This window comes from Nitrospinota bacterium, assembly GCA_016217735.1.
GTDB lineage: Bacteria > Nitrospinota_A > UBA7883 > JACRGQ01 > JACRGQ01 > JACRGQ01.
Genome location: JACRGQ010000012.1, coordinates 1 through 47747, shown reverse-complemented (window position 1 = coordinate 47747; position 47747 = coordinate 1). Strand labels below are relative to the sequence as shown.

At 55.0% G+C, this 47747-nt stretch carries 43 protein-coding genes; 33 read left to right on the top strand and 10 right to left on the bottom strand.

The window, feature by feature from the left end; all coding sequences use genetic code 11:
* The first annotated feature begins 237 nt into the window (after positions 1-237).
* A complete protein-coding gene (locus HZA03_01805) occupies positions 238-1053 on the top strand; it encodes a hypothetical protein (GenBank protein MBI5636684.1) in 816 nt (271 codons plus the stop codon).
* A gap of 131 nt (positions 1054-1184) precedes the next feature.
* Here the strand turns inward: HZA03_01805 and HZA03_01800 are convergent, their stop codons facing one another.
* Positions 1185-2612 carry an FAD-dependent oxidoreductase gene (locus tag HZA03_01800; protein ID MBI5636683.1) on the bottom strand — a complete coding sequence of 476 codons (1428 nt, stop codon included), beginning with the start codon at positions 2610-2612 and terminating at the stop codon, positions 1185-1187.
* A 341-nt stretch (positions 2613-2953) separates the two neighbouring features.
* Here HZA03_01800 and HZA03_01795 point away from each other — a divergent pair, with 341 nt between their 5' ends.
* The 12 genes from HZA03_01795 to HZA03_01740 all read left to right on the top strand — a co-directional run bounded on the left by HZA03_01795 (position 2954) and on the right by HZA03_01740 (position 14187).
* The gene (locus HZA03_01795; GenBank protein MBI5636682.1) at positions 2954-4153 is read left to right on the top strand and encodes a hypothetical protein; all 1200 of its coding nucleotides are present in this window, start codon (positions 2954-2956) and stop codon (positions 4151-4153) included.
* An 85-nt stretch (positions 4154-4238) separates the two neighbouring features.
* Complete coding sequence (locus tag HZA03_01790) at positions 4239-4406, top strand: hypothetical protein (GenBank protein MBI5636681.1); 168 nt, start codon at positions 4239-4241, stop codon at positions 4404-4406.
* 169 nt (positions 4407-4575) lie between these two features.
* Positions 4576-5709, top strand: coding sequence for a cytochrome b N-terminal domain-containing protein (locus tag HZA03_01785; GenBank protein ID MBI5636680.1), 1134 nt, complete (start codon positions 4576-4578; stop codon positions 5707-5709).
* Positions 5687-6298, top strand: coding sequence for a hypothetical protein (locus HZA03_01780; protein ID MBI5636679.1), 612 nt, complete (start codon positions 5687-5689; stop codon positions 6296-6298). The genes HZA03_01785 and HZA03_01780 overlap by 23 nt, the downstream gene beginning before the upstream one ends.
* 494 nt (positions 6299-6792) lie before the next feature.
* Positions 6793-7932, top strand: coding sequence for a c-type cytochrome (locus HZA03_01775; protein MBI5636678.1), 1140 nt, complete (start codon positions 6793-6795; stop codon positions 7930-7932).
* A 152-nt stretch (positions 7933-8084) separates the two neighbouring features.
* Complete coding sequence (locus tag HZA03_01770) at positions 8085-9041, top strand: ATP-binding cassette domain-containing protein (GenBank protein ID MBI5636677.1); 957 nt, start codon at positions 8085-8087, stop codon at positions 9039-9041.
* Positions 9038-9817 carry an ABC transporter permease subunit gene (locus tag HZA03_01765; GenBank protein MBI5636676.1) on the top strand — a complete coding sequence of 260 codons (780 nt, stop codon included), beginning with the start codon at positions 9038-9040 and terminating at the stop codon, positions 9815-9817. The genes HZA03_01770 and HZA03_01765 overlap by 4 nt, the downstream gene beginning before the upstream one ends.
* A 5-nt stretch (positions 9818-9822) precedes the next feature.
* A complete protein-coding gene (locus HZA03_01760) occupies positions 9823-11385 on the top strand; it encodes a GldG family protein (GenBank protein ID MBI5636675.1) in 1563 nt (520 codons plus the stop codon).
* 21 nt (positions 11386-11406) lie between these two features.
* Positions 11407-12768, top strand: a complete 1362-nt coding sequence (locus HZA03_01755) for a DUF4340 domain-containing protein (GenBank protein MBI5636674.1) — start codon at positions 11407-11409, stop codon at positions 12766-12768.
* A 14-nt stretch (positions 12769-12782) separates the two neighbouring features.
* A complete protein-coding gene (locus HZA03_01750; GenBank protein ID MBI5636673.1) occupies positions 12783-13433 on the top strand; it encodes a hypothetical protein in 651 nt (216 codons plus the stop codon).
* Between the two features lie 36 nt (positions 13434-13469).
* On the top strand, positions 13470-13832 hold the full coding sequence (locus tag HZA03_01745; protein MBI5636672.1) for a cytochrome c: 363 nt from the start codon (positions 13470-13472) through the stop codon (positions 13830-13832).
* Between the two features lie 16 nt (positions 13833-13848).
* Positions 13849-14187, top strand: a complete 339-nt coding sequence (locus tag HZA03_01740) for a hypothetical protein (protein ID MBI5636671.1) — start codon at positions 13849-13851, stop codon at positions 14185-14187.
* On the opposite strand, the gene HZA03_01735 is transcribed toward HZA03_01740, so the two are convergent.
* Positions 14180-14692: a hypothetical protein gene (locus HZA03_01735; GenBank protein MBI5636670.1), complete on the bottom strand. Its 513-nt coding sequence runs from the start codon at positions 14690-14692 to the stop codon at positions 14180-14182. The genes HZA03_01740 and HZA03_01735 overlap by 8 nt on opposite strands.
* Entirely contained in the window at positions 14652-15209 is a 558-nt protein-coding gene (locus HZA03_01730) for an SUMF1/EgtB/PvdO family nonheme iron enzyme (GenBank protein MBI5636669.1), read from the bottom strand. The genes HZA03_01735 and HZA03_01730 overlap by 41 nt, the downstream gene beginning before the upstream one ends.
* On the opposite strand from HZA03_01730, the gene HZA03_01725 reads away from it, so the two are divergent.
* From HZA03_01725 to HZA03_01705, 5 genes are read left to right on the top strand one after another with little or no spacing between them, the layout of a single operon-like run.
* Complete coding sequence (locus HZA03_01725; protein MBI5636668.1) at positions 15208-16773, top strand: ABC transporter substrate-binding protein; 1566 nt, start codon at positions 15208-15210, stop codon at positions 16771-16773. The two genes, HZA03_01730 and HZA03_01725, sit on opposite strands and share 2 nt — an antisense overlap.
* Positions 16770-17591 (top strand): SUMF1/EgtB/PvdO family nonheme iron enzyme, encoded by an 822-nt coding sequence (locus HZA03_01720; protein MBI5636667.1) that lies wholly within the window; start codon positions 16770-16772, stop codon positions 17589-17591. Before HZA03_01725 ends, HZA03_01720 begins: the two co-directional genes overlap by 4 nt.
* An 11-nt stretch (positions 17592-17602) precedes the next feature.
* A complete protein-coding gene (locus tag HZA03_01715; GenBank protein ID MBI5636666.1) occupies positions 17603-19582 on the top strand; it encodes a HAMP domain-containing protein in 1980 nt (659 codons plus the stop codon).
* Complete coding sequence (locus tag HZA03_01710) at positions 19579-21012, top strand: sigma-54-dependent Fis family transcriptional regulator (protein ID MBI5636665.1); 1434 nt, start codon at positions 19579-19581, stop codon at positions 21010-21012. The genes HZA03_01715 and HZA03_01710 overlap by 4 nt, the downstream gene beginning before the upstream one ends.
* Positions 20999-23800, top strand: a complete 2802-nt coding sequence (locus HZA03_01705; GenBank protein ID MBI5636664.1) for a fused MFS/spermidine synthase — start codon at positions 20999-21001, stop codon at positions 23798-23800. The genes HZA03_01710 and HZA03_01705 overlap by 14 nt, the downstream gene beginning before the upstream one ends.
* A 111-nt stretch (positions 23801-23911) precedes the next feature.
* Here HZA03_01705 and HZA03_01700 read toward each other — a convergent pair whose 3' ends face one another.
* Entirely contained in the window at positions 23912-24244 is a 333-nt protein-coding gene (locus HZA03_01700; GenBank protein ID MBI5636663.1) for a hypothetical protein, read from the bottom strand.
* A 39-nt stretch (positions 24245-24283) separates the two neighbouring features.
* On the opposite strand from HZA03_01700, the gene HZA03_01695 reads away from it, so the two are divergent.
* The 5 genes from HZA03_01695 (at position 24284) to HZA03_01675 (ending at position 34043) form a co-directional block, all read left to right on the top strand.
* Positions 24284-28030 (top strand): glycosyltransferase, encoded by a 3747-nt coding sequence (locus HZA03_01695; protein MBI5636662.1) that lies wholly within the window; start codon positions 24284-24286, stop codon positions 28028-28030.
* On the top strand, positions 28027-29928 hold the full coding sequence (locus tag HZA03_01690) for a motility associated factor glycosyltransferase family protein (GenBank protein MBI5636661.1): 1902 nt from the start codon (positions 28027-28029) through the stop codon (positions 29926-29928). Before HZA03_01695 ends, HZA03_01690 begins: the two co-directional genes overlap by 4 nt.
* Positions 29918-31714 carry a glycosyltransferase gene (locus HZA03_01685; GenBank protein ID MBI5636660.1) on the top strand — a complete coding sequence of 599 codons (1797 nt, stop codon included), beginning with the start codon at positions 29918-29920 and terminating at the stop codon, positions 31712-31714. The genes HZA03_01690 and HZA03_01685 overlap by 11 nt, the downstream gene beginning before the upstream one ends.
* Positions 31711-33354 (top strand): glycosyltransferase family 9 protein, encoded by a 1644-nt coding sequence (locus tag HZA03_01680; GenBank protein ID MBI5636659.1) that lies wholly within the window; start codon positions 31711-31713, stop codon positions 33352-33354. The genes HZA03_01685 and HZA03_01680 overlap by 4 nt, the downstream gene beginning before the upstream one ends.
* A gap of 71 nt (positions 33355-33425) precedes the next feature.
* On the top strand, positions 33426-34043 hold the full coding sequence (locus HZA03_01675; GenBank protein MBI5636658.1) for a hypothetical protein: 618 nt from the start codon (positions 33426-33428) through the stop codon (positions 34041-34043).
* Positions 34044-34078: 35 nt separating this feature from the next.
* Here HZA03_01675 and tolB read toward each other — a convergent pair whose 3' ends face one another.
* From tolB to HZA03_01660, 3 genes are read right to left on the bottom strand one after another with little or no spacing between them, the layout of a single operon-like run.
* On the bottom strand, positions 34079-35419 hold the full coding sequence (gene tolB / locus HZA03_01670; GenBank protein ID MBI5636657.1) for a Tol-Pal system beta propeller repeat protein TolB: 1341 nt from the start codon (positions 35417-35419) through the stop codon (positions 34079-34081).
* The gene (locus HZA03_01665) at positions 35391-36233 is read right to left on the bottom strand and encodes a TonB family protein (GenBank protein MBI5636656.1); all 843 of its coding nucleotides are present in this window, start codon (positions 36231-36233) and stop codon (positions 35391-35393) included. Before HZA03_01665 ends, tolB begins: the two co-directional genes overlap by 29 nt.
* A gap of 5 nt (positions 36234-36238) precedes the next feature.
* Positions 36239-36676, bottom strand: coding sequence for an ExbD/TolR family protein (locus HZA03_01660; protein MBI5636655.1), 438 nt, complete (start codon positions 36674-36676; stop codon positions 36239-36241).
* Positions 36677-36788: 112 nt separating this feature from the next.
* On the opposite strand from HZA03_01660, the gene HZA03_01655 reads away from it, so the two are divergent.
* Positions 36789-39350, top strand: a complete 2562-nt coding sequence (locus HZA03_01655; GenBank protein MBI5636654.1) for a cation-translocating P-type ATPase — start codon at positions 36789-36791, stop codon at positions 39348-39350.
* Here the strand turns inward: HZA03_01655 and tolQ are convergent.
* Positions 39347-40027 (bottom strand): protein TolQ, encoded by a 681-nt coding sequence (gene tolQ, locus HZA03_01650; GenBank protein ID MBI5636653.1) that lies wholly within the window; start codon positions 40025-40027, stop codon positions 39347-39349. The two genes, HZA03_01655 and tolQ, sit on opposite strands and share 4 nt — an antisense overlap.
* 379 nt (positions 40028-40406) lie before the next feature.
* Here tolQ and rpsB point away from each other — a divergent pair, with 379 nt between their 5' ends.
* From rpsB to folE, 9 genes are all read left to right on the top strand, one after another.
* Positions 40407-41210, top strand: coding sequence for a 30S ribosomal protein S2 (gene rpsB, locus HZA03_01645; protein MBI5636652.1), 804 nt, complete (start codon positions 40407-40409; stop codon positions 41208-41210).
* A 2-nt stretch (positions 41211-41212) separates the two neighbouring features.
* The gene (tsf, locus tag HZA03_01640; GenBank protein ID MBI5636651.1) at positions 41213-41809 is read left to right on the top strand and encodes a translation elongation factor Ts; all 597 of its coding nucleotides are present in this window, start codon (positions 41213-41215) and stop codon (positions 41807-41809) included.
* A gap of 7 nt (positions 41810-41816) precedes the next feature.
* A complete protein-coding gene (locus tag HZA03_01635; protein MBI5636650.1) occupies positions 41817-42536 on the top strand; it encodes a UMP kinase in 720 nt (239 codons plus the stop codon).
* Between the two features lie 2 nt (positions 42537-42538).
* A complete protein-coding gene (frr, locus tag HZA03_01630) occupies positions 42539-43096 on the top strand; it encodes a ribosome recycling factor (GenBank protein MBI5636649.1) in 558 nt (185 codons plus the stop codon).
* Positions 43097-43171: 75 nt separating this feature from the next.
* Complete coding sequence (locus HZA03_01625; GenBank protein ID MBI5636648.1) at positions 43172-43879, top strand: isoprenyl transferase; 708 nt, start codon at positions 43172-43174, stop codon at positions 43877-43879.
* Positions 43880-43900: 21 nt separating this feature from the next.
* Entirely contained in the window at positions 43901-44689 is a 789-nt protein-coding gene (locus tag HZA03_01620) for a phosphatidate cytidylyltransferase (protein MBI5636647.1), read from the top strand.
* On the top strand, positions 44686-45852 hold the full coding sequence (locus HZA03_01615) for a 1-deoxy-D-xylulose-5-phosphate reductoisomerase (GenBank protein MBI5636646.1): 1167 nt from the start codon (positions 44686-44688) through the stop codon (positions 45850-45852). Before HZA03_01620 ends, HZA03_01615 begins: the two co-directional genes overlap by 4 nt.
* 64 nt (positions 45853-45916) lie before the next feature.
* Positions 45917-46192: an integration host factor subunit alpha gene (locus HZA03_01610; protein ID MBI5636645.1), complete on the top strand. Its 276-nt coding sequence runs from the start codon at positions 45917-45919 to the stop codon at positions 46190-46192.
* Positions 46193-46244: 52 nt separating this feature from the next.
* Positions 46245-46799, top strand: a complete 555-nt coding sequence (gene folE / locus HZA03_01605) for a GTP cyclohydrolase I FolE (GenBank protein MBI5636644.1) — start codon at positions 46245-46247, stop codon at positions 46797-46799.
* 26 nt (positions 46800-46825) lie between these two features.
* Here folE and HZA03_01600 read toward each other — a convergent pair whose 3' ends face one another.
* Entirely contained in the window at positions 46826-47134 is a 309-nt protein-coding gene (locus HZA03_01600) for an MTH1187 family thiamine-binding protein (protein MBI5636643.1), read from the bottom strand.
* 116 nt (positions 47135-47250) lie between these two features.
* Positions 47251-47484: a Fis family transcriptional regulator gene (locus tag HZA03_01595; protein MBI5636642.1), complete on the bottom strand. Its 234-nt coding sequence runs from the start codon at positions 47482-47484 to the stop codon at positions 47251-47253.
* Positions 47485-47747: the final 263 nt, after the last annotated feature.

The following is a 47747-nucleotide window of genomic DNA, read 5'->3' as shown; positions in this document are numbered from 1 at the left end:
GACGCCTATGCACCCATAACAGGTATTTCAAAAGCCTTGAGGAGTTGATTGTCGTTATCGGAAAACAGTTGGATAAATGGCTGAGGCCAAACGGACAGCTTAAAAGACTATGCGCAATTATTTAAGACGCTGTGTATAGAAATACATTCGAATGATGAATTTGCTGCAAAGCTTGGTGATATTGTTCCGGTCTGGGGTGGGGGAAAACAACAAATACTGTCCCTAAACGCATTAGGTATGCTTGAAGAATTAGCGTATCTTCCCGATTCTTACGGAATTGCGAAAGTAAAACGCCAAGAGTATTTTGAGATAAGTGGTGCCGGAAAAGCTTCCGATAATTCCGTCGTGATTGACTACGGCACATTAAATAAATTAAGCGATGTTGTTCAAAAACTAATTTTTTCAGGAAGGGAGATTGTAAGAGTTGGGCAGCTAGATAAAGGCGGCATTCTGATATATTTTGGAAAATCAATTAAGGAAACGGCGGAAACCTATCAAATCGTTCGTGACGAGACGTCGAGTATCAATATTGATTGGCTGGAAAAGGAGAGGATAGGCATAACCTTTAGCATGCCTTATGGAACATTCCAGAATAGTTCCCAAATCTCAGTCTTCAATAAGCGACATCCGCTTATTTCTTGGATGGAAGCTGCACATTCGAGGAGTAAGAAAAACAACAATAAACGCATAATGGCACTTTTGGATGGATTATCTTCAAAATTGTATGAGTCAGCAAAATGGGCAAATCTAGAAGAGATATCCAAATTAAATCAATTTATTGCAGGGTGGAAAAAAATCACAGATATAGCGCCTGAGGATTATCCCCCTGTGGCTTTTGAAATGACGAAAGCCCAATTTGAGGGGAAGGAACAAGATTGGTTTTTGAGAATACAAAGAGAACGGGCTTTCTCGACACTCAAGCCGCATGGCAAGGTAAAAAGAACGACTGGAAAACCGAAGGATCGAACTAAAAATGCAGAAAAGAAAAAGATCGCAATAAAGAAACCAAAAAAAGGCCCAAAGAAGATCGTAAAGAAAAAAGCACGAAAATAATTTCGATATCAACATACATTGCATCGGGTTCAGGGGTAGGTCTTGTTTTGTGGCATTTCGGCGCGTACATGAGATAGTCACGAAAAGCGTTTACAGGTGATGGCTGGCCGGTTTAGGTGCGACCTTAACCCTTACCGCAGGACTTTCTTCAGCAATTTAATAAACGGGTTGTTCCCCATTTTTGCGGCGTAGTGGTATTTCGACGACTGCCGTATCACATCGGAATAACTGGGATACAGGTGGATCGCCTGCCATATCCGCTCAAAGGGAATGTTGAAATGTTTTGCCAACTGTATCTCGTGCAGCACCTCGGAGGCATGCATGCCGAGTATGTGGGCGCCGATGAATTTTCCCCTGCCATCTAAAATAATTTTGCTCATGCCGAACTCTTCGATGTCCGTCCGCGCCCTGTCGATCTTGCTGTAATCGAAGCGGAGCACCTTGATGCTGTCGCCGTGGGCGGCCCGCGCTTCCTCTTCCGTGAGGCCCGCGTGCGCCAGCTCCGGGTCGGTGAACGTGCACCAGATCACATGGCTGTAATCGGCCTTGCGCTTGACGGGGAGGAATGCGTTGGAACAGGCGAGGATCGCCTGGTATTCCGCCATGTGGCTGAAGCGGTACGGGCCGGTGACATCGCCGCAGGCGTAGATGTTATCCGATGCGGTCCGCAGCCGTTCGTCCACCTCGATGCCGTTGCTGTTGTGGCGGACGCCCGCTTTTTCGAGGTCGAGCCCGTCCGTGTTCGGTTTTCGTCCCGATGCGATAAGTATGCTCTGCGCGGTGATCTCTTTGCGCGGGCCGCCATTTGTTTCCACGGTGAGGGTTATCCGCGATGCGTCGCCCGACAGCTTCACCGCCTTGGCCGACGTTACAATGTTCAGTCCCTCGCCCAGCATTTTGCCCGCAAGCATGTCCGAAAGCTCCCGGTCTTCCCGGAACAGTATCCGGTCGAACATCTCCACCACCGTGGTTTCAACGCCCAGCCGGTTGAGGGCCGAGGCCAGCTCTATCCCGATGGGGCCGCCGCCGAGGACCACCAGCGAGCGCGGCAGCGTATCGAGCGAGAACACCGTGTTGTTGGTGAGGTATGGCGTTTTATCGATCCCTTCGATGGCGGGGATGAGCGGGCTGGAGCCGGTGGCTATGATTATCTTGTTGGCGGTGATCGTTTTGCCGTCCATCACCACCGTGTGGTTATCGGTGAACCGCGGGCCGCCGAAAAAGAGGTCGATCCCCAGCGCCTTGAAGCTTGCGGGGAGGTGGGTGTTGTAAACTTTTTCAACGATGGAGCGGACGTGCCGCATTGCGCCGCCGGTATTGATGGCGATGGGGGATGCGGTCGTGAGGCCCAGCGCGTCCAGATGTTTCAGCTCGTGCGCGGCTTTGGCGGTTCTGATGAGCGCTTTGCTCGGCACGCAGCCGAAGTTGGTGCATTCCCCGCCCAGTTTTCCCTTTTCTATCACGGCGACGCTTTTGCCGAAACCGCGCGCCATTTTGGAAGAGACCAATCCGGCCGCGCCGCCGCCGAGAATCAGCAGGTCGTAATCGAATTTTGCCATTTCTTCTTTCCCCTAAATTGTCATTCTGAGCCGCAGGCGAAGAATCTTTTTCCCGAAAGAGTTCCTTCGGTCGCCAAGGCTCCCTCAGGATGACGCAAACGCTTTGTGCTTTGCTTCTCCCGCGATTTTAACACACGTTGTGCGTGACGCCGGTTTTCCGGGGACTGTTGTGCGGGACGGAATGGAAATAGTTATATCCGGGCAGGATGGGTTATAATCATATTGGCGGGAGAAACTCGGACTGAAACCGTACTGAAACCATGCAAGATTTGTCGCCGAAGGAATTAAAGGCCATAGGCGATTAAGAGGCATTAACTTGGTTGTAGTAGGGGGAAATGGTCATGGGCACAAATTCTTTTCAGCGCTCCGATTTTTCCGGATATTCAATCCCGTTTCCGGCGCGATGCCTTGTTCTTCTGGCGGCGGCGTTCTTCCTTGCCGCGGGGAGCGCGGCGGCGGGGCCGGAAATCGACCGCACCTCCTATACCGGCGCAACCGTCTGCGGGTACTGCCATGCGGACATTTATGAGAGCTGGAAAAAATCATTCCACGCGCGGGCATTCGGCAGCCCGATTTTCCAGAAAGCGTACCGGCAGGCGTTTATCGACACCGACGGAAGGGCGAAGGATTACTGTTTGAAATGCCATGCTCCCACCACTCTGGCCACCAAGGATGTCAATGCGGAACTTCCCGTCACGCGGGAAGGGGTTACCTGCGATTTTTGCCACACGGTCGAGGCGGTGGACTTGAAGAACATGACCGCTCCGTTCAAGCTGGACGTGGGCGGGCAAAAGCATGCCTCCATGAGGTTGCTGGGGCCGAAACCGAATCCATCCGGTTCAAATCCCGCCGCCCACCAGGCGGCGTACGCCCAGTGGTTCAACAAGTCGGAACTCTGTGGCGGATGCCATGAGATGCTCAACGCGAACGCCCTGAAAGTGGGCGAGACGTACAGCGAATGGAAGGCCTCGGAATATGCCAGACAGGGCATACAGTGCCAGGAATGCCACATGTCCGCGATAGGCGGAACTCCCTATGTGTCATCGGTTAAAAAACCGCAAAAGACAACCATTGCCGACCACAGCCTTTTCCATGACAGGGAAAGGCTGGGCGGCGCGGTGGCGATAGAGATACTGTCGGCCGCGCTCAACAAAGAGGGGGCGTATGTGGTGGATGTTGCCATGACGAATGCGAAGGCGGGGCATAACATCCCCACCGGCTCGCCGTCCCGCGCGCTTACGCTGGAGGTGGGCGTGGAAGGGGATGGATTGGTCCGCGTGGTGCAGGTGCGGGCGTTCGGCAAACGCATTCTCGACAAGGACGGCAACTGGCTGACAACCGAGGCCGATATCCAGTTGAAAGGGATGACGGAAAAATACAACACGGCGTTGACGCCGATGGAAACGCGGAAGGTTCGTTTTGTGTTCGCCAACGTGCCGGCGGGGAGCCTAAAGGTTTCCGCCAAGGCGTTTATCACCCAAAACCCGGTGGTTGATTCCGAGGAACACCTGCACGTTCCACTGGGCGTGGCGGAACAATAACGCTCCAGGCTTTGTACACCAGAGCGCGCGCGATTTCTCCGCCACCGCACCCGGATGAATACCAGCCACGGGGTTTTTCGCCTCGATGGCTGGTTTGGCGTTTTTGAAAGGAAATGGTGCCGTTGGCGGATTTGAAGGGTGTAGTTTGTCATCCTCGCCGGAAAATGGGGTTTGGGGGATATGGAAAAAAATTGACGGAAAAAGTTGCGGCGGCTATCATGTGCCTCTGTCCTTGTTTTGGGGTGAAATGTGAAAATTCTGAAATGAGGTTTTTTGTTACGAAACGAATATCCGGTTTCTGGCTCTGTAATGCTGGAACCGGAAATTCCGGTGTTTGGCGGATTGACGGTTCGGGCGAAAAAAACCTGTGACTTGGCAACGTGTAATGTACGGCTTATCAACGTTTTTTGGGTGGATAGTTAATGCAAAATGAAGCAGGTCTTTGGGCACGGATAAAACCCAAAAAGATTCATATCCGCCACTACTTTGGCGGGCTGGCGTTCATATTGTTGCTGGGCCAGCTTTTCTCCGGCCTCTACATGATCTTTTATTACGAACCGTCGCTGAAAGAGACCTATAAAACCGTCCAATACTTCACCAACGAGGCGTTCCTTGGGAGCTTGACCCGCAACATCCACCGCTACGGCGCTTTCTTCATGGGTGTCGCCATTTTTATTCACTTTTTCACCGGCTACTTCCGGAAAGATTATCAAGGAGGCCGGAAGAAGTACTGGCTCACCGGCGTTCTCCTTTCAATATTGTTCGTCTCCTTCCTCATCAGCGGCACCATTCTGCCGTGGGAATGGAAGGGGTACTGGATGATGGAGATGTTTAACAACTGGCTTAAGCACATCCCGCTGGTTGGCGACTACCTCTACAACTTTATGATGGTTACCTACACGCCCACCCGCAATTTCGTGATACACGACATCGTGTTGCCGATAATCACCTTTGTCCTCCTTGAAATACACTGTATCTCGCGTTTCAGGAGACGGGGGATGGCGGACTATTTTATCCGCCAGACGTTCGCATCGATCCCGCTTATCATCGCGATCATCGCCATGAGCGTCGTCTTCCCGGTTCCTTCGGCGGATCCGGAAAGCATCCCGTTTCCAATGGATGGGATGTACATTCCGGCTCCTGAGTGGTTCTTCGTCACGTTCGAGCTTCCGTATTGGTACTATCCTCCCCGAAACTGGCCCCTGTTCCTCTTTTGGATCCCGTTTTTCTTCCTGGCGTTGGTGTTTATCGTCCCGTACCTTTTCAAAAGGAAGAAGAAGGGGGCGCACCAGGATAAAGTGGCCGCAAAACTCTCCCGGCGGATCAATCTGGTCTACATGGGGGTGGGCGGCATCGTGTGCATCTTGATGGTCGTGGGGCTTTTGTGGGGAAGCGTGAAAGCCCCCTGGATGGGATGCAACAGCTGCCACAACATAGCGCAGGGGGACCGGATGGGAATACCTCCGGTAAGCTACAAAGATACAAAGCGAAACCCGCTCCTTCTCGACAACCGCTGGATGATGAGGCATTGGTATGAACCGCAAGTTGTTTGGTAAAAATCTCTTCCGCGCGATTGCCCTGCCAGCCCTGATGGTGGGAGCGGTATCGGCTTGCACACTCGATAAGATTCCCGGCAACCCGACACAGGTGCTCAAGGATTATATTGACGCCGTTCAGAAAGGCGATTTCAATACCATTTACGCGTTGAGTCAGGTCACCGCCAGGCAGAAGAAATGGATCCAAAAGAGCGAGAGCGGAGATGTTCAAAAACAGGAGGCCGAACACTTTCAAAGGCATAAGGCTATTTATGATGCCACTGCCGCGGACATGGCAAATGTTCAGTGGGCGGAAAAGTTCTTTTTTCCCCCTTCCGCCAAAGTGGAAATCGGGAAACCCCATGATCCTGTGCCAGCTGAAAAGAAAATGGGCGATGCTTATGAAAAAGGGGTTGTCGTTGTTTCCACTGTTTCCGTCTCCTATCCGAAGCCCGAAGAGGCCCCTGAATATAACGGAGTGAAGGTGAAAGACGCTGTTTACGAATGCAGCCTTCGGAAAATCCGGCACGACGAAAGCGTAATGATATACTCTTACGATGACAAATGGTTTTTTGCCGGGTGCGTTGTCAAAGACACTTCGGCTCGGTAACAGCGAACAGCCCTATGGGGTGATAAACCGGCCGGGAGTGAGTCTCGGCCTTCCCGTAATTGAAGATGGCACGGGGTCCGGGCGGACGGTTTTTAAGGAAGTGTATCTTTTAGGTTGCAGATTATTTAGCCTCGGTTTATGTGCCACTGTATCTTTGCTGTTGCGGCCTAATTTAACGGCAATGTGATCGTTTTGACAAGAACGCAATGTTCAATATCCATAGTTATGTTAACGTAACGATGAATATATTTGATGTAAATGGCAATGTAGCTGGCTTAAAAACAATGATGACAAAAATTGTCACATTTTTTCTTTATCACCAACACAATCGTTTTCCCCCATGCTTTTCTTGCAATCAATTTTTTATGATGTGAATCTTTGCCGATACAGTCTGGATGCAAAGAGAGTTTTCAGAAATAAGGGTATATATGTTGCAAAAGTGATTGCAGGGTTTTTGGTATTTATTGACGATTTTTTTAGGGGAGCAAAAGTTTATGACGCTTAAACGACTTGCAACGCCATTCATACTTGGCATGTTTTCCTTGACCTTCGGTTTCGGCTTGGTGGCGATCACCACCGACGCTCATGCGGCACGTGCGAAGGTTTCCGCCGCCGAACTGGATGCGGCCAAGAAGGCCGGCGACCTTTCAGAAGAACAGGCTGAAAAGCTCCGCGATCAATATGGTAAAGAAGCCGACGAATATAACATTGAAGCTGATGATGCGAAGATCACCAAAAAGGCTTCCGGTACCTCCACCTACGGCGTTGCGGGATTCGACTACCTGACCGGCGTTGGTAAGGTAGCTGACAACCCCGACAACATCAATGAAAAGACCTTTGGTATCAAGAAAGCGAACAAGTCGCCGCTTGAAGACCTGATGAAGGCCCGCTATAAGAACAAATGGACCGGCCAGTACAACGATACCCAATCCGGGTTGGGCGAGAAGTCCGGCGTTACCGAAGCATGGTTCCGCAAACATGAGAGCGGTTCGAAGCTCGGCGGCGACTACAACGAGTGGGTTAACCAGTGGAATAACCTCACCCGCCCGGGTCACGATAAGGACAAAGGGTTCGTCACTCAGGTTGCGGGTGCCGACCCGGATCAGGGCGCTCACTGGTTCTCGTTCTACTGCGTGCATTGCCACGGCTGGACCGGCAAAGGCGATGGCCCGACCGCTTCCAAGCTTGATCCCCGCCCGCGCAATCTGACCAACGGCAAGTACGCCGACAACATCAGCAACATCGATCTTTTCGGCGTCATTAAAGGTGGCGGCGAATTCCGCAACCTCTCCACCTCCATGCCTCCCTGGGGTAACGTCGTTCAGGACCAGGACATCTGGAACTTGGTTGCGTTCATTCGCTCCCTCTCCCCGACCTACAAGGCGGATAAGGACGATATTACCGCCGCCAATGCTGATAAGAGCGCGGAGTTCAAGGAAATGAACGAAATGCTTGAAGACGCGGGCTTTATGGCTGGCCGCGGCAGCACCAACCAGCTTGCGTACGGCACCCAGCGGGGTGGATTCAGCTCGATCGGTGGCGGCCGCTTGGCTTCCAAGAAGGTCGGCGTTTCCGTACAGAAGACCTCCGGCGCTGGCACCGGCCAGATGGGCGACTGGGCCGAAGACAAATAAGAATCTGAACGAAATCTGATTCTTTAGCCCCGGTTTTTTCAAAACCGGGGCTTTTTTTTATTCCTTAATCCATGTAATATGCACTAGCATGATTTTTGCTTATGTAACCAAGAGGGATAGTGTGGGATTGTTTTTAAGGGGATTTTTTCCAGATGATAGAAGTTAAAGACCTTACAAAAATTTATGGCGGCAATGCCAGGGGGATCACGGACATTTCCTTTAATGTCAACAAGGGTGAGATCCTTGGATTTCTGGGGCCGAACGGCGCGGGGAAGACGACCACGATGAGAATTCTCACCTGCTTCATGCCCGCCACAAGCGGCACCGTGAAGGTGGCCGGATTCGATGTGTTCGAAGAATCCCTTCAGGTGCGAAGCAGGATCGGGTATCTTCCCGAAACGGTTCCGCTTTACACCGACATGCAGGTGCCGGTCTACCTCCGTTTCGTGGCCGGCCTTAAAGGCGTGCCGTGGAAACAGATAAAAAGCCGGGTTGCCGAAGTGATGGAGCAGGTTGCCCTTACGCACATGGCCCACAAGTTCATCGGCGAACTTTCCAAAGGGTACCGCCAAAGGGTTGGCCTTGCCCAAGCGCTGATAAACGATCCCGAAGTGTTAATCCTCGACGAGCCGACGATCGGCCTCGACCCCAAGCAGATCATAGAAATACGCTCGTTGATAAAAGGGCTGGCGGGAGCGCGGACCATCATATTAAGCAGCCACATTCTTCCCGAGGTAAGTATGCTCTGCCAGCGGGTTGTCATCATCGACGAGGGAAAAGTGAAGGCGGTTGACACCCCGGAAAACCTCACCGCGCAGCTTACCAAAAGCAACCGCGTGGTGGCGCGCATCGGCGGCAGGCAGGCCGATGTGCAGGAAGGGCTTCGGAAGATACGGGGCGTCAAGAGGGTGGATTGCCTCAGCCCCGCCGAGACCGGCGTGGCAACCAGCAAATACACGATAGAGTTCGAGATGGATAGCCAGTCTTCCAACCTCGTGGCCCGGCTCGCCGGCGAGCGTCAGTGGGAACTGTATGAGTTGACGCCGATGAAGATGAGCCTGGAGGACATATTTATCCGTATCGTGACCGAGGAGGAGGCAAAACAGTGAGGAATTTCTTTTTCATCCTGACAAAGGAAATACGGTCGTACTTTTATTCGCCCGTGGCGTTCGTGGTGATTACCATATTTTCCGCGCTGATCGGCTACTACTTTTACAATATCTTCGCCGGATTCAGCACCATCAGCTTCCAGGCCCAGACCGACCCGATGGTCGCCGCCCAATACGGCGTGCTGAACGTAACGGAATTCGTGATCCGGCCGTTTTTTGGCGTGGTGAGCATCGTAATGCTCATCATGCTTCCCATGCTCACCATGCGGTCGTTTTCCGAGGAGAAAAAGACCGGCACCATCGAGCTGCTTCTTACCTATCCGGTGAAGGATATTGAATTGGTGCTGGGGAAATTCGCGGGTTGCATGGGGATATTCGCCATTATGCTCTCCCTGTCGTTTCCGTGCCTGCTGCTCGTCGCGTTTTTCGGCGATCCCGAATGGGGCGTCATCCTCTCCGGCTACAGCGGACTGTTGTGTATGGGCGGGGCGTTCATTTCGCTCGGCTTATTCATGTCGTCCCTCACGGAGAACCAGGTCATCGCGGCGGTTCTTTCTTTCGCCTCTCTTATGGTTCTCTACATGATCGGGTCTTCGGCCGGATTTGTCGGCGAAAAGATGGGTATAATCCTGGAGTACATTTCGCTTCATTCGCACTTCGACACTTTTGCGAGAGGTGTGCTGGATACGTCGGATATCACCTACTATCTTCTCTTCGCGGTGTTCTTCTTGTTTCTCAGCATGCATTCGCTTGAATCGAAAAGATGGAGGGCATAGTTTAAATGTATCGTATAGCAGTTCCCGCCATACTGGCGTTTGCATTTATTATCGGCGGCGCGGCCATTTACGCCATTTCGGGCGCCATGACACTTACCGCCGCCGCATTGCTCTGGATAGGGCTTATGTTGGGCCTCTTTCTCCTGTACGTTCGGTTTGAGGAGATCAAGAAGCTTTTATTGAGAAAGAGCGCAAAGTACGGGGCAAACATGATGATCATGGTTGCGGTGTTCTTTGTAATCGTCATCTTCGCGGGTTTTTTGGGGGAAGCCCACAAAAAGCGCCTCGATCTGACGCGAACCGGCAGGTACACGCTTTCCGCCCAGTCTATAAAAATCGCTTCCACCCTGACCACGCCGGTTAAGGTGGTGGCCTTCTACCGCGGCGAATCCGGCACGGTGCATGCCAAGCAGCGTCAGACCGCGAGGGATTTGCTGGAGGAATACGCCAACGTTTCGCCGAACTTTACGTTCACGTTCATAGATCCCGATCAGAACCCCGGCTTGGCAAGCAAGTACGGCGTTTCGGAATACCGGATCATGCTGCTGATGTCGGGCACCAAGCAAATCAAAATCGCCAATGAGCGCGAGGAGACCATCACCAACGGCATCATCAAGCTGCTGCAAAGCAAGCAAAAGACCATCTACTTCGTCAAAGGGCACGGAGAAAAAGAGCCGGGCTCATCCGGCAAGGCGGGATACAACGCCGCCACGACCGCTCTGGCGAACCAGAACTTCGCCTTGCAGGAACTGGTGCTCGCCCAGGTCAAAGAAGTACCGGCGAATGCATCCGTTGTGATTATTGCCAGCCCCGAACGCGATATGGCGGCCGAGGAGCTTCAAAAGCTTGACGCCTACTACAAGCAGGGGGGCGCCATTTTCGCCGAGATCGATCCCGGCCATCCCCCGGCTTTCAGAAGGTGGCTGGAAACGTACGGCTTCAAAATAAGCGATGACGTCATCATTGACCAGCAGAGCCAGTTGTACGGCGCGAACAACCTCACCCCGGTTGTTTACGCCTACCACAAGAAGCACCCGCTTACGCAGGAATTCAAACTGATGTCGTTTTTCCCCATCGCGGAAACTGTTTTTATAGACGAAGATCCGAAGCAGGGCCGCTACCAGTTGGCTCTGACCGGCCCCAACAGTTGGGGTGAGACCAGCAAGAAGCAGCTTGAAAGCGGCGATGTGAGCTACGACGAGGGGAGCGATAAACGCGGCCCCCTTCCCATCATGGCGGTAACGACCATTCCCGTTAAGGGGGGCGAAGACGCCGAAGGGGGCAAGAGGGAGAAGTACGGGAAGATCATTCTCGTTGGGGATTCCGACTTTGCCAACAACACCAATTTCAACCTTGGCGGCAACGGCGACCTTTTCATGAATACCATAAGTTGGCTTGCCGAAGAGGCCGATCTGGTGGCCGTGCGGGCGCGTAAAAAGGATGTGACGCCGGTGGTGCTGACGGCATCGCAGGGAAGGGCGATTTTCTGGCTCCCCGTGGTCATGATTCCCTCCACCATACTTCTTGTTGGCGTGGGTATCTACAGCAAGCGGAGATGGTTCAGGTGATGAGAAGCGGCGGAGCGTGGCATGACGTACTTTAAAAAGACTTTTATCTGGATTATCGTCCTTGTGGCGATTGGCGGCTATACGATGCTTGACTTCAAGTCCACCAAGATCGCCGAACAGAAGAAAGAAGAGCAGACCCGTCTCCTTCCTTTTACCGCGGATCAGGTTCTCGCCCTTACGATAAAGAAGGAATCGGGCACCATAGAGCTTGAGAGGTGGGAGAAGGGATGGAAGATTGTTTCTCCCTTAAACGCCATGGCTAAAAATGAGACGGTCGAGAAGTTCATCCATGAAGTGACCGAATCCCGGAACGACTCGGAATATGTTATGGATCCGAATCCCACACCCGAACGGCTGACCGAATTCGGGCTGGCCGTCCCTTCCATTACTCTCACTCTCAAAGTGGGGAAGGAATTGAAAGAACATACCATCCTTTTTGGCGCCAGGGCGCCCATGATGGGCATTGCATATGCCCAGTTGGAAGGACTCAAGCCGGTATACCGGGTTAACGCCGATTGCCGCGCCGAGGCCGACAAGGACGCGTATTATTTCCGCGACAAATCCGTGTTGAAGCTCAACCCCGTCATGGTTGACCAAGTGGCGGTTAACTGGGAAGGTTCGCCGATGCTTTTCAAACTTTCCGAATCCGGTATGTGGAGGATTGAGAAACCGGTTAACGCCCGCATGGATCAGAAAAAACTTTTCGACTTTATGGGGGCTTTTGCGAACAGCGAGGTGAAGGAGTTCATCTCGGAAAAGAAGGAAAAACTCGCCGCATATGGGCTCGACAAGCCATCGGCGGTGATCAAGTTTTGGATCAGCGGTGATTCAAACCCCACCGTACAGATCGACATCGGGAAACGGAGTCCGGAAAAACGCGGATATTTTTGCGCCATGTCGGATCGGGATGCCATTTTCATATTGGAGGAGAAAGCCGTGAACTCCATCCCACGCTCCGCGGATGAGATGAGGAGCAAGCAGCTTTTCTTCTTCGAGGGCGAAAAGCTTAAGCGGATCGAACTGCGCAGCGCCGCAAAGTCGGTTGTGTTGGTGAAGGACCCCGAAAATGAATGGAGAAAAGGGGACGTGCTGGGGGCGAAAGTGGACTTTGCCATGGTTAACGACTTCATCGAGGAAACGAAGAAGTTCGAAATAAAGGAGTTTGTCTCGGGCGACTTGCGTGATGTGCGCCAATACGGCCTCGAACCGGCTGGCATCCAGGCGCAGATGTGGCTAGAGGATAGTGCGGCCCCGATAACACTCAACCTGGGCAAAGCCACTCCGGCGGGATATGTGTATGCATTTTCGACCGCCGAGAAAAGCATTTTGACCCTGGAGGAAAGAGCAAAGCGTGTGTTGGAAACCTTTTTAAAGGATCTTTAGCGGGAAGGATGTATATGTTCAACAAAATTGCGGTTTTCATGTTTTCGATCATCATTGCGGGCGTCGCCATGTTTCCCGGCCAAGTGAAAGCCGAAGAACAGGTCAGCGTCGGCAATGCGTTCATTGAGGCATTTGACAAAAAAGATGAAGCCGCGATGGCTAATATCATCAAAACCAGGGCGGCCGAAGTGCCGGAAGAAGTGAAGGGAATGGTCGAGTACGCCGTATCGCCCGGCGCTAATCCGCAGGAACAGGATTTTCTGTTCAACATCGCGGGCACTATGGCCCAAATGTATGCGAAAAACACCGGCGATGAGCGGCTTCTGGCCGCTGTGCGCACGAATTACCAAAGCGTGATCGATAAGAGAAAAGCCAGCGGCGGCGGCGTTTCAAAGGAAGTTCTTGAGAAAATAAAGAAAGATCTTGAGGGTTTGGGGAAGGGCGAATGGCGTGTAACGGTCATTCGAGTTGACGCCGAAGGCGCCCTTGACGTGGAAATCGACGTGAAAGAATCTTCGGGCGGTGAAAGCCTGACGCCCCACATTGAACGGAGCAAAAGCGAAGAGGCGAAAAAAATTGTGGCCAAGCATCTTCCCCACATGAAGAAGGGGAAGCTTGTATGGACAAGCGCGGGAGTCGGCCTTAAAACCTCATTTATCGAGTAGTGCCGGCGCGAAAGGAACAAATTGATGGATCGTTGTTTGAAGATGTTTGTATTGACCATTATGGCCGTCATGAGCATGGCCAGCGGCGTTAGAGCGGAGGAAGGCCAGGGGGAAGGGGAGCGGCTATACGTCAAATATTGCAGCGGTTGCCATAAGCTGACGGATCAGACCTCCAAGGGCCCGGGATTTCAGGGAGTGACGGGCAGGCGTACCGAAGCTTGGATTGACAAATGGCTCCAGAACCCCAAGGCAATGATTGAAAGCGGCGATGCCGATGCGGTTATGCTTAAGGAAAAATACAGGATTGCCATGCCAGCGATTAAGATCATGGCCGACGATAAGGCAAGGCGGGAGATCATCAATTTTCTGAAGGAAAATGACAAGAAAGTGGCTCAGTAACCAAGGGAGACAAAGTATGAAGATGGATGCAGTTATCAGAAATGTAAAGACGCTTGCGGCCGTGGCCGTGCTGGCTTTGGTTTTTACCGCCTGTTCCAGCGGCGGCGGCGAGGAGGACAAGTACCAGGCCGCATTCACCAAGATCAATCCCGAATGGAAGGTGTATGAAGTGAAGAAAGAAGGGGAAAACACCATCATACGGGTGGAAGCGGCCGACGTGGTTCCTTTCGCCGAGGCCAAGAAAGCTTTGGATGCGTTACAGGCCGCCGACCCTAAATTGCAAGGGTACGTTGAATTCTATAACAAGGAAGTGGGCATAGTTCTTCGCAAGCTGGAGATCATGCCGGCTACCTGACGTAGAAAGGATCGGTATGGACGGAGACGAAATTGCTAGAAACGACTTCCACCCCTTTCTCGGCAAGCAGCTTAGTGCCGATTTTGTCGAGGTCGTCAAGGCTCGTCGCGTTTTTAATACGTACCTGGTAAAGCCGTGCCGCTCTGTCTTGGCCCACGATTTCGCCGTTGATGGACGAAATGACCGCTTTAATGGCCGTTTCGTCCATTTTTTTGGAGAAGGTAATGTTTAAGATGTTTTTCGTTACATCAAGACCCGTTTCCGGGTCTTTTATGATGTCTTCAGGGGAAGGGGTGTAGAAATTGCTGGAAACCGCCCCTTTTTTGGAGCTTCCGCTTTCTGTGCCGCCCATTTTCTTCGAGCAACCGGTGAAGATGAGGGCTAAAAGAAGAAACAAAGCCAATTCCCGGCGCAACCTCTCCATCACGTCAATCCCTCTTCCGTCACGTTGTTTTAGCGTTAATTCACTTGGCGCAGCGGAATCCCATATATTCATGCTGGTCATCCGGAATCGATTTGAGTTCGGTATAGACCTTCGACATGTCTCCGTCCTCGAAATAGGAGCCTCCCATGGCAATGCGATATTTCTTTTCACCGCTGTCCCAGGCATCGACCCATTCCCACAGGTTACCGGCCATATCCATTACGCCGTACTGACTTGCCCCTTTGGGGTAGCTGCCCACCGGCGTAGTTCCGTTTTTTTCCGATTCAAGCGTATTGGCTTTGCCCTTTTCGAACTTGCTACCCCACGGGTATTCCCTGTCGTCCGTGCCGCGCGCCGCTTTTTCCCACTCGTTCCGCGTGGGAAGCCTTTTGCCAACGGCTTTGCAGTATGCTTCCGCATCGAAATAGGAAATTTCCGCGACGGGATGTTTTTCTTTTCCCGCGGGGATTTCGAATTCTTTTCTGAATTCTTTATATTGGGCGTTGGTAACTTCGTTAGTATCGATACTGAACTTTTCCACTTTAACTGTCTTTTTACTTGGGCCGGACTTATAATCCCCGGCAGGGATCTCAACCATGCTTCCGGATTCGGCAAACGATTTAGGAACAATGGCAATAAAGAACAAGGAAACTAATACGATGATAAAATTTCTTAAACTTAGCAAGACGCTTCTCCTAAACAAACGGTCCAAAACCCTCACCCAACCAACTACGGAATCTTACCCCAAAATGGGGATAATAAGCCAAAATATTTTGCGTTTAGGCCCGATTTTTCTGTCTTCTTTTGTTTTAGTTTTCACGCTTACCGCTTTTTCAGCCGGATGCAGCGGCGGCCAAGAGAATAAAACGACCAAAAAATCAGATATTGACGAGAAGAATATTTTAGGGGAAATGCCGGATGAGTCGGTCATGGATAAAAGGGCGAAACGGGAAAGCGATTTCAAGGATGATTTACATGATCCATCCAAAACCCCCCTTTACGATCCTTCGACCGCGGAAAAAGCTCCAGCCGAATACGGTTTTGGCGTAAGAACCGAAGCGCAAATTGAGAAGGAACGGCCACGTGCGAATAAAATAGCGGTTCTTGCCCCATTGGTTGGCGATGTTGAGGTTTTCGGTAAAGATACGGTGGATGGGGCGGAAATGGCATCTGATGAAATAAACGATCACGGCGGTATCCGGGGCCAAAAGTACGATCTTCTGGTTTTTGACACGAAGGGTACCATGGACGGAGCGCGGGCCGGCGTTAACAACTTCCTCCATGAAAATGTCGCCGCCATTATCGGCGCTCCGACCGGAGAGGTAAGCTTTTCGGCCAGCAAGGCCATTAATGATAATCAACTGATTTTAATATCCGCCGGCTCGCGGCGGCGGCTGGGGGATACCGGACCTTACTATTTCCGCAACACTCTTAATGACAACCACGCGATAAAGCGGCTTATGGAGTATGTTGTCGCCGAGAAAAAGATTAAAAAGTTCGCGTTATTCACTTCGTTGGTTAACGACTATTCCGTCAAATTGTCGGCGGCGTTCAAACTCGAGATTGAGACGAACAAAGCCGAACTTACGCATGAGCTGTACCTCCTGTCGCCGGAGATGAGCCACGTCGGCCAAGACGAGGCCAGCATACCGGCGCAACTGAAAAAGCTCAAAAACAATCCTCCCGACGCGATCATTTACACCGGTGACGGGGCGGAAGGGGCCCAAGTGATCAAGGAGATGAGGAAGATGGGGTTGAAAATTCCCATGGTGGGGGCGGAGGATCTTATCGTTCCGGAATTTACCGCTTTGGGCGCGGCCGCCGCCGGGACGATTGTGTATGGCGGCTTCAATGAGGATTCGGACAATCCGCGCATTAAAACATTTGTGGCCAATTTCAAGAAAAAGTACAATCGCATGCCGTCGCGGGTGGCCGCTTTGAGTTACGATGCGTATTATATGCTGGCGAAAGCGGTGGAAAAGGCCAAGTCATTGCGGCCGAGCCATATCCGGAATGCCCTCGCGGAAGTGAAGGATTATGAAGGCGTGACCGGCAAGACCACCATGGATAAGAACCGCGAGGCTATCAAGGAACCGTTTCTTTTTGAAGTGAAAAGCAAGGGCAACCAGTACCGCTTCGTGGCCGTTAAGGAGCCACTATGAAAATTTCGGCAAAGCAAGCGGCCGCGGTTACGTTCACTGTGCTGTTTTTGGCATTTCACCACACCGCGCATTCGTCAAACGGCGGGGTGAAGCCCGCGCCCGAAGGGATGGCATTGGTTCCCGCGGGCGATTTCCTGATGGGGAGCACCCAACAGGAAATCGATTCCATGAAAAAGGAGTTTGGCGGAAGGGTACTTTACAAGGATTACCCTTTCGAAACCGAGATGCCTAAAAGGAAGGTGAAGCTGAAAGCTTTTTATATCGACATCTATGAGGTGACCAACCGGAAATACATGGAGTTCATAAAACAAACCGGTCACGCCGCTCCCCAGCACTGGAGCGGCGGAACCTATCCCGCGGATTCTCCCGACAACCCCGTTCTGTATGTAAACAAGGAGGATGCCGAGGCCTATGCGAAATGGGCGCATAAGAGGCTTCCCACTGAAGAGGAGTGGGAGAAGGCGGCCCGCGGCACGGATGGCAGGGTGTTTCCATGGGGAAACAAGTTTGATCCAAATATGGCCGCAACGGCTGATTCCAATCTCGAGTTTATCGAGCATGGTTTTTGTAAGGTGAACACCGGAAATAAGGTTGGGTTGGCGCCGGGCGATGTAAGCCCTTACGGCGCGCACGACATGGCCGGGAACTCGCGGGAATGGACCGCCACGCTTGATCCCGCCCATAAAGATATGGCCGTGTTAAAGGGGGCCTCGTGGGTTGACCTCAATATAACCGCCCGGGCGGCCTACAGGGAGTCCGTTCCGGTTGAATCAAGGAGCCATATAATAACCTTCAGGTGCGTTAAGGATGCGGAGTAGCTTCGCCCCAGATGAATCCGTTCAGGCCGCTCTACAACCGCATATGGAAGAAGTTCACCCTTGCGCTTTTGCTGGTGACGTTCCTGCCTATCGGCTATTTCCTCTACCAGAACCTGAACGCAACGCGGGATTCCATTGAGGACAGGGAGACCAGGCTGGTTTTCCAGAATGCCATAACGCGCTCCAAGGAGATCGAAGCGGCATTTAAAAATGTGCTTACGGATGTCAACTATCTGCGCTCCAGCTTGGCGATAGAATTCCTTGTTAATGTTCCTGGCAGGAAACCCACCGGGACGCTTTATTGGAAATCGCTGGTCGAGAGGGAATTTTACAACTTCCTTTCGTTGCGCTCCGGTTATTCGGGCGTCGGGTTGTTGGACGAGTTCGGAAACGAAAAGCTGGTAATGTTTAAGAATAATGATAAAATAATTACCACGCCGCCGGATAAGCTGGTCAACCGCCTTACTTCGACGTATTATGTGGAGGCGGCGTTTCAGGGCGGGTACGGCATAGCGGCCATCCCGATGTACACCATGGTCAGCAACCGCGCGGATATTTCCAGCCAACCGCTCATCCGGTTCGCCACCAAAATGTTCTCCCGCAGCGGCAAACCCAGCGGTGTCGTTTACGCGGATCTTGACAGCTCCAATATTATCGGGGCGCTGAAACGCGTTTCTTTTGAGGGCAGGCGAAAAGCCGCGATGGTCTCGCAAAACGGAAACTATATCTACAATCCGTTTAAGGCGCCCGGCGCGGGCCAGTCTTTCCTTGACGAGGGGAACATACGGAACGACCATTCCGGCCAGGTGGCGGCACAGATATTATCGGGGAGGACGGGGCTGATCACAGACGATCCTGATTATATTTTTGCGTTTCGGCCGATATATCTTCAGGCCGGGAACAAGGACTTTTATTACGTGGTGTATGACCGCTATCCGCGGGCCAGCTTCATCCCGGCAATGAATAAAATAAAAAAAGAATACCTGGTGGGATTGGCCGAGGCGCTTTTTCTCTGCCTTCTTGTGGCCGCGGCCGTTTCCTACACGCTTACCCGCGATCTTGAAAAGCTTCGGGAGGGTGTTGAGCAGATTCGCCAGCGAAAGCTGGATCATCGCCTGAAAATACGGTCGGGGGACGAAATAGAATCCTTGGCCAATGCGTACAATATGATGGCGGACTTTCTGCAAGAGTACAGTCAATCGCTGGAGAACAAGGTGGAAGAACGTTCGACCCACATCAAGAAGGTGGAACGGAAGCTTATGCAGGCGGAAAAGCTGGCGGCGATAGGTTTTTTAGCCGCTGGCGTGGCGCATGAGATAAACAATCCCATTTCGATACTGATCACCCGGCTGGAACTCATGAAAAAGGATATCGAAAAGGGCAAGACGGATATGCTGAAGAGGGATATCGAGGTGCTTTACAACCACTCCGTGCGGATAGGCGCGATAGCGGCAAACCTGCTCACCTTTTCGCGGAGCGCTTCGACCGAACTGGCGGCCGCGGATTTAAACGAGATTGTCGAGCGTGTCCTCAGCCTTATCGAATTGCCGATCAGGAAAAAAGGGATAACGCTTGCGCGGAAACTGGAGCCTGGGTTGCCAAAGGCGAGCTTGAATGTTTCCGGCATCGAACAGGTGATATACAACATCGTGCATAATGCCTTCCAGGCAACGGATGAGGGAGGCACGATCACGGTGAGAAGCGGGCTGGACAGCGAAGGCGGGATTTTTCTTGAAGTGCGCGACACGGGGCATGGGATGAAGCCCGAAATAGTGGATCGCATTTTCGAGCCGTTTTTCACCACCAAAGAGGTGGGGTCCGGCACCGGACTGGGGCTTGCCATAAGCTATGGGTTGGTCAAGGATACGGGCGGCTTCATTAACGTCGAAAGCGAGCCGGGAACCGGCACGGTGTTCACTATCCACTTGGTTCGCGCGTCAAGCGCCCCGGTTCTTTCAGACAACGCCGCTCAACGGGGGGATGATAAATGACCGAACCGGTCACGATACTGTTTGTTGATGACGAGCCTGATCTGCTTGAAAATTGCGCGCGCATCCTGGATGGCGACTCGTTTCGTTGTGTGACCTCTTCATCCAGCCTGAACGTGCTGGATCTTGTGCGGGAGCACAAGCCGGCCGTGGTGGTGACCGACTTTTTAATGCCCGGCAAGGACGGAATGGTTATCCTGAAGGAAGTCAAGAATGCGTTTCCACATATCCCAGTTGTTATGATCTCGGCGCATGCAACCATCGATAAAGTGGTGGATGCGGTGAAGGTGGGGGCGTTTGATTATCTCACAAAGCCTTTCACCTCCGATCAACTGCTGATAACCATGCGCCGCGCGGTGGATCAGCATCTGTTGCAAAAAGAGAACACGGATCTTAAACGGAAACTCCAGGCCGGTTATTTTGACCATTATTTCGTCGGCAAACATCCCAAGTTTATCGTCGTGGAGGAGCAGATAAAGCGGATCGCCGCAACCGATTCCAACGTATTCATACAGGGTGAAACGGGAACGGGCAAGGAGCTTGCCGCCCGTGCGGTTCATCTGCACAGCAAGCGGGTGAACGGCCCGTTCATTATCGTGGACTATAGCGTCCTATCGAGCGAAATGATGAAAATTCTGCCATACAGCGGCACCGGGGAGAAGGCGCCCCACGAAACAAACGTGTTCGAGGCCGCCAACGGGGGGACGCTGTACATTAAGCAGGTGGAAGACCTCGACATGGCCATGCAGGCCCGCCTTTTACGCATTCTGCAAAGCCGCAAGGTGTATGAAAACGCCGAATGGCAGACGAAACAGCTTGATATCCGCGTGATAACATCCACGTCCGCGGACCTTCAGGCCGCCATCGCGGAAAAAAAATTCCGCGAAAACCTTTACTATTACCTCAACGTCATCAATATTGTAATTCCGCCGTTGCGTGACAGGAAAGAGGATATAGGGGTATTGTGCGATCACTTCCTGCGGCAAAGGTCGGAGAAAAACCAGACGCTCCGCCAGGTTCTGCACGCGGACGCCTTGGCGCGGCTTATGGCATACGATTGGCCGGGTAATGTGCGCGAACTGCGCAACGCCGTTGAACGCGCGGCATCCATGACGGAAGAGCGGATCATAATGACCAAGCACCTGCCGGAAAATGTGCTAAATTCGGATCAGACCTATAGCCTTTCATTTAAGGAGGCAAGAAGTAAATATTTGGAGGAGTTCGAAAAACGTTATCTTGAAAGCCTGATATTGAAGTATAAAGGGAACATTTCGCGCGCATCGGAAATGGCGGGCGTGACTAGGATGTCGTTCTACCGGATATTGAAGCGGGTGGGCATGCTCAAAGAAGCTGACAATATCCGCCACTCGGTGGAAGGCAAGAATAAACAGGAAAACAGTATCGGAAAAAAGCACGACCATGAAGCTCAATAGACTTTTTCTTGCATGTTTTTTTGTATCCGGCGCCGCCGGGCTGATCTATCAGGTTTGCTGGGTGCGCATACTCTCGCTCGTGTTTGGCAACACGGTGTATGCCGTTTCAATGGTGGTGGCCGGGTTCCTTTCGGGCTTGGCGATAGGCAGCCACTTTTGGGGAAAAAGAACCGATGCCGCAAAGCGCCCGCTGAAGATGTACGCGCTCATGGAGGCGGGGATTGCCATCAGCGCGCTTGTGGTCACGTTATTGATAACGGTGCTGGATAACGCGATTGTATCGGTGATGACCCCCGAATCGGTTACCGGCGGCGGGTGGATCATTATCAGATATGTGCTGGTTTTCATCATCCTGCTCCCTCCCACGATGTTGATGGGGGGAACGCTGCCCGTTATGGGAAAAATGGTCACGGAGAGCCTCGAAGGGGTGGGGCTTAGCATTGGTTCCATCTACGCTTTTAACACCTACGGGGCGATGGCGGGATCGTTTCTTTCAGGCTTCATACTCATTCCGCAACTGGGGATATGGGGCGCCATCATGATTGCCCTTTGCCTCAATGCCGCCGTTGCGGCGGTCATTTGGTTCACGCGGGATGAAATTAAGGTGGATGCGCCGGATGCCGAGATCCGGGCAAAATCGGCCCCGACACCAAAGAAGAAAAAAGAACAAGCCAAGCGGGAAGGGCCGGCGGCAACCGCGCATTCGGTTTCACGCGGGCGCGCCCTTGCCCTGTTCTTCTTGGCGGGCTTTTGCTCGATGGCGTTCGAGGTGCTCTGGACGCGCGGATTTGCGGTTTCTTTCAAGTCGACGGTTTACCTTTTCAGCAACCTACTCACAGTTTTTCTTTTGGGGATGGCGTTTGGCAGCTGGTTCTTCGGCAAGTATTTGGACAGGCTGAAGGATCCGATGTGGCTGTTCGGCCTTGCCGAGGTTGGCATCGGCCTGTTGGGTTTGGCCAGCATCGGCATATTGGCGAAATCGGTGGATATGGCCATGACCCTTAGAATCATGTTTGGCGAAATGACCCTTACCACGGACGCTATTGTGATGTTTATCGTCATGGCCATGGCCTTCATCTTGCCGACATTCCTGATGGGACTTGCGTACCCGCTCATCTGCCGCGTAACCACCAAGGATATGGGCGTGCTGGGCGAGAATATGGGCGGCGTGTACGCCGTTGGAACGGTGGGGGGCATCGTGGGCGCGCTAGTCAGCGGTTTTGCCCTCATCCCCATTTTCGGGCTTCAGAAAAGCATCATCGCCGTTTCGGGGGTTGCCATGGTTGCCGGGTTCATCGCCGTACTGTCTTCTTCAAGGCGGAAGGCCGCGGCGTGGATCATCCCGGCATCGGGATTCGCGATCGTGATAACCGTAGCGCTTACCGGGATATTCAACGTGGATATGGGCGTCGGTTTAAAAACAGGCGACAAACTCCTGTTCACCCAAGAGGACGCCATCGGCACCGTGAAGGTGGCCCAGGAAAAGAACAACGGGCCGCTGATGCTTTTGGTGAACAGTTATCAGCTCGCCACCAGCGGCGACGTTGCCGTGCGGTTCGGTCATATGCCGCTGCTGCTTAAGCTGGACGCCGAAGACGTTCTGGTGATTTCGCTCGGCTCCGGCATTACCTCCGGCGCGGTGGGGGGGCACTCCGCCGTCAAGAGCATCGATTGCGTCGAGATCGTTCCTTCCCTTGTGGACGTGCAGCGGTTTTTTGAAAAAGATAACCATAACATCATCGCCGACAAGCGGTTCCACCTTACCATATGGGACGGCGGCCATTACGTACGGATGACGAAGAAGAAGTACGATCTTGTTATCGCCGACCTTTTTCAGCCGGATAGCGCGGGGGAGGGGAGCCTCTTCACGCTGGAACATTTCCGCCATGTGAAGGCGGCGCTGAAACCGGGGGGCGCGATGGCCCAGTGGCTGCCGCTGTACCAGCTTTCCCCCGATAACCTGAAGGTGATACTCCACACATTCGCCACAGCCTTTGAGCATGTGACGGTATGGTACGGCGATGTCAACAGCCAGCAGCCCACGTTGCTGCTGATGGGATCGTCCGAACCGTTCGGCCTGCGCCCCGACAAGCTGGCGGCCGCGCTCGAAATCCCCGCCGTGAAGAGGGATATGATCGAAGCAAGCGACCCGCTGAGCTTTCTCAGCTTTTATGTGATGGATCGAGCGGGGGTGATGGATTTCACGCAGGGAGCCGAGTTAAACACGGATAACCGGCCCGTCATAGAATTCACCGCTCCCCGCTACATCTGGAAACGGCGGGAAAATGCCGTCATCAACTTCAAAACACTTATCGATCTCAGGAAGAAGGTTACTCCCATGATCGCGGGCGCCGAATCCGACGCCGAGCTTAAAGGCGTCATCGACCGTTACTTCGAAGCGCGGACAAATCTGTTGCTCGGCAGGGTCGACCACGCGCTCAGCAACTACGCGTCCGAGTACGAGAATTACCGGAAGGCCGCCGGTATCGTTCCGCGCGAACCGAATCTTTCCTTCTCTGTTTTCGATCTCGGCTACCTGTATTACCATCGCCGCGATTATCAGCAGTCAGCCGCGTTGTTCCAATGGGCAACGCAGGCCAACACCCAGTTGCCCGAAGCGTATTTTTATCTTGCCAAGTCGTACCAGCATCTCGGCATGAAACAAGAGGCGGTGAAGGCCATGCAGGAACTCGCCAGGCTGCATCCCGAAATCGCCGAGAGCCTTGTGGTGCCGCGTCCCACCGGGCCTACCGCCCCGGAAAGCGTCCCACTGCCCGGCGCTCAATAGCGGGGGGGGGGCGCGTAATGCTCCATCTTTTTCTAGCCCCCCGTTATCGGACACTACCCATTTCCCTTTTTGGTCTGCATCTTGCTCCTATCTACTAAAGATATAGTTGCGTCAAAATAATGACCATTGATAGGAAGGAACGTGCCGAGTATGGGGAAAAAAGTGCTTAATGTCCTCACTTTTAACTGGCATGAACCTTATATCTGCCTTTTGGCTGAGACCGGGAACAATTTCTTTATCTATGAACCTGTTATGGGTCAAAACCTCCAAAGAAGGTGGGATGCCAAATTCCGCCCCCTTCCCAAAACCGCCAAAACTGTCAGCAAGGCTGATATGGATAAGGGATTGGAGGAGGGATCGTTCGACCTCGTAATCTGTCAAAATATCAATGATCTTTTGACGGTTCGGGGTTGCCAAAAAACCCCAAAAATTCTGGTTTTCCACAATAAATTGAGTACGGAAATAGCCCTCGGTGGCAACACGGTGGATCGGAATACCTATTTAGAGCAAGTAAAGCCGCTTCTGGAAGGGGTTTTGCCGGTTTTTATCTCGGAGCAAAAAAGAGCCGACTGGGGCTTGGAAGGAGAGGTTATTCCTCCCGGCATTGATGTGAACCAGTATGGCGGATATACCGGCGAACTGAAGGCGGTCTTGCGTGTGGGGAACCGGGTGATGGAGCGTGATCTGATGCTCGGATACCGTGAGCAGGTGGAGCTTTGCTCCGGCCTGCCGACCACCTTGCTGGGAGACAACCCGCAACTGGATGACAGTCACCCCTCAAAAAGCTGGGACGATCTCAAAAACCATCTGCGCAAATGCCGCGTCTATCTCAACACCACCAAAGAGCCGTATGAAGACGGTTACAATCTTTCCATGCTGGAGGCGATGGCGGCCGGAATGCCGGTTGTTTCGCTTGCAAATCCAAGCTCGCCGCTCACCGATGGGCGCGATGGTTTTGTGAGTGACGATTTGGCGAAACTCCGCCGCTCGCTGGAACTATTGCTCAGCGACCAACTCCTTGCCAAGACAATGGGGGAAGCGGCACGGCGTACCGTGGCGGAGAAATTTCCGATTTCAAAATTCATCTCCCGTTGGAACGCAGCGATTGCAAGGGCTTGCGGCGGGGGTGCTGAAGCAAGAAATCGCTTGAGCAGGGCAAGTGTCTGGTTGGATTATGCGTACTACCCCGCCACCACGGCGCACTACCTCCGCCGCGCTTTTGAAAAGAACCACCATGTGGTCACGAGCGGCGCATCGATGCCCCCCGAAGTGCTCAAGATGTGGAACCTCGAAAACATGAAGGCGCCGATACTCAACCAGGATATTCCCCGTGCCATCGCGCGCGATGCCAGCGGTATCCTTGGGCAAATGCCCAAAGGTTTTGCCCCGGACTTCTTTCTCTGGGTGGAGAGCGGATTGGACGGTCCTCCGGCGGGCCTTGAAATGCTTGCCATTCCGAAGGCGGCCTACTTTATCGATACCCATCTGCATCTTGAGAGCCACATCAACGTGGCCCGCCAGTTCGACGTGGTTTTCCTGGCGCAACGGGAATATATCCCGGCGTTCAAAGAACGGGGGATTGCCAACGTTCACTGGCTGCCGCTCGGGTGCGATCCCGAAATCCACGGCAAGCGCGAAACGGCGAAGCGTTACGACATCGGCTTCGCCGGCAGCATCACCCCGCAGCATCAGCGGCGGGCCGCGTTGCTGGAAAAACTCCAGCGGCGCTTCAACGTCAAAATCGAACGGGTGTTCCTTGAAGAGATGGCGGAACTATATTCCGCCTCGAAAATCGTGTTCAACAACGCCATCCGCAATGATCTCAACATGCGGGTGTTCGAGGCGCTCTGCTCCGGCAGCCTCCTGCTGACCGATACCGCCGAAGGACTGGCGGATTTTTTTGAAGACCGCCGCCATCTGGTGGTGTATAACGACGCGAATGTTGGAGAGCTTGCCGCCTATTACCTGCAACACGAAGATGAGCGGGAATCCATCGCCGAAAATGGCCGTGCCGCCGTGCTGGAGAAACATACCTACGCCCACCGAGCAGAACAGATTATCGCAACCTTGCGCGAACGGCGCGAAAGCGTTGTGTTGGGGGACAAGCCGGAGCATTACTTCCACAACGTCCGCCCGGAAGTGGTCGAACTGGTGCCGTCAACCGTCATGCGGATACTGGAGGTCGGCTGCGCGGCGGGGGAGACCGGCCAGGCTCTGAAACGGCAAAATCCCGCCCGCGAGGTGGTGGGGGTGGAATACAACAATAAGGCGGCGCAAAAAGCCGCAAAGCTGTTGGATCGCGTATTTGCCGGTGACAGCGAGCGGCTGGAACTGCCGTATCCGGAAGGATATTTCGACTGCATAATCTATTCGGACGTGTTGGAGCACCTGCGCGATCCCGAAGCATTGCTCAAGCGGCACAAACGGCTGCTGGCGCCCGACGGCATGATGGTGATGAGCATTCCAAACATCCAGCACATATCGGTGCTGAACCAACTGATGGAAGGGCGTTTTACCTACCAGGACGAAGGGTTGCTGGACCGGACGCACATCCATTTCTTTACCCTTCACGAGATTCGGGAAATGCTCAAGCGTTGCGGCCTTATTGCCGCGTTGGTTCAGGGAAAGCGCGCCGACAACGTATATCAGGAGGGGAGCAAGGGAATCCTTCGCATCGGCCGCTGGCAGATCGACAGCCTTTCGGAAAGCGAGATGTTCAATTTTTTCGTTTTCCAATATCTCATCGTGGCGGGACACGGCCAGGAAACGTTGGCGCGGGATATCGCGCCGTTCGATCCCGCCCGGTTCCGCGCGCTTGTGGCTGAAGACGATTTTTTCCGGCGGGATGTGGACGACCCGCTGGTGAGCGCCGGCGCCGCGCTGTTGCGGACGGAAGAGCCCGAACCGGACGCGCTCTATTCCATGCTGGACGAATTGAAGGAAATCCAACCGGAGCGAAAACTGCGGTTGGCGCACCTCAACATGGCCGTGGGGCGGTTTGGCGCCGCGCGGAATCTTTATCGCGAAGCTGAAAGCCCCAAGTATGAAGGGTGTGCGCTGGCGGCTGGCGGTTTGCTGGGGGAAGGACTCAAACTCTGGTGGGCCGCGCGGGAAGATGCCGGGGCGCGCGATTGGTTTGGCCGTTACGCAAACGCCGATGAATCCGCCGAACGGTTGGCGATTAACGCCGCCGTGGAAGGAAACGGCGCCGTTATCGGAGCGGGGGAACCGTTGCCGGCGGCGGAGCATACCCTTGACTATCTTGTGCTCAATCACGCGCTTGATGCCACAGGAGATATTTTTGAAATGGTGGCCCAGGCGAAGCATGTGCTGAAACCGGATGGCCTGTTGCTTGCCGTGGCGTACGATGCGGCGTTGGCGGAGAATGAACTGTACCCCCTGCCGTTGCACCGTTTTTCCCCCGCGGGCCTGGAAAAAATGGTTAAAGCGGCGGCTGGTTTCAGCGCCGCGTTGGTTGAACTGGTGCCGGAGCGCTGTTTTGCCGTCGCCGCGTCGGAAAATCCCGCGGCGTTGGAGCGCTTCGCCGAACGCGTTAAACGGCTCATTGCGCAACATGCGGCGGAGCTTTCGCGCCGCTATTGGGATATGAAGCGGTACCGCGCCGCCGGGGAGGCGGCGCGCCTCGCGGTGGACCATGACGGGGAAAACGCGGCGGCGCTCTGCAAATACGCCGATTTTCTCATGCGCGTGAACGATGCGGCAAAAGCCGGCGGCCTCTACGAAAAGGCGGCACGGCTGGGGGCTGTGGAAGCGGCGAATATCGGTCTTGGCACCATACGGCTGGGCAAGGGCGACTACGGGACGGCCATCGGATATTATGAAAAGGCGGTGGCGGCGAACTGGAAGAATGACCGCGCGCTCTGCGGGCTGGGTATCGCGCTCTTCCATGCGGGAAAACAGAAAGAGGGAATAGCCTGCTATCAAAAGGCGATAGCGGCAAATCCGGAAAACCCGATTGCCCTCTCGTCGCTGGTGCAGGCCTGCTATCAAACCAAAGATTTTGCGCTGGCCGAAAAATCGCTGACGGAGTACCTCGAACTCCACCCGGCGAATCTCGATCTGCTATTCGGACTGGCGGGCGTTTACTATCAGCAGGGGAAATACGGCGAAGCGCGGGAAGCGCTTGACCGCATCCTCATCTTCAACCCGGAGCACGGCGATGCATTGATGCTGCTGGAACAGCTGGAAAAGAACGGCACCGCGATATGAATGTGTACGTAAAAAACCTGAAAGCGCTGGAGGCAAAAGACCGTGCGCTGACCGCGAAGATACGCGCCACGCCGGACGACCCGCGCGTGCGGCTGATAAAGGCGGGGGGAAAGGCCGCCGCCATCGAAGTCTTATGCGCCGGTGGCGAGACGGCCATTTTCAAAAAACAACCGATGCCGCCCAATGTCCGCCGGATCACGGAGCGGAAGCAGTTCGGCTTCAGCGAGGTGATTATCCTGCTCGGCATCGGCCTGGGTGAAACGCTAACCGAAACGCTGGCGGCCTCCGATGCAGGCACGTTCATCCTGCTTGTCGAGTCGAGTCCGGGGTATTTTAAAAAACTGCTTGAAGGGTTTGACGTGGCGGAACTCATCGGCGATCCGCGTGTGGTCATCAGCGTCGGAGAAAGTCCGGTGGACGCGGTCATGCACCGGCTTGAAGAGGAGTTCGGCGTTTTCACCAGGTCTAATTTTCAGGTTATCAAGCACGGCACGGCGGTGGCGTGCGATACCGGCTATTATCAGGCGGTTGACAAGGTGCTCGCCCGCCAGAAGCAGATGGCGGAAGGGAATCTCGCTTCCATCAGCCGCCTTTCATCGGTCTGGCAGGGGAATATTTTTTCAAATCTGGACGTTATCCTGCGCAACCCCGGCATCAAACATCTTTTTGGCCGCCTGACCGGAGTGCCGGCGGTGATCGTGGCGGCGGGGCCGTCGCTCGACAAGAATTGCCGCTGGCTGATGTCGGCGCGGGATTCCATGATCATCATTTGCGTCGATACCGCACTGAAGACACTGCTGAAAAACGGCGTTGTGCCGCATTTCGTGGTGGCATTGGACGCCTTGCTGCACAACTACTTTCACTTGGCGGGGGCGGAGCGCCCCGATTATACGTTGGTGGTTAATCCGGTCACCTATCCGCTTATTCTTACGGAGTGCGCCGGCCCGATGATGATAACCAGCTATAGCGAACCGATGGTGCAGTGGCTGGAGCAGTTCACCGGAGACTTGGGCGAAAACCTGACCGGCGGGTCGGTGGCCACCGCCGCTTTCGATCTGGCATTGCGCATGGGATGTTCACCGATCATTCTCACCGGGCAGGACCTCGCGTTTACCGGCAACCGCACCCACAGCGGCGGCGGCGCCAACGACGAATTTGTCTACAGCGCCGCCGGCGAGATGAGCGGCGTGGAAATGATGCATGACGAGGCGATAAGCCGTGAAATCCAGGGAACGGTGGAAGGAAACCTCGGGCATACGCTCAAAAGCAGCGTGAAAATGACCACGTGGCGCAACTGGTTTGAAATCCGCATCGCCCAAAAAGAGGTTGACTGCATCAACACCACCGAGGGGGGGGCCGCAATTGCGGGCGCGAAGCCGATGTGCATTCAGGAAGCTATGCTGAAATATGGCCGCCAGCGCCGGGACATCGCCAAAATAATCGCGGCGGCGCGCCCCGTGCAACTTCCCGCCGATATTATGTTTATCAGGCAAAGGCTCGAAGCGCTTGCGGCCAAAGCACGGGACATTAAAAAGGTTTGCTCGATGGGCATCAAGGAAGCCGAAAGGCTCGCCGCCGCCGCCCAACGCAAAGGGGAGAACGCGGCGGTGGAATCCGCCGCGCGCGCCTGCGCCAACTATCTGGGAATGGTGATGCGCGAGGCGGAATTTATGGGCATCAACCGTTGGCGGCTGGAAGGGACGATGGACAGGATACAGCGGCTGCGCGGCGGCCTGAAAACCGCCGATCCGGGGAAGCAGGCTTATATCAACGCCGAATCATTTTTAATATTTTTTAAAGATGCGTACCAGGTGACGAGGGAATTGGAGAAAAACATCCGCGCCGCCAGATTTGAAGGCGGATTGCGGGCGCCGGGGGAAAGAGCGGATGCGGTATAAGGAACAAAACAGCGGTCTCCTGAAAAAGTTCCACCCCCATCTCGCGCCTTTGCTGGAACCGAATATCGACGCCGCCATCGAAACGCAGCAGGCGAAGAACGGCCTGCCGGTTTTCAAATATGAAGGGGTGGCGATGCACGGCGCTTATAAGCCGGAAGAGGAGGGGGCCCGCCTGCTTGCACAGATGGATCAAGGCGTGAAAAACGTCATTGTTTTCGGGCTTGGCTATGGTCATCACCTGCGTGATGCGGTGGGCGCCGGGCTGAACGTAACGGTGGTGGAACCTTCCGCGGCCATTTTTAAAAGCGCCATGGAAAATGCCGACATGGCATTTGCTTTGGAAAAATGCCGCATCTTTGTGGGGAAACGCGTGCGCCGGGTGCTGGACGATTACGATTGCCGGGGCGCGCGGATAATGGCGCACCGGCCTTACCTTCGCTTTTTTCAGGCGGAATACGACAAGTTGGAGGTTTCATTCATTACGCGCAAACTGGTGGCCGAGCGTAAACCGCGCATATTGTTGGCCGGTCCCATTTATGGCGGCACCGAGACCACCTTCCGCTATGTGAAAGAGGCGCTCACCGCGCTGGGGGCGGATGTGGCCGCCTTCGACGCCACTGCGTTCAAGCAATCCTATTTCCTGATGGATGAAGTAACGCCCAACGAAACACACCGCCACCAGCTCAAGGCGCTGTACAGCAATGTGCTGGGCGAGGCTATGGTGGCGATGGCGGACGACCGCAAACCCGATCTGATACTGGTCATGGCGCAAGCCCCGCTGGATGTGGGGGCGCTTGCGCGTTTGCGCCAACTCAAAATTCCCATCGCGTTCTGGTTTGTCGAGGATTTCCGCACCTTGAAGTACTGGGACCGCGTTGCCCCCTATTACGATTATTTTTTCACCATACAACGCGGTGAATTCCATGAGCGTCTCGGTAAAGCCGGGGCGCGTTGCGTGGCGTATCTCCCGCAGGCATCCGCGCCGTTGCACCACAAGCCGCTGCCGCTGTCTCCGGAAGATACAAAACGCTATGGTTCCGATATCTCCTTTATGGGGGCCGGGTACAACAATCGGCGTGTCTTTTTCAGCGGCCTGCTGGATTACGATTTTAAAATATGGGGCACCGAATGGGAACTCTCCAGCGCGGTGGGGCAACGGGTGGCGAACCGGAACCGCCGTTTAAGCCCGGAAGAATACATAAAGATATTCAGCGCATCGAAGATAAATCTGAACCTGCACAGCAGCATCATGAATGCCGGCATCGACCCGGTGGGTGATTTTGTGAACCCCCGCGTATTCGAACTGGCCGCTTGCGGCGCGTTCCAATTGGCCGATATGCGGAGTGAACTCCCCGCGTTGATGCAGCCGGGAAAAGAAATTGAAACCTATGCCTCGCTTGAAGAATTGCGCGGGAAGATAGACCGCTACCTCAAGCACCCCGAAGAGCGGGAAGCAATCGCCCGCGCGGGGCGTGAACGGACGCTGGAAGACCACACCTTCGAGCGGCGGATGGAAGAACTGCTCGCGGTTATCTTCTCGCGCGAGGGAGAAACGTTCGCCATCCGCCAAAAGGAGGAGAGCCACGGGCGCAACGTGGTGAAGAACATGGTCGCGGAGGCGGAAGCAAAAGGTAACGCCGAACTCGCCGCCTTCTTGCGCGGCTTCGACCCGGAAGGGGAATTGTCGCTCAAAGCCGTTGCGGATCATATCAGTAAAGGCAAAGGCGCGCTTGGCCGCGCCGAATCCCTCTTGCTTATGGTCAACGAATTGCTGGTGCAAAAGTGAAGAAGATACTGATCCTGAACTTCACCCGCATCGGCGACCTCATACAGACATCGCCACTGCTGTCGGGCCTCAAAGAGGAATTTCCCGGCTGCCGCATCACGCTCGCGGCGAATGTCAGTTTCTCCGGCATCTGCAAAAACCTTCCACATATCGACAAACTGACGGTGTTCGACCCCAAGCAGTTCATTCATGCCGACGGCGGGCAAACATCCATCGCCGACGTTTATTTCTATCTTGATAATTTCGTGGCGCAGTTGGCCGCGGAAAAATTCGATATGCTCATAAACCTGAGCCACTCGAACCTCACCGCCATCATGGGGCGGTTGCTGAATATCCCCGACGTGCGCGGCATCGTCAGCGACGGCGAGGGGAACAAGGTGATAAACGACCCGTGGCTTATGTACTTCTCGTCGCTTCTTTCCTTTCGCCGTTACAACACCTTCAATCTGGTGGATATCTACCAGCTCAGTGGCGGCGTGAAGCCAAAAGGGCGCGGATTATTCATCAACAGCGCTGAACCGGAGCGGCTGGCCGCGCCGTTGCTGGCGGAATGCGGCGTGAAGGAAGGAGAGCGGCTTATCGGCATTCAGGCGGGGGCCAGCATGAAGGAGCGCCGATGGCCTTCGCGCAACTTTGCCAAAAGCGCCGATCTGCTGGCGCGCCGATGGAACGCGAAAGCCGTGTTGCTGGGGGCGGCGGCGGAAAAAGAGCTGGTGGACGAAACGGCCGCCGCGATGGAGATGCCGCATATCAACCTCGCGGGCAAGACCTCGCTGGAACAACTCATCGGCGTAGTGAAGCGTTGCGCCGTGCTCGTGACGAACGATACGGCCACCATGCACATAGCCGCCGCGGCCGGAACGCCCATTGTGGCGCTCTTCCTGGTGCATGCCTATGGTTTTGAAACCGGCCCCTACTGCGATAAGGCGGTTCTCCTTGAGCCGGAGATGCCGTGTTTCCCTTGCCTTCATTCTTCCACCTGCCCGCATTATGCCTGTCTCGATTATGTAACGCCTGAAATGGTGGCCGATGCCGCCCAACATTTGGCGGACAATCCCGGCGGGATGCCGCCTCTCGGACCGGCCGCTTTCCCGAAAGTGCGCCTGCTTGCGCCGTATTTCGACCAGTATGGCTTTTGGGATTTGCGCCCGCTTAAAAAATCGCAATCCGCCGATACCGACATTCTGGCGCGTATTTACCGGCAATTTTTCATGCAGCCGTTCGGCGTTGGATCCGGAAAGGAATTTGTGGCCGGCTATCTTGCGGCGCATTATGCGCCGCCGGACGCGGAAGAGTTGCGGCGCTGGGTGGAAAGAAAGCGCGGCGTCTTCCGCAAACTGGCGGACGCGGCCGGGGAAGGGGAGACACTCGCCAGGGAGGCGGTGCGCGATCTCAAAAACGGCCGGATGGACAAGGTGAAAAAAACGGTGCAACGGTTTTTGGATGTGGATCGGGCCATTGATATGGCCGGCTTGGCTCATCCGGAGTTGATGCCCGCCGTGCGGCTGTTCAATATGGGCAAAGGAAACATTGGCAATGCCGCGCCCGTTGTAATGCTGGAAGAAACCCGCGCGCTCTATGCGGCCGCCGCCGGTTTTGCCGTGTTTGTCATGGATCGGCTGGAGGAATTGTTGAAATGAATAATGTTGGCGTTCCGGTTGCGTATCGTTCCGAAGGATGGGAAAATGGCGGCGTGAAAGGAAACCCAACGATGATTATAAAACTGAACGGTGAAGATGTGCAGTGGGATCCCCAAAGTCAGGCGGATTTGGGCGGCTTGCTGGAAGAGTTCGTTGCAAAGCGGTTTTTCAGGGATGAGTTCATCTCCACGATAAAAATTAACGGCGAAGAAATACCCGAAAACGTAATGTTGACCATAAAAACGAAACCGGTGGCGGACGTGCGGTCTATAGAAATAGCCACCGACACGTTTCGCGCCGTATCCATCCGCGCGCTCGATTCCATGGACGAATATGTGGAAGGACTGGCGGCGCTGGTTGAACAAAGCGCCGACAAGTTCCGCACGGACGACGAGACAACCGCCAACCGGAACTTCATCAATTGCGTTGAAGGGTTGCAGACCTTTGTCGGCATCATAGATAAGGTGAAAAACATCAACGGCCTTGATTTCGAGGCGATGAAACATGACGGCGGCACGTTGAACCAAAAGGAGCAGGAATTGCTCCAGGTGCTGAACACCCTTTTTGCAACGCAGAAAAACCGTGACTGGATCAGCTTGGCCGACATTTTGGAGTATGAACTGGCCCCGCTTATCGCGGAATGGAAAGAGATACTCCGGTCAATCGCCAACAACCTGCGGGGGATGTAATCCCCGTTCCGGCGGATCGCTGACGTTTTTCGCCGCTAGTTGCGCGGTCCCCATGAGCATCCGCTGGCGCCGTCCGGCATATTCGTAAGCTGCATCTGGTTATTGCCGTTGGCGTTCATGATGTAAATCTGGCTGGTGCCGGTGCGGGTGCTGGTAAACGCCAGATGGCGGCCGTCGGCGGACCAACTGGGGGAGTCGTTTCTCCCCATATCGGCGGTGAGTTGCTTTTCCACAAGTCCGTCGAGGCTCTTCACCACGATGTTAAAGCGGGTATCAAGCATGCTGGTAAAGGCGATTTTATCACCGCGCGGCGACCATGCCGGGTCGGCGTTGTAATCGCCATTGAAGGTGAAGCGCTCTTTGCCGCTGCCGTCCGCGTTCATTATATATATCTGCGGCGTTCCGGCGCTGTCCGAAACGAAAGCGATTTTTTTCCCATCCGGCGACCATGTGGGGGATGTTTCGATGCTGTCGGCGTCGGTTAGCCGCCGGAGGCCGGTGCCGTCGGCATTGATCGTGTAGATGTCCGAATTGCCGTTGAGGGCTTGGGTGAAGGCGATGGTTTTGCCGTCGGGCGACCAGGCGGGGGCCGACTGGCTTTGGCCCGTGTTGCTGCCGATAGCGGTGATCTTGCCGCTGTGCAAGTCGAGCATATAGATGGCGGGCCGCTTCATGTGAAAAGAGGTGAAGAGCAGTTTGCCGCCGGAGGGGGCCCAGTCCGGCGATATGATGATACTGTTGACTTTGGTGATCTGCTGCTGGTTGTACCCGTCGTAATCCATGATGAAGAGTTCCTTGTGCCCCTTCACCTTGCTGGTAAAGGCTATGCGGCTGTCGGCAACGCCGGCCGCGCCCGAAAAGCGGTAGACGACTTCATCGGCGAACTTGTGCGTCATCTTGCGGAATATGCCGCGTGGGCCGGTATAGCGGATGCCGGCAAGCTGTTCGTGGCGGTCCACATCGAACAGGTAGGCTTCCAGGGCGGCTTGGTCATCCGGCAGGGCGTAGTAATCGGCCCTGACCAACGCATTCACCTTCGCTTCTTTCCAGATATCCCAGGGAACGTGGCGCGCATCGGCGGTTTTGGACTCAATTTCGCCCAACACCGCGCGGTCGGTAAGCATACTGAAATAGCCCGAAAACAACAGGTCGAACTCCATTGTCTTTTGTCCCAGATCGGCAAAAGCGGAATCCTCTTTCTGGTTTTCCTTGGCTTCTTTCATGTTAAATCGGGGTACCGCCATGGTGATTTGCGCGGTTCGCTGGCGCGAGACGTCGATAAAAACTTCGGCGGCGCCGCCGATGGCGCTCCCGGCGGCCAGCAGGGCCGCTGCCAGCAGGATGATTTTAGCGTGACGGTTGCAGAACGAAGCCAAAGTGTACCTCCAGCGTTTTTTCTTTGTATCCGGGCGGCAGCGGGGGGAAAGGGGCGGAGTTCCGCACCGCCGCGAGCGCCGAGTTATCCACTTCGTCGTTCAGCGACGAATGTTCTATTTTGAGGTCGAGCATTTTGCCGTCGCGGTCTAACTGGAAATAAACGGCCACCCGCGCCGCGCGGTTGGTGAAAAAGTTGGCGCGGAACGTATCCCAGTTTCCATATATGCGCGATTCCATGATGTTTAAATACCACTCGTAAGGGAACTTGCGGATATCAACGCTGCCACCCCCCTTGCGTTCGCGTATTTCGCGGGCGGCCGCGTCGGTATTCTTCTCCTCGGTGACCGGCGTTTTCTGCTTGAGCTTCGAGGTTTTTTTGGATTCCGTTTCCACCTGCTTCACCGGCGGGATTTTTTTATCCGGCCTCGGCGCCTCTTTTGTTTCGGGGGATTTTTTCAAAGTTTCCGCCACCTTTTTCACTTCGCCGCCCGTATCTTTGCTCACCGGTATTTCCAGCTTGACCGGCGGAGCCGCCGCTTTCGCGCTAACCGCGGTCGGCATCGGCGCGGCGTCCACCACGGAAGAGCGCCCCATCTCGAAACGGCCGGTGAGGGGACCCGGGTCGATCAGGTGTACCACGTACACTTCCTGTTTGACGCGGGGCTCGCTGGAGTGGTCGATGTATTCCCCATAAATGAAAAAACCGGTAAGCGCCAGCATATGCAGCAGAAGGGAGACAAAGAGCACCGTAATGAAAAGGTTGTCGCCGCCGTCGCCTTCCGGGGAGTAACAGGTATCGTGACCGGCCGTCATTGGCGTTATTTCTTTTCCTCTTTGACCGGCGGCGGAACCGGCTCCGTCACCATGCCCAGATTCCGCACACCGGCGCGGCGCGCGTTTCCCATCACCTGCATGACGAAGCCGTACGGCAGCGTTTCATCCGCGCGGAGAAACACGTCGACTTGCGGATTGATGGTTGTCAGCTGGTTGAGCCGTTTTTCCAGGGCCTCCAGCCTTATCTCCGTTTCGTTGAGGTAAATGGCGCGGTTCTTGTCCACCGTGATGATCCAGTTCTCCTCACGAACCACCGGGCTTGCCTCCACTTTCGGCAGGTGTACATCGAAGCCGAATTTGGCCAGCGGCGCGGTGACCATGAAGATGATGAGCAATACCAGCATGACGTCGACGAACGGCGTCACGTTGATTTCGGACATCATGGCACTGGTGCGCCGCCGCTTTTTCCAGAGATGAGCCATATCCATTACCCCCATATAACCGGCGTATGACCGGTTTGCACGATTATACTTGCGGCGCTCCGCGATTTAAAGGGTTTTAGGGCGGCAATGGGATAAACTGTTAATTATGGGCGTGGAAACCGGATTCGACCTGGAAAACCTTCAAGGACTTTCCACCGCGGAGGCGATCCGCCGCCTAAGCGGGGAAGGGTATAACGATCTTCCCGCCTCAAAACCCAAAAGTTCCGCCGCCATCGCGCGCGAGGTTGTGGGCGAGCCGATGTTCCTGCTGCTGACGGCCTGCGGCGCGCTATACCTCGTGTTGGGCGACGTGCAAGAGGCGCTGATCCTTTTAAGCTTTGTTTTCGTCATCATGGGAATCACGTTTTACCAGGAGCGGAAAACGGAACGCTCCCTTGAAGCATTGCGCGATCTCTCCAGTCCCCGCGCGCTGGTGGTGCGGGATGGCCTGCAACAGCGCATACCGGGGCGCGAGGTGGTGCGGGATGATTTGGTGATCCTGATGGAAGGCGACCGTGTGCCCGCTGACAGCTTTTTGCTTTCCTCCATCAACTTGGTGGTGGACGAATCGGCGCTGACCGGCGAATCGGCGCCGGTGCGTAAAGCTCCGGGAGGGAGCGAAAAACGGGAAATGGGAAAGCCGGGCGGCGAAGACTTGCCGTATCTTTTTTCGGGCACGCTGGTGGTGCGGGGGCAGGGGGTGGCCAAGGTGTTACGCATCGGCCTTCACACCGAGATCGGCAAGATCGGATCCTCGTTACGGAACATTGAAACGGAGCAGACGTTGCTCTGGAAGGAGACCCGCCGGGTGGTGAGGTTGTTGGCCGCGACGGGACTGGGACTCTGCGCGCTGGTGTCGCTTTTGTATGTGTTGAATACCGGCAAATGGGTTGATTCGCTGCTGGCGGGACTCACATTGGCCATGTCGATCCTTCCCGAAGAGATGCCGGTGATATTGACCATTTTTCTGGCGCTGGGGGCGTGGCGCATTTCGCAAAAAAACGTGCTGACCCGCCATGTGCCGGTGGTGGAAACACTGGGGGCCGCCACCGTGCTCTGCGTGGATAAGACCGGCACCCTCACCCAAAACAGCATGACCGTCAGCCGGCTTTATGCGGGAGACGCTTTTTTCACCGTCATGGAAGGGGCGCGCGGTCTGCCCGAAGCGTTTCACGACTTGGTCGAGCATTGCATCCTGGCTGGCAAGAAAGATCCGTTCGATCCAATGGAAAAAGCGATAACCGATATGGGGCGAATGTGTCTGGCGGGGAGCGAACACCTGCACAGCTACGAGCGCGAACTGTTGCGCGAATACCCGTTAAGCAAACAGTTTCCGGCGCTGACCCATGTGTGGCGCTCGCCGGGGCGCGAAGGGTTGGTGATTGCCTCAAAAGGGGCGCCGGAAACCATCGCCAACCTTTGCCATCTGGATGAAAGGCGGGCTGGGGCGCTGACCGCCGCCGCAAATGCGATGGCGCGGGACGGCCTGCGGGTGTTGGGTGTGGCGAAAGGTGTTTTAGCTGAAGCGGCGCTTCCGGATGACCAGCACGACTTTGAGCTGGAGTTTGTGGGACTGGCCGGCTTCACCGACCCGGTGCGGCCCGCCGTGCCGTCGGCGGTGGCCGAGTGCCGCCAGGCGGGAATACGGATAGTGATGATTACCGGCGATTATCCCGAAACGGCCAAAAGCGTCGCCCGCGCCATCGGATTTTCTGAATCCGGCCAATGCGTTACCGGCGCGCAGGTGGAAGCGATGGATGATGAGACCCTCGCTGAACGAATTAAACGCGTAACCATTTTCGCGCGCGTGGTTCCGGAACAGAAACTGCGGATCGTCGACGCGCTCAAGAAAAACGGCGAGATCGTGGCGATGACCGGCGACGGCGTGAATGACGCCCCCGCCCTCAAAAGCGCCCATATCGGCATAGCTATGGGCGCGCGCGGCACCGATGTGGCCCGCGAGGCGGCGGCGCTGGTGTTAACCGACGATGATTTTTCCTCCATCGTGGCGGCGGTGCGTTCGGGGCGGCGCATTTACGACAACATCAAAAAGGCGATGGCTTTCACCGTCGCCGTGCATGTGCCTATAGCCGGGATGGCGATGATCCCGGCTTTTTTCGGCCTGCCGCTGATTTTCATGCCGGTCCATATCGTCTTTCTGGAAATGGTGATCGATCCCGCCTGTTCCATCGTCTTCGAGCGGGAACCGGAGGAGACCGGCATTATGGAGCGCCCGCCGCGCAGAACCAGCGATCCCCTTTTCAGCGGACGGATGGTGTTGGCAAGCACATTGCTTGGCGGTGCGGTATTCGCGGTGGTGTTGGCGGTGTTCGGCTTGGCGCTTTGGCGCGGCGCCGGGATGGAAGAGGCCCGCACCCTTTCCTTCGTCACATTGCTGATCGCTACGGTTGGGCTGATATTCGCCAACCGTTCGCTGGAGCAACACATCGTTCAGGCGGTCAAAAATCCCAACCAGTCGCTCTGGTGGCTCTGCGGCGGGGCAGCCGCATTTTTGGGTTTGGTGATATATGTGCCGTGGTTGCGCCAACTGTTCGGATTCCGGCCCCCGGACACGATTGACTGGCTGATATGCATTGTGGCCGGGGCGGCTACAATAGGTTGTCTCGAACTTATAAGGATGGCGGCGCGGCGCCGGAAGTTTTCGGCGGCTTAGCGCTTTACGAAGTTCTTTTCGATGAGTGAAAGGAAATCGAGGGTGAAGTTGTCCATCTCGGTGCCGAACACCTTCGTCTTCTGGACGAAGTAGTTGTAGCCGATGACGGCCGGCACGGCGGTAATAAGGCCGGCGGCCGTGGCGATCAACGCCTCGGCAATACCGGGGGCCACCACCGCGATGTTGGCGGATGCGGTAAGGCTGATTGACCGGAACGACTCCATGATCCCCCATACGGTGCCGAAAAGCCCGATGAACGGGGCGGTGGAGCCGGCGGTGGCAAGAAAGAAGAGATATCGTTCGAGAATGGTTACTTCCTGGGCGGTGGCCCGCTCCATCGAGCGGGCGATGCCGTCAATTTTTTCAAGGAAAAAACGGCGGTCTTCTTCGATCTGGGCGGCCGTGGTGGAAGCGCGGAATTCGCTTTCAAACTCCGCATAGCCCGAAAGGAAGACGCGGGCGATGGGGCTGGTTCCGCGCATTCCCTTGCTGGCATTGAAAATGCTGTCCAAACTCTTGTTTTTTATGAAAATCTGGTTGAATTCGGAATTTTCACGTCGAATACGGCGGTAGGAAATCCATTTGAAAATCATGATGGCCCAGGAAACGATGGAAAACAGAAGCAACAAGATCAGCACTCCTTTGGCCACGGAACCGGCAGATGCGACCATGTCGATGACCGATTGGTGGCTGGTGACGGCTGTGGCGGCGGACATTGTGTTTGATCCCACGCGTTCTCCTAAATATGGTTTCAACGATGCTAAGGGATGGGGTTGTACGCTGTCAACGCCCGAATGCGGATCCGGGGAGCGGCTGCGGCGAATGGCAAAACGGCCATCTAAACAATTCCGCTTGGAGGAGGGAAAAATAAAGCAAAAATAGGGGTTTATTTTCCGGATTTTTTGATACAATAAGCGGCTAGTTTCATTCACCGCGCATTGCGCGGGGAATGAGTAATATCACGTCCGGCAACGGTTACGAAGGCAATAGGGTGCGGCATGGCCGCTGATACCTTCAAACCCGGGCGGTTGAACAACCCTATAAGGAGATTTTTTTATGAACGTAACTGTCACCATGAAACAGATGCTCGAAGCGGGATCGCATTTCGGGCATCAAACCAAGCGCTGGAACCCGAAGATGAAACCGTATATCTTCGGCGCCCGCAACGGTATCTACATCATCGACCTCCAGAAGTCGCTGAAGCTTTTCCAGGAATCGATCAAGGCGGCCTACGATGCCTCCGCCGAGGGGAAAAGCTTTCTTTTCATCGGCACCAAGAAACAGGCGCAGCTCCTCGTGGAAGAAGAAGCCGTCCGCTGCGGCGCATTCCACGTCACCAACCGCTGGCTTGGCGGCATGCTGACGAACTTTGAAACCGTCCGCAAATCCATCGACCGTTTGCTGGAACTGGAGCGGATGTCGGAAGGGGGGCTGTTCGAAGTGCTGCCCAAGCGCGAAGTGCAGAGCCTTGACCGCGAAATGAAGAAACTCCAGAAAAACCTCTCCGGCATCAAGAACATGACCAAACTGCCGGGCGTGGTATTCATCATCGACCCGAAGAAAGAAGCCATCGCCCTGCATGAATCCAAGCGGCTTGGCATAAAGATTATCTCGATGGTCGACACCAATTGCGACCCCGTGGGAATCGACCACATCATCCCCGCCAACGACGATGCCATCCGCTCGATCCGCCTGGTGGTCTCCACAATCGCCAATGCCGTAATCGAAGGCGCGGAAGTGGCCAAGCGCAACCGCCAGAAGGCCGAGGAGGAAACGGCGGCTAAAGCCGAAGCGGCGAAGACCGCGCGGGAAGCGGCCCGTACCGTCAAGGCCGCCGCCGACAAGGGCGGGGAGAAATAACAATGGCTGTTACCGCTGATTTGGTAAAAGACCTGCGTGAACGATCCGGCGCCGGGATCATGGATTGCAAAGAGGCGCTGAACGAGACCAAGGGCGATATGGAAGCGGCGATAGATTACCTGCGCAAGAAAGGGCTTTCGAAGGCCGCCAAAAAGGCCGGCCGCGCCACTTCGGAAGGGACGGTTTTTTCCTACATCCACGGCGGCGGCAAAATAGGCGTCATGGTGGAAGTGAACTGCGAAACCGACTTTGTGGCCCGCAACGACAAGTTTCAGGATATGGTGAAAGACATCGCCATGCACATCGCCGCGGTGAGCCCCGCTTATGTAAACCCGGAGGACGTACCGGCGGCCGTGGTTGACAGGGAGCGGGCGATACTTGCCGATCAGGCGAAAGAATCCGGCAAACCGGAAGCGGTGGTCGCCAAAATAGTGGAAGGGCGCCTTTCCAAATTTTACGAGGAAAAGTGCCTTGTGAAGCAGAAGTTCATAAAAAATCCCGATGTTACCATCGAGGAGCTCGTCAAGGCGAAGATCAGCGAGATCGGTGAGAATATCGTCGTCCGCCGTTTTGTCCGCTACCAGCTCGGGGAAGCTTGAGCTGCCCATGGGCCAGCTGAAATATAAAAGAATACTGCTCAAGCTGACCGGCGAATCAATGGCCGGAGCCCAGAAAGAGGGGGTTCTGTACGACGCTGTGCGGGAAATCGCCAAGGAGATAAAAGAAGTTCAGGATATGGGGGCGGAAGTGGCCGTCGTTATCGGCGGCGGCAACATCCTGCGCGGGTCCCTTGCGTCGGCGGCTGGGATTGACCGGACCACCGCCGACTATATGGGGATGCTCGCCACCGTCATCAATGGGTTGGCGCTGCAAAGCGCCCTCGAACAGATGGGTGCGGAAACCCGAATGCAGACGTCTATCACCATGTCGCAGGTGGCGGAGCCGTTTGTCCGCCGCCGCGCGGTGCGGCACCTGGAGAAAAAGCGGGTGCTGATTTTTTCGGGCGGCACCGGCAATCCGTATTTCACCACCGATACCACCGCATCGCTGCGCGCGATGGAGATTGGCGCCGAAGTGATTTTGAAGGCCACCAAAGTGGACGGCGTGTACACCGCCGATCCGATGAAGGACAAAACGGCCCGCAAGTATACCGAGCTCAAGTTCATTGATGTGCTGAAAAATGGCATTAACGTGATGGATGCCGCGGCGATATCCCTCTGCATGGACAACCATTTGCCGATTATCGTTTTTAACCTGTTTGAAAAAGGCAATATCAAGAGGGTGCTCTGCGGCGAACCGATTGGCACGATTGTAAGGGGGAATTGATTATGGGAGCCACTATCGAACAGGAAGGCAAGCAGAAGATGGAAACCACCATTTCGCTGCTGCAGAAGGAAATGGCGGGCATCCGCACCGGGCGGGCATCCGCCGGTCTCCTGGACACCATTTATGTGGATTACTACGGCACCCAGACACCGATCAAGCAGATGGCAACCGTCAGCACACCCGAACCGCGCGTTATCGTCGTCCAGCCGTGGGACGTTTCCGCGATGCCCGCAATTGAAAAGGCCATTAAAACGTCCGACATCGGCATTACGCCGCAGAACGACGGCAAAGTGATTCGCCTCAACATGCCGCCGCTCACCGAAGAGCGCCGCAGGGAAATGGCCAAGATGATCAAAAAGATCGGCGAGGAAAATAAGGTGGCCATCCGCAACATCCGCCGCGACGCGATGGACAAGGTCAAAGCCAAGCTGAAGAACAAAGAGCTCTCCGAGGACGAAGAGAAGAAAATCGAGGGGCGCATCCAGAAGATAACCGACGAATATGTGGCGAAGGTCGACTCCATTGTGCATAATAAAGAAAAAGAAATAATGGAGAATTGACCGGTGACCCCGGCGGAAGCCGCGCTCTGGGATTCGATTGACAGCGCCCGCTTGCCGCGCCATGTCGCCATCGTTATGGACGGCAACGGCCGTTGGGCCAAGCGGCGGATGATGCCGCGCATTTTCGGCCACCGCGCCGGCGTCGCAACCGTCGACCGCATCCTTTCCCTCGCTTCGGAAATCAAGCTTCCGGCGCTTACGCTTTATTCCTTCAGCACCGAAAACTGGAAACGTCCCCCCACGGAAGTGGCGGCGTTGATGGACATTCTGAAGGAATACCTCATGAAAGAGATGATGCGGATGGTGCAAAACAACATCCGGTTCAACACCATTGGCCGGATCGCCGAACTTCCCGCCGCCGCCATCGATTGCATAAACCAGGTCAAGGAGTCGACCAAAAACAACACCGGCACCGTGCTTACCCTGGCGCTCAGCTACGGCGGAAGGGCGGAGTTGGAGGACGCGGTAAAAGCAATCGCGCGCGAAGTGAAAAGCGGCGGACTCGATCCCGAGGCTATCGGGCAGGAGACTATTGGCAGCCATCTGGATACCGCCGGGCTTCCGGAAGTTGATCTTCTGATACGCACCAGCGGTGAACAGCGGATCAGCAACTTCCTGCTGTGGCAGATCGCCTACGCAGAGCTTTGGTTCACGGATATACTCTGGCCCGATTTCCAGGGAACCGATTTTCTGCAAGCGGTACGGGAGTTCCAAAAGAGAGAACGGCGTTTTGGCCTCTCCGGCGATCAGTTGGGTCCGCTTGCGGGCGGATCCACGGCCTGACGGCGGCGGAGAGGGGATGAGATGACACGGATTATCACCGCGGCGATTCTTGCCCCGCTGTTCATATATGTGACCATTTCCGCGCCAGCGAACATTTTCACCGCCATGATTGAACTCGCCGCCGCCATCTGTTTCCTTGAATATGCGCGAATGGCATTACAAAAAGGGATCGCCATCCATCGGATACGCGGCCTTGTCGCGTCGCTTGTGATACCGCTGGCGTTTATCAGTTCGCATTATGTGGCCTACATGGCTCTGGCCCTTATTCTGGTGGCGTTTCTTTTCACGGCGCTGGAAGATGCCGCGAACGATATCAATCCGGCCGTTTACACGATATTCGGCGTCATCTACATAGGAGTCGCTTTCAGCGCCCCCGTTTTGATCCGGATGGAGGAAAACGGCCCGATGCAATTCCTTCTGATCTGCTTTGCAACATGGGGCGCCGATATTGGCGCCTATTATGTGGGGCGGTCCATGGGCAAGACCAAGTTGGCCCCCGCCATCTCTCCCGGCAAAACCGTGGAGGGGGTTGTTGGGGGAATTGTTTCCGCGGTTATCTTTGCCGGCCTGTTTGCGCTCATCTTTTTTTCGCAGGCGAACGTCGTCCTCATTGCGGGGGCGGGACTCATCGGCGGCATTATCGGTCCGGTTGGGGATTTGGCCGAATCGCAAATTAAGCGGCATTTTGGCGTTAAGGACTCCGGAAGCATCCTGCCGGGACACGGCGGCCTGCTGGATCGCGCCGACGCCTTGATGCTTACCGCGCCAGCCTACTACATATTTTTGGCGCTGGCCGGTTACATATCGTGAAACGAAGGATACTCATCCTCGGCTCCACCGGCTCCATTGGCAAGAGTTGTCTCGACGTGGTGCGCGCCAACCCGGGAAGGTTTGAGGTGGCGGGGCTTTCCGCGCAGAGCAATGTGCGGGAGCTTGCCGCCCAGATCAGGGAATTCAAGCCGAAAAAAGCGGCCATCGCCCATGAAGTGGCGTGGAAGGAGCTGAAAGCGGCGGTGCCTCCCGCCACCCGGTTATTTGCCGGCCCGCACAGCGCCGCGGAACTGGTGGGAGCGCTCAAGCCGGATGTGGTGGTATCGGCCATCGTCGGCGCGGCGGGGCTTATTCCCGCCTTGGCCGCCATAAAGCAGGGGATACGGGTGGCGCTTGCCAACAAGGAACCGCTGGTGATGGCGGGCAAGATCATGATGACCGCCGCACGCAAACATGGCGCCCAAATACTTCCCATCGACAGCGAACACTCGGCCATCTGGCAGTGCCTCAACGGCGAGCCGCGCGAGCGGGTAAAAAAACTGATACTCACCGCGTCCGGCGGGCCGTTTCTGCGCAAGACCGCGGCGGAACTGAAAAAAGTGACCGTGGCCCAGGCGCTGAAGCACCCGCGTTGGAAAATGGGGCGTAAAATCACCATCGACAGTTCCACCATGATGAACAAGGGCCTCGAGGTAATCGAAGCCCGCTGGTTGTACGATATTCCGGCGGAACGGATAGAGGTGGTTATTCATCCGCAGAGCATCGTTCACTCGATGGTCGAATTTATGGATACCTCCGTCATGGCGCAGTTCGGCCTCCCCGACATGCGTGTGCCAATAGCTTACGCGCTTTCCTATCCGGATCGCTGGCCCGCCCCCAAACTGGCGTCATTGTCCCTTGCCGAAGCGGGGCCGCTCGAATTTTTCCCGCCCGACACCAAGCGGTTTTCTTGCCTGCGGCTTGCCTACGATGCGGTCCGCCGGGGAGGCGTGATTCCCGCCGCGCTGAACGCCGCGAACGAAGTGGCGGTGGAGGAATTTTTGGATGGAAAAATCCGCTATGTCGACATTCCACGCATCATCGAAAAAACAATGGACAGAACGCCGGACATGCGTACGCCAAGCTTGGGCACGGTGATGGAAGCGGATGCCGCGGCGCGCGTTACGGCCCGTGCGCTCTGCCACGGACGGCGGCGGAATTGAATTTGTACGCCGCCGTGAAGTGTGCTATATATTTCGGTAATCGTTTCTATATTAAGGAGATGGCATGACAAAGATCGATATCGTCAACAAAATCTCGGAACAGGCGGGACTCCAAAAGCCGGAAGCCGAGCTCGCCGTCGAGACAATCATTTCGCTTGTTAAGGAAACCCTCGGGAGCGGCGACAGTGTCATCCTGCGGCGGTTCGGTTCCTTTCAGGTACGCCAAAAACGGGAACGGATCGGCCGCAATCCCAAAACCGGGGAAGAGGCGAGCATTACCGCCCGCAAGGTTGTGCGCTTTAAAGCCGGCAAGTATTTCAAGGCCGCGGTAAACACCTGATTCTCCGGCCCGGCGTCCCCCCGCGAGCAATTTACCACTGAGGAATACCGTCATGGAAAACGCCGTTAGAGAAATCCTGCGCGCCATCGGGGAAGACCCCGACCGCCAGGGATTGCGCGACACTCCCAAGCGGGTGGAAAAATCATTCAAGTACCTCACCTCCGGCTACAGCGTCGATATCGGCGCGCTTATCAATGAAGCGCTCTTCGACGAGACATACAACGAAATGGTGCTGGTCAAGGACATCGAGTTCTACAGCATGTGCGAACATCACCTGCTCCCGTTCTTTGGCAAGGCGCATATCGCCTACATTCCGAACGGCAAAATTATCGGCCTCTCAAAACTTCCCCGGCTGGTGGAAGCCTTTTCCCGCCGTTTGCAGGTACAGGAACGGCTCACCACGCAAATCGCCGAGACCATCCGCAATCATGTAAAGCCGCAGGGGGTGGGCGTGGTGATGGAAGCCCGGCACCTCTGCATGTGCATGCGGGGGGTGCAGAAGGAAAACAACTACGCCGTCACCTCGGCGATGCTTGGCACCTTCCGGTCGGATAACCGCACCCGCTCGGAATTCCTGAACCTGATCGCCCTCAAGCGGCCGTTCTAAGACCGTTGCCGCGGTGAGCGGCGCGTTCAACTTTTGATGTCGCGGCCGAGACGCTTTTTCACGCTCTCTATTTTGGAATCAAGGCGGCCTGATTTCCCTTTGCGGTAATCGATTTTGATGGTGGTGGAGATGCGGTTGCAATCCAGCGACATCCGCTCGAAGCACTGCCTCACCACTCCCATCACCTGGTCGAATTCCCCTTCGACGACCGTCCCCATCGGATTGAGCCGGTAGGGGAGGCCGCTTTTGTCTATGATGTCGAGCGAGCGGGCGACGTATTCGCTTACGCTTTCGCCTTTGTCGAGCGGGGTCATGCTGAATTCGAGCAGAACCATTTGTCCTCCAGTGGAAGCGGCGGGTTATACCAACAGGAAAAAAAGTATCAACACCGTGCAGCGCACGAGGTCTTCACGCGTGGACAGGGGAATGGAGAGCGTCATTTCCATGCCCGTCATACCTCCAGCCGGTATTCCTTGATCTTTTTACGCAGGGTGTTCCGGTTGATGCCGAGAATGCGCGAGGCATCCGACTGATTGCCTTCGGTTTCGCTGATAACCATCTTGAGCAACGATTTTTCAACCGCGCCCATGATCATGTCGTGCAGATGCCCGTTGGGTACGGAGCGCATCTTTGATAAGTGTTCTTTAAGCGCCCGGTTAAGGACGTCGTCAATAGTAGTCGTCATAAAAGAAACAACACCCGCGGCAAACAAAATTACGAAATGGTTTCTCCAACTCCCCAAACTCACTACTGAGTATGGCTGTAATGGTAGCAAAATTTATTTTAATGTCAACGAAAGACGGAAAAATTGTTGCGAGCACATTAACCGTCCGGTGTAGGAGCACATTACCTGTCCGGTTATATAAAACGTCCATGGAGGCGTTTTATGAGAAAGACGATGTTCGGGCAGGAGGTGTTACTCATGCGATTTCAAGAAGCGCATAGCGG

What these genes read in the sequence shown, in the direction of transcription:
- HZA03_01805 (MBI5636684.1), top strand. Translation starts at nt 238, where the DNA reads ATGCTTGAAGAATTAGCGTATCTTCCCGATTCTTACGGAATTGCGAAA.
- HZA03_01800 (MBI5636683.1), bottom strand. Translation starts at nt 2,612, where the DNA reads ATGGCAAAATTCGATTACGACCTGCTGATTCTCGGCGGCGGCGCGGCC.
- HZA03_01795 (MBI5636682.1), top strand. Translation starts at nt 2,954, where the DNA reads ATGGGCACAAATTCTTTTCAGCGCTCCGATTTTTCCGGATATTCAATC.
- HZA03_01790 (MBI5636681.1), top strand. Translation starts at nt 4,239, where the DNA reads ATGGCTGGTTTGGCGTTTTTGAAAGGAAATGGTGCCGTTGGCGGATTT.
- HZA03_01785 (MBI5636680.1), top strand. Translation starts at nt 4,576, where the DNA reads ATGCAAAATGAAGCAGGTCTTTGGGCACGGATAAAACCCAAAAAGATT.
- HZA03_01780 (MBI5636679.1), top strand. Translation starts at nt 5,687, where the DNA reads ATGAACCGCAAGTTGTTTGGTAAAAATCTCTTCCGCGCGATTGCCCTG.
- HZA03_01775 (MBI5636678.1), top strand. Translation starts at nt 6,793, where the DNA reads ATGACGCTTAAACGACTTGCAACGCCATTCATACTTGGCATGTTTTCC.
- HZA03_01770 (MBI5636677.1), top strand. Translation starts at nt 8,085, where the DNA reads ATGATAGAAGTTAAAGACCTTACAAAAATTTATGGCGGCAATGCCAGG.
- HZA03_01760 (MBI5636675.1), top strand. Translation starts at nt 9,823, where the DNA reads ATGTATCGTATAGCAGTTCCCGCCATACTGGCGTTTGCATTTATTATC.
- HZA03_01755 (MBI5636674.1), top strand. Translation starts at nt 11,407, where the DNA reads ATGACGTACTTTAAAAAGACTTTTATCTGGATTATCGTCCTTGTGGCG.
- HZA03_01750 (MBI5636673.1), top strand. Translation starts at nt 12,783, where the DNA reads ATGTTCAACAAAATTGCGGTTTTCATGTTTTCGATCATCATTGCGGGC.
- HZA03_01740 (MBI5636671.1), top strand. Translation starts at nt 13,849, where the DNA reads ATGAAGATGGATGCAGTTATCAGAAATGTAAAGACGCTTGCGGCCGTG.
- HZA03_01735 (MBI5636670.1), bottom strand. Translation starts at nt 14,692, where the DNA reads ATGACCAGCATGAATATATGGGATTCCGCTGCGCCAAGTGAATTAACG.
- HZA03_01725 (MBI5636668.1), top strand. Translation starts at nt 15,208, where the DNA reads ATGCTTCCGGATTCGGCAAACGATTTAGGAACAATGGCAATAAAGAAC.
- HZA03_01730 (MBI5636669.1), bottom strand. Translation starts at nt 15,209, where the DNA reads ATGGTTGAGATCCCTGCCGGGGATTATAAGTCCGGCCCAAGTAAAAAG.
- HZA03_01720 (MBI5636667.1), top strand. Translation starts at nt 16,770, where the DNA reads ATGAAAATTTCGGCAAAGCAAGCGGCCGCGGTTACGTTCACTGTGCTG.
- HZA03_01715 (MBI5636666.1), top strand. Translation starts at nt 17,603, where the DNA reads ATGAATCCGTTCAGGCCGCTCTACAACCGCATATGGAAGAAGTTCACC.
- HZA03_01710 (MBI5636665.1), top strand. Translation starts at nt 19,579, where the DNA reads ATGACCGAACCGGTCACGATACTGTTTGTTGATGACGAGCCTGATCTG.
- HZA03_01705 (MBI5636664.1), top strand. Translation starts at nt 20,999, where the DNA reads ATGAAGCTCAATAGACTTTTTCTTGCATGTTTTTTTGTATCCGGCGCC.
- HZA03_01690 (MBI5636661.1), top strand. Translation starts at nt 28,027, where the DNA reads ATGAATGTGTACGTAAAAAACCTGAAAGCGCTGGAGGCAAAAGACCGT.
- HZA03_01685 (MBI5636660.1), top strand. Translation starts at nt 29,918, where the DNA reads ATGCGGTATAAGGAACAAAACAGCGGTCTCCTGAAAAAGTTCCACCCC.
- HZA03_01675 (MBI5636658.1), top strand. Translation starts at nt 33,426, where the DNA reads ATGATTATAAAACTGAACGGTGAAGATGTGCAGTGGGATCCCCAAAGT.
- HZA03_01665 (MBI5636656.1), bottom strand. Translation starts at nt 36,233, where the DNA reads ATGACGGCCGGTCACGATACCTGTTACTCCCCGGAAGGCGACGGCGGC.
- HZA03_01660 (MBI5636655.1), bottom strand. Translation starts at nt 36,676, where the DNA reads ATGGCTCATCTCTGGAAAAAGCGGCGGCGCACCAGTGCCATGATGTCC.
- rpsB (MBI5636652.1), top strand. Translation starts at nt 40,407, where the DNA reads ATGAACGTAACTGTCACCATGAAACAGATGCTCGAAGCGGGATCGCAT.
- tsf (MBI5636651.1), top strand. Translation starts at nt 41,213, where the DNA reads ATGGCTGTTACCGCTGATTTGGTAAAAGACCTGCGTGAACGATCCGGC.
- HZA03_01635 (MBI5636650.1), top strand. Translation starts at nt 41,817, where the DNA reads ATGGGCCAGCTGAAATATAAAAGAATACTGCTCAAGCTGACCGGCGAA.
- frr (MBI5636649.1), top strand. Translation starts at nt 42,539, where the DNA reads ATGGGAGCCACTATCGAACAGGAAGGCAAGCAGAAGATGGAAACCACC.
- HZA03_01625 (MBI5636648.1), top strand. Translation starts at nt 43,172, where the DNA reads ATGGACGGCAACGGCCGTTGGGCCAAGCGGCGGATGATGCCGCGCATT.
- HZA03_01620 (MBI5636647.1), top strand. Translation starts at nt 43,901, where the DNA reads ATGACACGGATTATCACCGCGGCGATTCTTGCCCCGCTGTTCATATAT.
- HZA03_01610 (MBI5636645.1), top strand. Translation starts at nt 45,917, where the DNA reads ATGACAAAGATCGATATCGTCAACAAAATCTCGGAACAGGCGGGACTC.
- folE (MBI5636644.1), top strand. Translation starts at nt 46,245, where the DNA reads ATGGAAAACGCCGTTAGAGAAATCCTGCGCGCCATCGGGGAAGACCCC.
- HZA03_01600 (MBI5636643.1), bottom strand. Translation starts at nt 47,134, where the DNA reads ATGGTTCTGCTCGAATTCAGCATGACCCCGCTCGACAAAGGCGAAAGC.
- HZA03_01595 (MBI5636642.1), bottom strand. Translation starts at nt 47,484, where the DNA reads ATGACGACTACTATTGACGACGTCCTTAACCGGGCGCTTAAAGAACAC.